56 protein-coding genes, 4 tRNA genes and 1 riboswitch (2 of these 61 running past the window's edge) are annotated in these 56,446 nt (G+C 55.9%); of the genes, 24 read left to right on the top strand and 36 right to left on the bottom strand.

Annotation, left to right across the window (positions count from 1 at the left end):
• From QNI81_RS13550 to QNI81_RS13480, 15 genes are all read right to left on the bottom strand, one after another.
• A protein-coding gene (locus QNI81_RS13550; protein WP_283966836.1) for a phage major capsid protein crosses the window boundary here: on the bottom strand, window positions 1–296 show its start. Its footprint begins 988 nt before the window's first position; 296 of the gene's 1,284 nt are visible here — the first part of the coding sequence; its start codon is at window positions 294–296; the stop codon falls past the left edge of the window.
• Between the two features lie 72 nt (window positions 297–368).
• A complete protein-coding gene (locus QNI81_RS13545; protein ID WP_283966835.1) occupies window positions 369–962 on the bottom strand; it encodes an HK97 family phage prohead protease in 594 nt (197 codons plus the stop codon).
• An 11-nt stretch (window positions 963–973) separates the two neighbouring features.
• Complete coding sequence (locus tag QNI81_RS13540) at window positions 974–2,266, bottom strand: phage portal protein (RefSeq protein ID WP_283967889.1); 1,293 nt, start codon at window positions 2,264–2,266, stop codon at window positions 974–976.
• Complete coding sequence (locus QNI81_RS13535) at window positions 2,266–4,101, bottom strand: terminase large subunit (protein ID WP_283966834.1); 1,836 nt, start codon at window positions 4,099–4,101, stop codon at window positions 2,266–2,268. Before QNI81_RS13535 ends, QNI81_RS13540 begins: the two co-directional genes overlap by 1 nt.
• The gene (locus tag QNI81_RS13530; RefSeq protein WP_039983245.1) at window positions 4,098–4,577 is read right to left on the bottom strand and encodes a P27 family phage terminase small subunit; all 480 of its coding nucleotides are present in this window, start codon (window positions 4,575–4,577) and stop codon (window positions 4,098–4,100) included. The genes QNI81_RS13535 and QNI81_RS13530 overlap by 4 nt, the downstream gene beginning before the upstream one ends.
• A 143-nt stretch (window positions 4,578–4,720) precedes the next feature.
• Complete coding sequence (locus tag QNI81_RS13525; RefSeq protein WP_283966833.1) at window positions 4,721–4,966, bottom strand: HNH endonuclease; 246 nt, start codon at window positions 4,964–4,966, stop codon at window positions 4,721–4,723.
• A gap of 422 nt (window positions 4,967–5,388) precedes the next feature.
• A complete protein-coding gene (locus QNI81_RS13520; RefSeq protein WP_283966832.1) occupies window positions 5,389–6,441 on the bottom strand; it encodes a hypothetical protein in 1,053 nt (350 codons plus the stop codon).
• Complete coding sequence (locus tag QNI81_RS13515; protein ID WP_283966831.1) at window positions 6,438–8,603, bottom strand: ATP-binding protein; 2,166 nt, start codon at window positions 8,601–8,603, stop codon at window positions 6,438–6,440. Before QNI81_RS13515 ends, QNI81_RS13520 begins: the two co-directional genes overlap by 4 nt.
• Window positions 8,603–9,883: a DNA cytosine methyltransferase gene (locus QNI81_RS13510; protein ID WP_283966830.1), complete on the bottom strand. Its 1,281-nt coding sequence runs from the start codon at window positions 9,881–9,883 to the stop codon at window positions 8,603–8,605. Before QNI81_RS13510 ends, QNI81_RS13515 begins: the two co-directional genes overlap by 1 nt.
• A 225-nt stretch (window positions 9,884–10,108) precedes the next feature.
• A complete protein-coding gene (locus QNI81_RS13505; protein ID WP_283966829.1) occupies window positions 10,109–10,849 on the bottom strand; it encodes a hypothetical protein in 741 nt (246 codons plus the stop codon).
• A complete protein-coding gene (locus tag QNI81_RS13500) occupies window positions 10,846–11,430 on the bottom strand; it encodes a hypothetical protein (protein WP_283966828.1) in 585 nt (194 codons plus the stop codon). The genes QNI81_RS13505 and QNI81_RS13500 overlap by 4 nt, the downstream gene beginning before the upstream one ends.
• A gap of 195 nt (window positions 11,431–11,625) precedes the next feature.
• A complete protein-coding gene (locus tag QNI81_RS13495) occupies window positions 11,626–12,279 on the bottom strand; it encodes a hypothetical protein (RefSeq protein WP_009178021.1) in 654 nt (217 codons plus the stop codon).
• Window positions 12,276–12,686, bottom strand: a complete 411-nt coding sequence (locus tag QNI81_RS13490) for a hypothetical protein (protein ID WP_283966827.1) — start codon at window positions 12,684–12,686, stop codon at window positions 12,276–12,278. The genes QNI81_RS13495 and QNI81_RS13490 overlap by 4 nt, the downstream gene beginning before the upstream one ends.
• Window positions 12,687–12,926: 240 nt before the next feature.
• Entirely contained in the window at window positions 12,927–13,193 is a 267-nt protein-coding gene (locus QNI81_RS13485; protein ID WP_283966826.1) for a hypothetical protein, read from the bottom strand.
• Window positions 13,190–13,513, bottom strand: a complete 324-nt coding sequence (locus QNI81_RS13480) for a hypothetical protein (protein WP_009177885.1) — start codon at window positions 13,511–13,513, stop codon at window positions 13,190–13,192. Before QNI81_RS13480 ends, QNI81_RS13485 begins: the two co-directional genes overlap by 4 nt.
• 348 nt (window positions 13,514–13,861) lie before the next feature.
• Here QNI81_RS13480 and QNI81_RS13475 point away from each other — a divergent pair, with 348 nt between their 5' ends.
• From QNI81_RS13475 to QNI81_RS13460, 4 genes are all read left to right on the top strand, one after another.
• A complete protein-coding gene (locus QNI81_RS13475) occupies window positions 13,862–14,434 on the top strand; it encodes an XRE family transcriptional regulator (RefSeq protein ID WP_349636771.1) in 573 nt (190 codons plus the stop codon).
• A gap of 156 nt (window positions 14,435–14,590) precedes the next feature.
• Window positions 14,591–14,872 carry a hypothetical protein gene (locus tag QNI81_RS13470; RefSeq protein ID WP_283966824.1) on the top strand — a complete coding sequence of 94 codons (282 nt, stop codon included), beginning with the start codon at window positions 14,591–14,593 and terminating at the stop codon, window positions 14,870–14,872.
• Between the two features lie 50 nt (window positions 14,873–14,922).
• Window positions 14,923–15,396, top strand: coding sequence for a hypothetical protein (locus tag QNI81_RS13465; protein WP_283966823.1), 474 nt, complete (start codon window positions 14,923–14,925; stop codon window positions 15,394–15,396).
• A gap of 59 nt (window positions 15,397–15,455) precedes the next feature.
• Window positions 15,456–15,692 (top strand): helix-turn-helix domain-containing protein, encoded by a 237-nt coding sequence (locus tag QNI81_RS13460; protein WP_110365856.1) that lies wholly within the window; start codon window positions 15,456–15,458, stop codon window positions 15,690–15,692.
• Window positions 15,693–15,910: 218 nt separating this feature from the next.
• On the opposite strand, the gene QNI81_RS13455 is transcribed toward QNI81_RS13460, so the two are convergent.
• The 6 genes from QNI81_RS13455 to QNI81_RS13430 form a co-directional block, all read right to left on the bottom strand.
• Window positions 15,911–16,561, bottom strand: a complete 651-nt coding sequence (locus QNI81_RS13455; protein ID WP_283966822.1) for a hypothetical protein — start codon at window positions 16,559–16,561, stop codon at window positions 15,911–15,913.
• Window positions 16,562–16,564: 3 nt separating this feature from the next.
• Window positions 16,565–16,939 carry a hypothetical protein gene (locus tag QNI81_RS13450; protein ID WP_283966821.1) on the bottom strand — a complete coding sequence of 125 codons (375 nt, stop codon included), beginning with the start codon at window positions 16,937–16,939 and terminating at the stop codon, window positions 16,565–16,567.
• A 103-nt stretch (window positions 16,940–17,042) separates the two neighbouring features.
• Entirely contained in the window at window positions 17,043–17,810 is a 768-nt protein-coding gene (locus tag QNI81_RS13445) for a TIGR04255 family protein (RefSeq protein ID WP_283966820.1), read from the bottom strand.
• Window positions 17,811–18,405: 595 nt separating this feature from the next.
• Window positions 18,406–19,371 carry a tyrosine-type recombinase/integrase gene (locus QNI81_RS13440; protein ID WP_283966819.1) on the bottom strand — a complete coding sequence of 322 codons (966 nt, stop codon included), beginning with the start codon at window positions 19,369–19,371 and terminating at the stop codon, window positions 18,406–18,408.
• Window positions 19,372–19,520: 149 nt separating this feature from the next.
• Window positions 19,521–19,596: transfer RNA gene (locus QNI81_RS13435), tRNA-Thr, on the bottom strand.
• Window positions 19,597–19,793: 197 nt separating this feature from the next.
• On the bottom strand, window positions 19,794–20,117 hold the full coding sequence (locus QNI81_RS13430; protein WP_283966818.1) for a Hint domain-containing protein: 324 nt from the start codon (window positions 20,115–20,117) through the stop codon (window positions 19,794–19,796).
• 428 nt (window positions 20,118–20,545) lie between these two features.
• Here QNI81_RS13430 and QNI81_RS14780 point away from each other — a divergent pair, with 428 nt between their 5' ends.
• The 7 genes from QNI81_RS14780 to QNI81_RS13400 all read left to right on the top strand — a co-directional run bounded on the left by QNI81_RS14780 (window position 20,546) and on the right by QNI81_RS13400 (window position 26,976).
• The gene (locus QNI81_RS14780) at window positions 20,546–20,815 is read left to right on the top strand and encodes a tyrosine-type recombinase/integrase (protein WP_502999229.1); all 270 of its coding nucleotides are present in this window, start codon (window positions 20,546–20,548) and stop codon (window positions 20,813–20,815) included.
• 237 nt (window positions 20,816–21,052) lie between these two features.
• On the top strand, window positions 21,053–22,297 hold the full coding sequence (locus QNI81_RS13425; RefSeq protein ID WP_283966817.1) for a tyrosine-type recombinase/integrase: 1,245 nt from the start codon (window positions 21,053–21,055) through the stop codon (window positions 22,295–22,297).
• A gap of 98 nt (window positions 22,298–22,395) precedes the next feature.
• Window positions 22,396–24,453 (top strand): type VI secretion system Vgr family protein, encoded by a 2,058-nt coding sequence (locus tag QNI81_RS13420; RefSeq protein ID WP_283966816.1) that lies wholly within the window; start codon window positions 22,396–22,398, stop codon window positions 24,451–24,453.
• Between the two features lie 9 nt (window positions 24,454–24,462).
• Complete coding sequence (locus tag QNI81_RS13415) at window positions 24,463–25,137, top strand: hypothetical protein (RefSeq protein ID WP_283966815.1); 675 nt, start codon at window positions 24,463–24,465, stop codon at window positions 25,135–25,137.
• Entirely contained in the window at window positions 25,134–26,024 is an 891-nt protein-coding gene (locus QNI81_RS13410; protein WP_283966814.1) for a hypothetical protein, read from the top strand. Before QNI81_RS13415 ends, QNI81_RS13410 begins: the two co-directional genes overlap by 4 nt.
• 11 nt (window positions 26,025–26,035) lie before the next feature.
• Window positions 26,036–26,677 carry a hypothetical protein gene (locus QNI81_RS13405; RefSeq protein WP_283966813.1) on the top strand — a complete coding sequence of 214 codons (642 nt, stop codon included), beginning with the start codon at window positions 26,036–26,038 and terminating at the stop codon, window positions 26,675–26,677.
• Window positions 26,677–26,976: a PAAR domain-containing protein gene (locus tag QNI81_RS13400; protein WP_106162346.1), complete on the top strand. Its 300-nt coding sequence runs from the start codon at window positions 26,677–26,679 to the stop codon at window positions 26,974–26,976. Before QNI81_RS13405 ends, QNI81_RS13400 begins: the two co-directional genes overlap by 1 nt.
• Window positions 26,977–27,015: 39 nt before the next feature.
• Here QNI81_RS13400 and QNI81_RS13395 read toward each other — a convergent pair whose 3' ends face one another.
• The 4 genes from QNI81_RS13395 to QNI81_RS13380 all read right to left on the bottom strand — a co-directional run bounded on the left by QNI81_RS13395 (window position 27,016) and on the right by QNI81_RS13380 (window position 29,046).
• Window positions 27,016–27,246 (bottom strand): hypothetical protein, encoded by a 231-nt coding sequence (locus QNI81_RS13395; RefSeq protein WP_283966812.1) that lies wholly within the window; start codon window positions 27,244–27,246, stop codon window positions 27,016–27,018.
• Window positions 27,247–27,274: 28 nt separating this feature from the next.
• Window positions 27,275–28,434, bottom strand: a protein-coding gene (locus tag QNI81_RS13390; RefSeq protein ID WP_283966292.1) for an IS3 family transposase whose coding sequence is annotated in 2 segments (ribosomal slippage) — window positions 27,275–28,185 and window positions 28,185–28,434 — 1,161 coding nt in all. Because the reading frame shifts where the segments join, the coding sequence is not laid out codon by codon here.
• 29 nt (window positions 28,435–28,463) lie between these two features.
• Window positions 28,464–28,715: a UPF0149 family protein gene (locus QNI81_RS13385; RefSeq protein WP_283966811.1), complete on the bottom strand. Its 252-nt coding sequence runs from the start codon at window positions 28,713–28,715 to the stop codon at window positions 28,464–28,466.
• A 255-nt stretch (window positions 28,716–28,970) separates the two neighbouring features.
• A tRNA-Lys gene (locus QNI81_RS13380) sits at window positions 28,971–29,046 on the bottom strand.
• A gap of 248 nt (window positions 29,047–29,294) precedes the next feature.
• Between QNI81_RS13380 and dapF the strand changes: the two genes are divergently transcribed.
• The 3 genes from dapF to QNI81_RS13365 are packed head-to-tail and all read left to right on the top strand — an operon-like array spanning window position 29,295 to window position 31,937.
• On the top strand, window positions 29,295–30,122 hold the full coding sequence (gene dapF / locus QNI81_RS13375) for a diaminopimelate epimerase (RefSeq protein WP_502999495.1): 828 nt from the start codon (window positions 29,295–29,297) through the stop codon (window positions 30,120–30,122).
• Window positions 30,119–31,384 (top strand): tRNA (N(6)-L-threonylcarbamoyladenosine(37)-C(2))-methylthiotransferase MtaB, encoded by a 1,266-nt coding sequence (gene mtaB, locus QNI81_RS13370; RefSeq protein WP_283966809.1) that lies wholly within the window; start codon window positions 30,119–30,121, stop codon window positions 31,382–31,384. The genes dapF and mtaB overlap by 4 nt, the downstream gene beginning before the upstream one ends.
• 19 nt (window positions 31,385–31,403) lie before the next feature.
• A complete protein-coding gene (locus QNI81_RS13365; RefSeq protein WP_283966808.1) occupies window positions 31,404–31,937 on the top strand; it encodes a chloramphenicol phosphotransferase CPT family protein in 534 nt (177 codons plus the stop codon).
• A 126-nt stretch (window positions 31,938–32,063) separates the two neighbouring features.
• Here QNI81_RS13365 and QNI81_RS13360 read toward each other — a convergent pair whose 3' ends face one another.
• From QNI81_RS13360 to thiB, 7 genes are all read right to left on the bottom strand, one after another.
• Window positions 32,064–32,855 carry a cytochrome c1 gene (locus QNI81_RS13360; protein ID WP_283966807.1) on the bottom strand — a complete coding sequence of 264 codons (792 nt, stop codon included), beginning with the start codon at window positions 32,853–32,855 and terminating at the stop codon, window positions 32,064–32,066.
• 18 nt (window positions 32,856–32,873) lie between these two features.
• Window positions 32,874–34,202 carry a cytochrome b gene (gene petB / locus QNI81_RS13355; protein ID WP_009177381.1) on the bottom strand — a complete coding sequence of 443 codons (1,329 nt, stop codon included), beginning with the start codon at window positions 34,200–34,202 and terminating at the stop codon, window positions 32,874–32,876.
• A 13-nt stretch (window positions 34,203–34,215) separates the two neighbouring features.
• A complete protein-coding gene (gene petA / locus QNI81_RS13350; protein ID WP_005616636.1) occupies window positions 34,216–34,776 on the bottom strand; it encodes a ubiquinol-cytochrome c reductase iron-sulfur subunit in 561 nt (186 codons plus the stop codon).
• A gap of 224 nt (window positions 34,777–35,000) precedes the next feature.
• Window positions 35,001–35,603, bottom strand: coding sequence for a glutathione S-transferase (locus QNI81_RS13345; protein ID WP_283966806.1), 603 nt, complete (start codon window positions 35,601–35,603; stop codon window positions 35,001–35,003).
• A gap of 113 nt (window positions 35,604–35,716) precedes the next feature.
• A complete protein-coding gene (locus QNI81_RS13340; protein WP_283966805.1) occupies window positions 35,717–36,412 on the bottom strand; it encodes a thiamine ABC transporter ATP-binding protein in 696 nt (231 codons plus the stop codon).
• Entirely contained in the window at window positions 36,399–37,970 is a 1,572-nt protein-coding gene (locus tag QNI81_RS13335) for a thiamine/thiamine pyrophosphate ABC transporter permease ThiP (protein ID WP_283966804.1), read from the bottom strand. The genes QNI81_RS13340 and QNI81_RS13335 overlap by 14 nt, the downstream gene beginning before the upstream one ends.
• Complete coding sequence (thiB, locus tag QNI81_RS13330) at window positions 37,946–38,923, bottom strand: thiamine ABC transporter substrate binding subunit (RefSeq protein ID WP_283966803.1); 978 nt, start codon at window positions 38,921–38,923, stop codon at window positions 37,946–37,948. The genes QNI81_RS13335 and thiB overlap by 25 nt, the downstream gene beginning before the upstream one ends.
• A gap of 50 nt (window positions 38,924–38,973) precedes the next feature.
• Window positions 38,974–39,080: riboswitch (TPP riboswitch) on the bottom strand.
• 317 nt (window positions 39,081–39,397) lie between these two features.
• Between thiB and aroC the strand changes: the two genes are divergently transcribed.
• Both aroC and QNI81_RS13320 read left to right on the top strand, forming a co-directional pair.
• Complete coding sequence (gene aroC / locus QNI81_RS13325; protein ID WP_283966802.1) at window positions 39,398–40,501, top strand: chorismate synthase; 1,104 nt, start codon at window positions 39,398–39,400, stop codon at window positions 40,499–40,501.
• A gap of 407 nt (window positions 40,502–40,908) precedes the next feature.
• The gene (locus tag QNI81_RS13320; RefSeq protein ID WP_283966801.1) at window positions 40,909–42,711 is read left to right on the top strand and encodes a methyl-accepting chemotaxis protein; all 1,803 of its coding nucleotides are present in this window, start codon (window positions 40,909–40,911) and stop codon (window positions 42,709–42,711) included.
• Between the two features lie 48 nt (window positions 42,712–42,759).
• Here the strand turns inward: QNI81_RS13320 and QNI81_RS13315 are convergent, their stop codons facing one another.
• Window positions 42,760–43,224 (bottom strand): nuclear transport factor 2 family protein, encoded by a 465-nt coding sequence (locus QNI81_RS13315; protein ID WP_283966800.1) that lies wholly within the window; start codon window positions 43,222–43,224, stop codon window positions 42,760–42,762.
• 226 nt (window positions 43,225–43,450) lie between these two features.
• Between QNI81_RS13315 and QNI81_RS13310 the strand changes: the two genes are divergently transcribed.
• Window positions 43,451–43,807 carry a winged helix-turn-helix transcriptional regulator gene (locus QNI81_RS13310; protein ID WP_283966799.1) on the top strand — a complete coding sequence of 119 codons (357 nt, stop codon included), beginning with the start codon at window positions 43,451–43,453 and terminating at the stop codon, window positions 43,805–43,807.
• A 42-nt stretch (window positions 43,808–43,849) separates the two neighbouring features.
• On the opposite strand, the gene QNI81_RS13305 is transcribed toward QNI81_RS13310, so the two are convergent.
• Together QNI81_RS13305 and QNI81_RS13300 are read right to left on the bottom strand one after the other, a co-directional pair.
• Window positions 43,850–43,936: transfer RNA gene (locus tag QNI81_RS13305), tRNA-Leu, on the bottom strand.
• 160 nt (window positions 43,937–44,096) lie between these two features.
• Window positions 44,097–44,183: transfer RNA gene (locus tag QNI81_RS13300), tRNA-Leu, on the bottom strand.
• A gap of 191 nt (window positions 44,184–44,374) precedes the next feature.
• Between QNI81_RS13300 and QNI81_RS13295 the strand changes: the two genes are divergently transcribed.
• Complete coding sequence (locus tag QNI81_RS13295) at window positions 44,375–45,364, top strand: complex I NDUFA9 subunit family protein (protein ID WP_283966798.1); 990 nt, start codon at window positions 44,375–44,377, stop codon at window positions 45,362–45,364.
• A 65-nt stretch (window positions 45,365–45,429) separates the two neighbouring features.
• Here QNI81_RS13295 and QNI81_RS13290 read toward each other — a convergent pair whose 3' ends face one another.
• Window positions 45,430–46,233: an undecaprenyl-diphosphate phosphatase gene (locus QNI81_RS13290; RefSeq protein ID WP_283966797.1), complete on the bottom strand. Its 804-nt coding sequence runs from the start codon at window positions 46,231–46,233 to the stop codon at window positions 45,430–45,432.
• Window positions 46,234–46,467: 234 nt separating this feature from the next.
• Between QNI81_RS13290 and QNI81_RS13285 the strand changes: the two genes are divergently transcribed.
• From QNI81_RS13285 to QNI81_RS13260, 6 genes are all read left to right on the top strand, one after another.
• Entirely contained in the window at window positions 46,468–47,910 is a 1,443-nt protein-coding gene (locus tag QNI81_RS13285; RefSeq protein WP_283966796.1) for an NAD(P)-dependent oxidoreductase, read from the top strand.
• Between the two features lie 75 nt (window positions 47,911–47,985).
• The gene (gene gltB / locus QNI81_RS13280; RefSeq protein WP_283966795.1) at window positions 47,986–52,518 is read left to right on the top strand and encodes a glutamate synthase large subunit; all 4,533 of its coding nucleotides are present in this window, start codon (window positions 47,986–47,988) and stop codon (window positions 52,516–52,518) included.
• A gap of 151 nt (window positions 52,519–52,669) precedes the next feature.
• Entirely contained in the window at window positions 52,670–53,413 is a 744-nt protein-coding gene (gene mtgA / locus QNI81_RS13275) for a monofunctional biosynthetic peptidoglycan transglycosylase (RefSeq protein WP_126137864.1), read from the top strand.
• Window positions 53,414–53,482: 69 nt separating this feature from the next.
• On the top strand, window positions 53,483–54,148 hold the full coding sequence (gene fzlA / locus QNI81_RS13270; RefSeq protein ID WP_005618378.1) for an FtsZ-binding protein FzlA: 666 nt from the start codon (window positions 53,483–53,485) through the stop codon (window positions 54,146–54,148).
• A gap of 71 nt (window positions 54,149–54,219) precedes the next feature.
• On the top strand, window positions 54,220–55,263 hold the full coding sequence (gene queG / locus QNI81_RS13265) for a tRNA epoxyqueuosine(34) reductase QueG (RefSeq protein WP_283966794.1): 1,044 nt from the start codon (window positions 54,220–54,222) through the stop codon (window positions 55,261–55,263).
• Window positions 55,264–55,336: 73 nt separating this feature from the next.
• A protein-coding gene (locus QNI81_RS13260; RefSeq protein ID WP_283966793.1) for a hydantoinase/oxoprolinase N-terminal domain-containing protein crosses the window boundary here: on the top strand, window positions 55,337–56,446 show its 5' portion. The gene runs 897 nt beyond the window's last position; 1,110 of the gene's 2,007 nt are visible here — the first part of the coding sequence; its start codon is at window positions 55,337–55,339; its stop codon lies beyond the right edge, outside the window.

Genomic DNA, 56,446 nt, shown 5'->3' with positions numbered 1-56,446 from the left:
CTCACATCCGCGTCGGGCTGATGGCGGGTCTCGTCTTGACCCGGACGGCGGCTCTCGCGCTCTGCACGCTCTTCCTGCTCGCGGCGTTCCTCGGCCTCGCGCTGCGCTTTTGCCGCTCGCTCTTCGCGCTCGGCCTCTTTGATGAGACCGTCATATTGATCCATCATCGCGTCGAACTTGTCATTGGCGGCGCGCGCCTCTTCCAGCGGTGTTTTATCGGTGATCCCATCGCGCAGGCTGGTGGCCTCGGTGAGAAGGGTTTGCGCCTTCTCGCGCAGTTCTTTGATCTTGCTCATGATATCCTCATTGGATGTGGGGTGTGCGCTTGCCCAAGGCGCGGCATGGAAAAGGGCAGGACAAAGCGCCGATCAGCGCAGCCCGGACAGACGCCCGCGCATCTGCATCCGGCGGCGCACGCAGAGCGCGCTGCCGCCAAGAGCCGCCGCTTTGGAGCGAAGGCCAATCTCTGTGCCCTGATAGGCAGGGTCGGTGACAATCGAGACATCGAAGAGCCGCACCGAGCCGATGCTGCGCAACGGATGCGCGCCGCTCTCATCCCAGGTCTCTTTCTCGGCAATGAAGGCAAAGCTCATCTTGGAGAGATCGCCGCGCCGCATCTTGGGCAGGATCCGCTGTACATCGGGATCCTGCCGGTTCAGCTCCGTCTCCACCCGCAAGCCGCGCTGATCCTGCGACAGCATCAGCGTGCCGGAGCTGGTGCGCGCCAGTGGCAGGCCTTCATGGTCGATCAAAAAGGTCACATCATCGCGCCGGTCCAGCGCAGCGCTGAAGGCCCCGGCCTCCACCACCTCTTCCCAGCCCCATTTATCCAGCGGGCCGATGGCGGTGCGCTCGCCGAACACCGCCGCATAGCCCGTGACCGCCAGCGGTTTGTCTGTATCTTCGCGCAGCTCAATGGGCGCGACGGCGCAATAGCGCACCTCGCGTGTTGGATCGCTCATCCAAGCCTCCGTTAGTTTGTGTTGGTGTCCGCGTTGTCGTCCTGATCGTCAGGATCGGCATCGTCATCTGGCTCTGGTGCAACCGCGCCCTTGGCAAAGGCCTTGCCCGCCAGCTCAATCGGCACGGTTGCGCCCTGTACCAAAAGCACATCGCCCCCGGGCAGCGGTGCGCGGTTTTCCAGCGCGCGCCCCTCATTGGGGGTCATCAAGCCGTTCTGGATCGCTTTGACAATCGCCTCGATGCGGGTCTTGAAGTCACCCCGCATCATGCCGTCGAGGTTCAGTTTGACATAGCGTTTGGAGCCGCGCCCGAAGATCTTCAGCGTCAGCTCCTGTTCGAACTTCTTCACCCAGCGCCGCAGCGTGTGTTTGACCAGGTGAAGATCCTGATGCTCGATATTGTTGTAATTGCCCTTGCTGAGTTCCTGCAGGAACACTGGCGGCAGCTGATAGATCCGCGCCACTTGCCCCACCGCAAAGACCTGTACCGGGGTGAGCTGCATCTTTTCCGGATCATCGCCGAGCCGCTTCAGCTCATGTCCCGCTGGCAGCGGCAGCACCGGCTTGCCCTCATCCGCCGCCCGCCGCGTCACCCGCATTAGATCCGCCGCTGAGCGCATCATCTCCTTGGCCGCCTGGAACGGCCCCGTTAGCACATAAGGCGGCACGCCGTTCTTGCCAAAGACCGTCAGCGCATAGCGGTTGGCATTGAGCCCCTGGCGGATGGCGCTGGCGCAGGTCATCACCGGGTTATGGCTGCTCACATGATCCGGTTTGAGCAAAAAGGCGATGTCGATCACATCGCGCCCCGGGTATGTCTTCACCCGTCCCGAAGGCTCGCGATAGTCATAAAACAGCCGCCCCTGATCCTTGCGCACCGTGGTGCGGTGATACTCCATCGGAAACAGGTTGATCACACGCCCCTGCGCGTTGCGCTCAATGTAGGTATAGGCGCGCCCGGGGCCAAAGACCTCGGCAAAGAAGGTCTCGCGCCAGCTGAACGACGTGGTGCTGTCATTCACCGCCGCGCCCAGCACATCCACCACACCGCCTTTCAGCTTCTTGTCGCCACCTTCATCACTCGTGGTCTCAAAGACCTCGATGGGCAGACCGGCCATGGCCGCCGACAGGAAGTTGATCGCCGCCCAGACGCCCGGAAGCGACAGCGCCTCGCGCATGCTCACCCCTTCGCCCACCTCGCCTGAGAGCACTTGCGCAATCGCCGCCTCACCGCTGTCCACCACCTCGGCGCGCTGTTCTGGCAGGCCTGCGCCCTCGGCCGCCGCGCGCCTGCGCCACCCCATCAATCCCACAGCATATCCTCCAGAGAGTATTCCTCATCGCCCCAAGGCGAGTGTTCCTTGCCCGCCCGCTCGCGGCACAGCGCAATCCCCGCCGACATCGCCAGCGAGACCATGCCGTCGATGCGGCCATGGGCCTTTTCCTTGTCAAACATCCGGTGCCCGGTGCGGTTCTCCGCGTAAGTCACCGAGGCCGCCATACTGTCCAACAGCGGGTTCTGCGCCACGGTCTGGCGGGCGTCATAGATGGCGTTTTCCAGCTTGTTGATGGAATCCGGCATCCACAGATAGATCTCCACCTCTTGCCCCGGATTGGTGGGATCCGGCACCTTCTCCAGCACCCGCTTCTGAAAGCCCTGCGGATGTACCTCGGTGGGCAGCACCAGGCCTTTTTCCGTCAGACTGTCTTTGAGCCGCTCCAGCCCATACTGATCGCAGGCAATCACCTCGGGCTGATAGCGGGAGGTGAGATCCGCCAGCGCGTCGGCCAGCCACGGGTATTTAAGCCGATCCCCCGGCACCGCTTCGATGAACCCCTGCCGCACCCAGAGATCATAGGGCGCCTGATCGCGCGCCGCCCGCTCCATCAGCGTGCCCTCCGGTGTCCAGAACCAGGTCTTGGAGACCAGGCGCTCTGCATCCTTGGTGGCATCCAGCACCCATGTGAGCGTCAGCGCTGAGAAGTCGCGCACCTGGCTGAGATCCAGCCCGCCAAAGCAAGGGTAGCCCTGCGCGGTCAGCTCTTCGGGATCCACCTCGCCATGGCAGGCCACCCAAGCCTCGCGCCGGATCGCCGCCGTCACCGATTGCGTCCACTGGCAAAAATGCAGCCGCGCAATGCCGTTGCGCTTGCCCGGCATCATCTTGGCCTGGTTCACCACCTTGGTGAGATACTCCTCATCGATGGTGACGCCTAAAAGCGGGTTCACCTTCACCCAGCAGCTCGGATCATTCTCCCAATCATCGCCCTCATCCAGCGAGCAGATGAAGGCAAATGTGCTGTCATCCTCCACTGCGCCGGTCACCACATTGACGCCATGCTGGTGCTCTTCCCAGCATATCGATTTTTTGTCGGTGCCGGAGTTGGTCGCCATGCACAACAGCGGCTGTTTGCGGAACTTAAAGCCCCGCTCCAGCATATCGATCACATCCCGGTTCGGATGCTCATGCACCTCATCGGTGAGCGCACAATGGGGACGCGGGCCCGATTGCGCCTTTTCCGCCGAGAGCGGTTTGAACTTGCGCTTGTCGCCACTGCGCCCCCGGTAGGTCATCTGCCAGACAGGGTTCTCCCCTTGCTGCTGCACTGTCCGCTTCAGCACCGGCGATTGATCCACCATCGCCACCGCATCCTGGAACAGGATCCCCGCCTGGTCTTTCTTGGCCGCTGCCGCATAGATCTCGGCTCGAGGCTCGCCATCGGCCACCATCATGTAAAGGCCAATGCCGCCCAGCATCGGGGATTTACCGTTGCCCTTGCCTTCCTCATCGTAAAACCGCGTGAATCGCCGGAGCCACGCGCCGTGCTGGGCGCTGTATTTTTGCCAGCCAAAGAGCGAGCCGATCCGGAACGCTTGGCTTGGGTGCAACTCAAAGGGCCGCCCCTCAAACTGCCCGCCATTGAGCCGCAGCACCTGCGGAAAGAAGCGGATCGCTCGCAGCGCTGCCGCCAGATCCCATTTGAGCCCGCGTTTGGGCCCCTCCACCAGATCGCGCAAATGCCGCGCCGCCGCCGCCCGCACATAAGGCCCGGCCACAACCTCACCGGCCTCAACCGCTTGCGCCCAGGCTGTCACCGGATCCTCGCTGGCCGAGACCCGCACGCAAGATGCGCTCACGTCAGATAGCTCTCGGGCCCATTGGGATCGGCAAAACTGAACCCCATCTGTCCCGCGCCCGAGAGGCCCCGCTCCGCCGCTGGCGTCATGCCAAAGTCATTGGCCAGCCCACGGATCTGGCGGAAGGTCTCATTGAGCTGCGCCACCTCGGGCCGCGCTTTGATCTGCACCCCGTTGCGCGTCTCGCTCTCATAGGTCTCGCCGGTCTCTTCCAGTTCCAGCTCCAGACGTTCAAACCGCAGCACCGCTTTGCAGAGCTGTTTGAACATCATCACATTGCTGGGCTTCAGCCGATCCACGGTCGGATGACACAGCGGCAGCGCCAGCCGGTCAAAGGTCCAGCGCAGCTCGCCGGTCAGCCCCTCGGGCCGGATCTCCTCCAGGCGCATCCGCGCCCGCTCTTCCAGATTGTGAAGTGGTGCGCCCTCTTCTGCGAGGGCCACCACTTTTTCCTCTGCCGGTCTGCGCCCTCGCATATCCCGATCAACTCCTTGTTCATGTGGCTTTTTCTATTCAATTTCCACTTTGCACAGACAAAGGCTCCCCCTCCGGTTGCCAGTGCTTCCGGAATTCCTTCGAACCCTCCCCCCCGGGGTGGATTGGCAGCCGCCTCGCTACGTCAGCGGTTAGCAGGGTGCTGTGGATCCACCGGCCAGCCATCCGCGCCGCGCTCTTCAGAGTACCCGCGCGCCTCCAGCCGTTGTTTGTTCTGATCATGATCATCCGGGCACAGCGTCTGCAGATTGCCCGGATCCAAAAACAGCGCCGGATCGCCCCGATGCGGGATCACATGATCCACCACCAGGCGGCAGCGCTTTGGGTTACCCTGTCGTGTGCCCGACGCGGTCAGCGAACCATCGTTCAAGATCCCCCGCCGCAGACACGCCCGGCACAGCGGCTCCCGCGCCAGATGCTGAGGTCGCAGCCGACGCCGCCACGCCGACAGGTTGTACAAATGGTGATAATCGCTCCGTGCCGTCATACCATACCCCCGGAACGCAAAAGCGCCCGCCGGTTTCCCGTGGGCGCAATCAGTGATGATGCATATTTACTGGCATGCCGGTGACGGAACCGTCAAGGGGGCATGTGGGGGGAGATGTAGCAACCAAGTGTACGAAGCTGCTCTGTTAGCTCCAACACAGCTAAGAAGACTTTATTGCGGGATATACGTCTAATCCCTTAATTCTAATAGAAATCATATAATTATTACCAAAAGACGGATTTTGAAGTTAGGTATCAGATTTGAGTCGTTAGCATTCGAGTGGAGAGGTTAAAGATCATTTACAATTACTCCGAAGGTTGAGTAAGCACGGGCTGACCTTGCCTTCCGAAATAAGCGGAAAATCTAGCAACAATATCCTTAATGAATGCTGGGGATATTTGGAGCGATGGCGCACTAAAGTGATCGTTAAATTGACTCTTCGGAATTGAAGTCAAATTCTCAAAATCTAAATACCCCCCGTCAAAGAAATCAGTATTGGGGAGGAAATGATATGAACCCTTCGCGTTGCTAAGCAAGTTTTTCCTTAGAGCAGCTCGTCCTTTGCTATTATTTTTGCTTTCCGGCAACTCCTCATAACACTCCTCTAAAGCAGAAATTCGACACAACATGACTTTCCTTGCATTGAACTCTCCATCATGCCGCTTAGTAAGATCACACAGAGGCGTGAGAACTACGAAAAACTCACTGCGATCTTTAGCTCGCACCACACTTCCAGTACGCAAGCCTTCATCAACTGGCGGATGGATGTAAAACTCCTCAGGGAAACAATTCTCCTCTTCCATATCAACCATGCTAATTAAGTGGTTCATGACATGGCGCATTAATGCCCTTTCAGATCTCTCAGAATCTAATTGACCATATGCTTTCCATGCATTCTTCTGGCTAAGTAAATTATGTCTAAATACCTTACTCAGCGACTTCTCAATTATTCCTCGCCCACCCATTACCTTTGTTAATCCAGATGAGTGAACTTGATGAAAATCTTTGAGAATTTCGCTGTGTTCCGCGTCTCCTTTCTTTTTAACATCAATATGAACAAACTCACTGTCAGCTTCATCTGGAGTCCCAGTCAAAACAACAACTGGCATTCGAAAATTAGCCTTATCTAAAACTTCTAGAATTTTATTGCCTTCACCTCCTTGATCACCAAGTTTCATATCTATTACGGCACAGTCAAAACTACTGTCCAATTTATCTAAGGTGGCTTGTAGTGTATCAAACGCAACAACCGTAAAATTTGCTCCATTCTCGTGATTGAAGCGTGTAACACTTTGTTCGAACCCTTGGCGGTCACTAGGGTCATCTTCCACCAACAATAATTTTATCTCCAATTTCACTCTCCAGCCGTGGGTTGCAGCCTAAAGTACGCGCCCTCATCAGACACCAATACATTCAACTCAATGCCGTTTCTTGAAGCGGCTTCACCTGCGATCGCAAGTCCCAGACCAGTTCCACCTAATTTAGTCGAAAACTCCGGATCGAAAATAACTTCAGTTTCGATGAGAGCTTTACCGATACCTGGTCCATTGTCACGATAATCGACGAACAACAAATCTCCATCGGAAACTTCGAAATGTATGGAAATTGATGGATTTATTGTCTTCTTTTCATTCATCCAATAAATACTATTGTCTATTAAGTTTGTAAATATTGCATAAAAATCTTGCCGCCATCCAAAGAACTCATAATCACTTGGCCCCTCTATAGAAACTCGAACGCCAAGATCGCTTAGCAACCTCTCGAAAACTTTGAATGAGCCGGACAGCGCTTCAGAAATTTTAAACGAACGTGCTTCGGCTCGCTTACCCGCAGCCAATGGATCAAGTCTTTCAAAGAGCTTTACGAACACATCTGCATTGCTACCAAGATCTCTCGCAATAGGCAGTATATGATTTAGGTTTTCAGACGTTGGATCGCCTTCAAATATCTTTGACCAATAATCCAGATTCGGAACTTGGTTTTTAAAATAATTTAGAGGCCTTCGGCCCTCGTGAAGAACTACATTTACAATTTTTCCTAATGTGGCGTGCCCTTGGTATACTGCAACTGTTTGTCTAATACTTTCTGCCGCTTTATTCTTCGCAAGCATGTCATTTGCGAGTATATCAGAAATCTCTTTGGTAACAGATTCCCCTATACCGGCGCGCTCCAATCTCATTACTATATCAGAACGAACATGGTCGTCTGAAAACAATTTCTGAATATTCTTTTCGATCCTCGATTTCGGTTTTCCAAGCTCTAGTGAACGCCTTAGTGCAAATCTTCGACTTTCTAGTTCTGCAATAACTCTATTGGTAATCTCTATTAACCGCTTGTATCCCACATTTTCTTTCAATCCATCCCGAGCGCTCTTTTCGACCAACCCGGACTCTTCTTCGGACTCAATGTGCACGAAGCCAATAACTTGGTTGCTACCTATCTTTCTCGAAGGGTTTTGAATTCTTTGCTTATTAAGTTCTAACCAATCAAATTGAGCATCACCCAGCGGCCGAATTCTAAAACCGTTACGATAGACCCCTATCCCATTATTAAAGTTAAGCAGCTGTCGGGCTGCCAAACTCCCAAGATAGTTTCCATCTTTGTCCTTCAGGCCTCGGCTTATGATCTTTTCGATACCTTCTTTTTCCCGATCATATACACGGATATCAAAGTGAAGTGCCCCGCAAGATCCCTCGAGTGAATTTGAATAGTCCACCAAGAACTTTTCATCACTAGCATTATCAATTTTTTGCGTGGAGTAGGTAAGTGTACCTACACCGCTCTGGTCTATATGGCCTGAGATCATGTAGTCAAAAAAGTCTAAAATCGGAAAAGAATCGATTAACTCTGAAGAGTCTTCAACTCCTCTAAAACCAGAAATGCTCAATCGAATATCAAAATTTTCTTGCTTTAGTTTGCAGTGAGATACTGCGGCCGCCGGAGGCGTAAGTTTACGCAATTCATATTTCAATCTACGAAATTGCGCATCGTCCCACTCACCGAACCCAGCGCTACTACCCGTGATCGTTAGTTTAGTTCCGGGTGCGGAGCTTTGTTTTCGAGTCTCAATCAACAGTTCTACTTGATCTAGGTAATCCGCATTTGCAAATTCTTCCCATTCTACAAATACAGAGGTCGACTCTCCGCACTTTGTAGTGGTTTCCAATAGCAAATCATTTCCCAAAATGGATGCTGCGAAACGTCCGACACCCTTTCTGCCTTGCAGCACTCTTCCTGATGGGCTTTCTTTTCGTTTTAGCTTATCGTCTGTCGAAGGTACCATCCAACGCTCAATGACATCTTCTCTAGACATCCCATGGCCGCCATCTGATATGATTATTTTATATTCTTCGGTATCAGCATTCCCAATAAATTTTAATTCAACAAATTCAGAATCCGCATCGAATGAATTTTTAACTAACTCCACCACAGCGGCATATGGATCTTGAATTAGATCCCTGCCGATAGTAAGAATGTGGCGGCCTGCGGGTCTGATCGAAAATGCACTATCGTTACCCATCACCAGCTCCTTATCAGTGTGTTAGCGATTTTTTCGGACAGAATAACTGGCACAGCGTTTCCAATCTGTTTAAATGCGGAGGTGCGACTTGGTTTGCCGCTGGCGCTTTCGAAAAAGTAATCATCAGGGAAAGTTTGAATTCTTGCTGCTTCGCGCGGGGTTAGTGATCTATTTTGCGAAATATCTGGATGAATATAGTAGTTCCCATCTTTTGCAATATGAGCCACCACTGTATGAGAAGCCGGTAAGTCTGCAGCGACGACTTTGAAGCGATCCAGAAATGAATTTCTATTTTTGTGTGTCTTTAACCCCTCAGGGAGGTCATTGTAACTCAAACGCTCCCTTTTCTCGCTCCACCTTTTAACGACTTCAGTGAAAATCTCCAGATCCCTTGTGTTGTGTGGGCGAGCATCGTGCCAAGTGATACTTCCGCTTCCTGAGAGCAAACCACTTTCCACTAGCCAGTGGCTAGGTGCCTTCCTTATTTTGGTATTGTAAGGAGCTCCTTGGCCAGCATTTAACGGTGGCAAGTCACCAATCGCATCTTTGACTAAGAAATCCACTGGAACTTTATCTGGTTCAGGAAAGAAACCGTCATGCTTTCCCGCTTTCCCCACAAGTATTATTCTCCTGCGTTTCTGAGGTACCCCGTACTCATCTGCTGAAAGTACTCGAAACTCTATTGAATATCCAATCTCTCTAAAAAGAGAAATCATCATATCCAAGTAGCGGGTCCCATCAGTTTCCCGAGCGGTAAGGAGGCCTACGACATTTTCGAAAATGAATATCTGCGGCCTGTATCTTTTTAGAAATTCAGCATAATAAATAAATAAATAATTCCTTTTATCGCCCACCATTTTAAGTTGCGAGCGTGCTCGCCCGACAAGTGAATAGGCTTGACAAGGAGGCCCCCCGATAATTAGATCAATTTTTTGATTGCCAACCAAAGCATCAATTCGAGAGAATATATTATCGAGATTTTGCCTGCCAATAGTAGCGTTGATTATTGAAGATGGACCAAACTTGAAAGCTGAAGAGTATAAATGGTTTCTACTAATTTTGCCTGAGATATAAGAAGTGTAGGTTTCTAGTTCATCATGAGCTTTCAGAATGTGCATCGCTTCTCTAGTTTGCAGAGTGAACGCAGCTCCAGTGTCGGCCTCCACATGGGCGATGGGCATGAAGCCAGCTCGAATAAAACCTTCAGATAGGCCGCCAGCGCCGGCGAATAAATCCAGAAAATTTAAAGAGTTGTGTTTTTTTGTTGCTAAATCAAACATTAATGGCGGCGTGAGTGCTTGTTTCTAGTGATTTGACAGCCTTCTTATGGGCGTCACAGTCTGCCCATTTGATACTTGAAACGCTGGTTGAGTGCCACACAATATTCGATGGTTGGGCTTGTCGGGCGATGGTTGCCTAACGCATAGACAACCACCAGTGAGATATCGGCGCATGGGTGACCGCGACCCACTCCACTGTGACAGGATTGTAGGTGCCTGCGTTGCTTACACTGAAACACGAACTATCCGACCCAATGCCCCCACCAAAGCCTGCCGCAGCGCACCGGACGTTTGCCCCCGCACACTCCACCCATGCGCCCGCAGCACTGCGCTGATCGGCTTATCCTCCAGGCACACCATATCCACCAGCCGCCGATCCGTGATGTTCACGCGTGAGCCCCGTTTGGACGGGCGGATCTTGCGCACGGCCATGGCCGTACCAGTGCCGATACCCCTATGGATGCGCTCAATCTCTTCGCGATCTCGCAGCACCGCATCAATGAAGCTGCCACTGCCGCCCCCGCCACTGCGGAGTGCCTCAACAGACGAACACCGGACACCGGCGCAGGCGTGACGCTCCACCAAATCCCGATAGTATCGCCCCGCCGCCACCTGTTCGCGGGTGAACGGCGCGGGCTTGCCGTTGCTGGCCGCCTTGGCTGTCATGACGTCAAACACATCTGCTCTCTGCATGGCCGAGCGGCCACGATAGCCCGAAGGGCGGGCTTTCCAGTCGTTTTCGCCGTCAGGAAACAGGCTCATCGGTTGGAAAACACGAATGGCACCCCGGGCAGGGGCCTCAGGGATGGCATCACCGCAAACCTCGGGCACATGACCACGCGCTTTCACTGCTTCAATGCGGTCCGCCTCTGCCTGCAGGCGCAGTCGGCGTGCCGTCATGAACTTTGCCACAGGGGTCAGATCTGCCACGCCATCAGATGCGACGATCACAACATGCTCGCTCATGCTGCTGCACCCCGCTGCGCCTGGTCTGCAATCTCCCGGCATTTCTGCAGCGCTTCAGACCGCCGCGCGCGAAAGCTCTCATCCTCGATCGACAACCGGTCCCCACGGCCAGCGCGCATCTCGATATCCGCCATCCGGCGCACCGCGCCATCCGCCTCATTGCGGATCTGGGTGATTGTATATGGCCCTGGCCAGACACGCGCACCGCGCAGGTAACGCAGCAACTCCGGTGCCCAGCCCTCAGCAAGTGCCTTATATCCAAGCCCGTCTGCAAAGGCCTTCAACAACAACGGCGAAGGCCCGCTGTCCGGGAACTGGATATCGCGCGCCTTGTTCAGGATCTTGAGCCCAATCGGAAACCGATCCTTATCTTTACCGCCCGGGTGCGCCTCAACCCAATCCCGCAAGATCGCAAGGTTGGCCGGGGTCATATACGCCAGCTTCTGACGCAGCTCACGGAGCATTACCGCAAACTGCGCCTTCGTCAGCGTCGAGGGCCGCGCCAGCCCCAACGCCTCCAGCGGCGTGATCAACAATTCCTGTACGCGCGCCTCACCGGCTGCCTGTTCTTTCGCATCCATTCCTGCACCTCTTCTTCTCAGCGTTCCGACATATCCACAGGCTGCTCGGCCCGAGTGGGAGCGGAACGAAATCTCATTTCATATTCTCTCATTTCATTTCCTCTCTTATGTCTGGAACTGTTCCATTCTGTTCGGAACTGTTCTGGTATGTTCCGTTCTGTTCCGCCCACAGGTGGCCGGATTTCTTCAATGATTTCAGGGAGCGCGGCGTGGACGACCCACAATGCCCTCAGATACGGCCTCTTTGAGAGCACGCCCGATGGAGGCTTGGAACTGCGGCATGCGCCTCTGACCGGGGTGGTGTTTGAGTAGCCAGTCATCCACCCAAGCCACGGCCAGCTCATCGGAACACAGATCCTCGCTGCAGCCGATGTCGCGCAGCACCTCGATCAGCCGTTTGCGCCGTGCATAGACCGCCTTATCTTCATTGCTGGCCTTGTGCTCCAGATGACCGCGCAGCGCGGCCTCCATCACCTCTTGCACCACAGGATGCGCCAGGCGAATTGCGCCATTGTCACAGCGCACCGGGTGCCAGTTATAAAGCGGGTTGAATGCCCGCTCTTTCAGCGAGATCCACCGCTCCAGCGGCAAACCCAGCAGAAAGGCCAAACTGTCGTCATCGCTGGGCAAGGTCCCCAAGGGGGCCTCACCATGCGATTTGAAGAACAGCTCCATACCAAAAAAGCCGACTTCCGGATCGCGGTAGGCCTTGCGCCGAAAATCACTGCGGTCATAGCGATCATGGTTGAACGGCATGAAGTAATGCGAGTCCAACCGACTTTCAGCCGAGATCGGGTATTCCGGCAGATCTGAGGCCTCCACCAGTTTGACCTGCGCAACCTGTGTCATTTGACCCTCACCAGATTACGCGGGCCAACGGCGTCTTTGATCTGATCCAGCGTCTTGGCCATCGAGGACACGCGACAGATGACAGCCTCCAGGCTCTCCACCTCCAATTTCGCGGCCGTCAGGCGTGCCTGCGTGTCCTGCATGAACTTGCGGATTTCATCACCAAGGACGGCCATGTCGTCATTGCTGCCACCCGGCCCAAAGAACTCATCCCGGATGCCGGCGACCCAGCCGGGCATGACGTTCAGCACCTTGGCCACTGTGTCATCGGTTTCGCCACCGCAGTAGCACTGCCGATCATGATCGTAGACCTCGCTCAGGATATCCATGATCTCGCGCTTTTGCACCCGCGTCGGTTCACGCGGGGCCGTTTCGGCAGGTGTTTTCTGCTCTGTTTTTGCTGCCATTTTCTCCACCTTTCTTTTTGCCTCACAGGTGCCGCACCGCAGTCGTTTGCCGATGTAGGACCACCCCAACCGTTGAATTTTGGACACCGCCTGGCCGTGCCCGTCACTGCCATCCCGCCCATGGCGGGCCGCGACCGTGTCTTCGCGCCCGCAGTCATCGCAAATGCAGCGGTAGCGCGGTGCGCCGCGCGCATCTCGAACTGGATCAAGCGCCATAGCGGCCCCCTGTTGCGCCGAACATCAGGCTGCCTCTCCGAACAGAGACGAGAGCTCGCTATCCAGCGCCTCAATCATCAGCGGGCCGTCATCCAGCGCGTTGCTCCGCGCCATTTTGCGATAGGAACCGGCCCAGCCGCGATAACGGCAGATCTGCGAGCAGGTCTGCATCGAGGCCTCGGTAAATTCGGCCATATCCCGCAGGGTGCATTCTCCTGCGCTGTCATGGATCAGCCACCAGATTTGATAGGCGATCCGCTCAATGCGGGGTGAGGATCTCTGCAACATCATGCGGCCCTCGCCAATTGATCCTGGAAGAACGCCGCCGCGCCGGGATCGGTGAGGATCATCAGCAAGGCGGTATGGCTGGCGGGCGCTGTCACCGCACCCCACCAGTTGAGCGCAGTCTGAAACGAGACATCGCAAAACAGCGCCACCTCGCGCGGGCTGTGAAACCGCGCGTGGAAATAGGCCGACCAAAGGTCAGGCGCGCTGATCTTCAGCGCATAAGGGTCCAACTGATTTGACCAAGACGCTTGGTCAGCTGACGTGCCAGGCTGATCGCATGGCACGTCATTATTCACGATCAGGGTTAGACGCGGGCGGCTCATGCGGCGAGATCTCCCTCGCTAGATGGCGGATTATCAGCCATGTACTTACGCAACCTCTCGGCGACGGAAAGCGTGCAGCTTTTCCCGTCCTTCAAGCGGCGATAGAGCCGACTGTTTCCAACCGCGCGACTTGTAACGGTGGCTGGTGCAACGTGCCTTTCAGCCGCATAGCACTCAATTTCAGAAATAAGCTGAGCATTCATCATGTCACTATATAGGGACTATAATCCCCACCACGCAAGGGACAATCATCTCCTATCGATAAAGGAATTGCGGGACTATTGTCTCCACATGCCTTTATCATTCCGAGAAGCGCTCAATGGGGCCATGTCAGCATCTGGGCTATCGATGCGAAAACTGGCCGAAAAGGCTGGGGTTTCGTATGAGCAGCTCAAGAAAATCAACCAGGGCAAAACCCAGAGCACCAATGCTGAAGATGCACTTCGCATAGCTGCCGCTCTTGGCATCTCACTTGAGAGCTTTATGGCTGGTGAATTCGAAGGAACGCCCACCATCGCCATCGCAGGCAAGGTAGGTGCCGGTGCTTCTGTCCCTGTATTTGACGCATATGCAAAGGGCGACGGGCCGCAGGTAATTTGCCCACCAGGACTCTCTCCCAGTGGCGTAGTCGCTGTTGAGGTTGAAGGTGATAGCATGGAGCCTGTGTATTCGGCAGGTGACCTTCTATTTTATTCGCGAAATGGTCATGACAGTGTGCCTAGTGATGTCATCGGGCATCGATGTGTGTGTGAAGATGAAGAAGGCATGGGGTGGGTAAAGCAGGTAAAAGCTGGAGATGAACCCGGCCTTTTCCATCTGATCAGCTTGAACCCAGGCGCGAACAATATCTGGAACACTCGGCTCAAGTGGGCTGCACGCGTTCGCCTACACTGGCCGTCAGACCTCGCCAGAAGGCTCTAAGCTAACTCTCATAGAAATTCTACGCTTCCCGAATCTCCCTTTGAGCAAAGGGGATGGGGCGTCGTGCGCACAATTGCGGGACAAATATCCCCATTTCTCATTGACAGGGAATATTGTCCCCATCTATCAATCTCCCATCAACCGATGGAGGATTGAATGGAAGACAGACTGGAAACTGTGCTGCGGGACGCGCAGCAGATCGCAGGGTCGCCCGAGGAACACCTCGACAGCCCGCACCTGTTCACAACAGCCTGGGCAACATTGAAGGCCGCGCGCGGTCAGGGCTTTGACCCGGCGCGCCTGCGAGCTGCGCATCTGGTCGAGCGCCCGGCGCCGACGCCAGAGCCGACCGAGCAGGTCTTGGAGCGTGTCGGCCACAAGGTGCGCCGCGTCATGGCAGATCGCCAGATCACCCCACACGGCCCCCATGCGGCGTAAGGCGAGGCGCACCCGCAATGACAAACCCTATCTCTCAAGGTTCCGCACCCATGGCGGACGACCCCCACGGGCTCCGCCTGCCTGAGGTCACTGAACACCTGTGCCGCGTTGGAGGATTGCGCGGCGTAGCCAACACCGAGGTTTCGCACTGCTCTCGCGGTGCGGATCAGGCGCGGGCGGCTCAATCCTCCAAGTTGCCCACCGCCCGCGCATCATCCACCGCGATCAACACCCTCGCGCTATACGCCGCGGCGGAGACGCTCAGAGCGACTCCGATGCGCAAGAGGTCCGAACAATTCTCAGACCTCGGCGGGCGCATCACAGCGCCCATGTCAGATGCATGGGGTTATGACGAGGCGCTCTGGCTGGTGGATCTGCTGGGCATTCATAGCACCGGCACATCCCGCCAGGGCGCGCTGAGCGATTGGATCAAGACCGCCTCTGCACGCGTACCCCGCCGCGCCAGCGATGGCCGCCCGGATTGCCCTTACAATGGCCAAGCCCTAGCGCCAGCAACGCGCTGACCACCACTCACGATACAAACCAAAGACATGATTGCTCCCGCAGCAATGAAGGATAGCATATGACCCAACAACTTATCGCGGTTGATGCTGGCGCGCTCAGTGACCTCATTGATCGCCTCACGAAGATCGAAAAGCTGCTTGCATCGGCAGAGCTGTCGCGTCGGGAGGATTGGCTTTCCATTCCCGAGGCTGCGCGCATCTTAAAATGCGACCCGTCAACCATTCGGCGCAAGATCAATAGCGGAGAACTGAAAGCCAGCGGAAGCGGCAAGACCCGCCGTGTTCAGCTCAGCTAATCTGGCCGCGAGTGGAGGCGGAGAGTGCATCTATGGGCCGCAAGCTCAGCTAGTATAGCAACTGACTTTAAATCAGTAGGCTGTAGGTTCGTAGACAGCCATCCCTTGCAGTTTTCTCATTAAAATCAGATTCTTGCTCCACGCTTGGGTTTGAACGGCTTCAATTCCATCCAACACAACAAACTCTAGGGACGTGCCGCTAGCCGAGGCTGGTGAGATCAAGCTGCAATATCATCCAGCACCTCTTGAGCGATCACTTTCGCCCTATCAAAACCAATGGCCCATTCCTCGTAACTGGTCACCGAAGTTCCAACAACCTCCTCGGGTCTAAACCGTCTTGATTGTCCATTGTTAATAACAGCATCAATGTGATTTTGACTGGCTCCAGCATCCATCATCGCTTGCATGATCTGATCTTGCCACTGCTTATCTTCATCGCGTGTGGGCCAAGTTTCTTCGTCTAAAGGCTCGAAGCCTAGAGTCCGAAACAGCGCCAGGACGAAGGTGGCGCAGGTGAGGCCCTTGCCGGCTGGTGCTTCCAATAACTCGCCACTCTCGTCATCAAAAATCATTCCATTCGCGTCGAAACCGTAGGGAATACTGGGTTTTGAGTTGGCGATGGCAGAGGCGTAGGCAGCTACAACAAGCTGGTTCTCAAATTCGAGACCGGCTGGTGCACACAAATAGTCCGGCTTCAGCTTCTCATCGCGTAGATCGTAATGGAAGGCCAAGTGTAGCATACGGATCTCGCCACTATCGAGACGGTATAAGACGCCGCAGTGGTTTTGGTCGCCGGCAATGTTTTTTATAGCGAGGCCAAGGAAATGATGCTCCTCTAGCGAATTATCAGCACCACCGACTACAGGCATTCGTCAGACCAGACCTTTCATGAGCTGTACGCCGTTTTTTCCTCGTCTATCGAGTTCAGCCTGCACATCTCTAGCAAAACGCTTCCAATTGGAGATGCGATTACGAACTGGAAAAGATGATCTTACAAAAGCAAGCATAGTTTCATTTGACATACCGTCCAAATTTGCACTGCCAATCACTTTACTCAGAAGGCCAAATTTACCCCTCGCAATCAGCCCATTGATCCCTTGAATGCAGCTCGTCAAGTTTGCCACACTTGGCTGCTCAAGCTCACCGGAGTTGAGTGCTGCAGATAGCCAACTGAGATCAACTGGTTGTTCATCCACGTCGATGAACCCAACTGTCGTCGAATCGGATGTGCCACCAATATCTGGCACAAGCGAATCTGGCGTCCCGGGCGTCCGATCAAGCAAATCAAGAAAATGGCAGTCTAGCTGCTTTTGAACCAGAAAATAGCGCCCAACTTGGCCTCGAACGAACTCACGGATCAGTTGGTTCGAGCTGATCGTGTAGTCGGTCGGTGATGAACCATCGGAATGCATTTCCTGCGGCTTGGTTATATGATCCGAGTAAGTTAGTTGCACGTTCTACTCCCTCCACTTGGTCGTCAAGAAAGAAATCTGAGTCCACTTTAAACATCGGCGCCTCATTTGGGCTGGGAAAGTGCAGCCCAGTACGTACGACGACCTTACCCTCATTGAGCTTAATTAGAGTAGTAGATGATTGCTCACCAATATCCGAAAGCGAAACATCGTTGTCCGCCAGCAAACCGAGCGCTGGGGTTCTAAGCAGTTCGGACCAGCTAGCATCCTCCAACCCGATCTCACACTTGTCTATAACATTGACATATCTTAGGCCAACTCGGGTAAAATGCGGTACGTCATAGCTGGCCATGAGTGCACTCATTGCAGTGTGAAGAACCGCATGAAAGGCTTCCCAGCGCTCATAGGCTTGCGTTTTTACCGCCAAAAAGTCGCTGCACAGGGAGACTATATATTTTTTATCGCCCGTAGAGAAATCATACACTTGTCTGTGGCTCATCGGCGTAGGGCTCTGAGAGCCTCTCGAAAAAGAAAGCCTGACTTCTTCTCTCGAATCCACGATTGGAAAGTCTTTACCGATTGCCGTTTGAAATTCGGAAGGCACTTCACGATCAAGCAGCAAAAGGCGTGGAAAGCGTAGCTGGCACACGACCTCGACCAACGGATTCCGTCCGTATACAACTCTTGGTCGTTCTGGGAATTCCATAGTCCGAGTTCCTGCCTGCTTGGAAGTCTAGCACACGATTGGTCCAATCTGACCTTGATTCTTACATATTGACGAGTCGGCGTAAAGAAATCATCGCTTCTCCTAACAGTGCGGTTCTCATGTTGCTAGCAAGTATGGGTGTCCCGCAATCGCGTTTAAGCAATCCTCTGAGCGCTATCCAAGCCTACTCCACCATGGCGAGACGGGCCTAAGCATCCGTTATCCCGATGAAACGCAGGCTAAACATGCACTTGCCCTCAAGCTGGACCATTTTTGCAGGGCTGAATTCCTGACTATCGGCAAGCCCAATTTTTCGCGGGCGCAGCGAATGCCTCATTAGACGGGCAGCGCCGCAGCAAGGGAGCTCTCCCCAAGTACCGGGATGAGCTGGCAGCGCTGGTCAGCTATGAGGAGGCCCGGCTAATGCGTGGGTCGGGTGCCTGCGCTAAGCTGACCATTAAACAGAGCGTAGTATCGGTACATTTGCAGTACTCTTAAATATTAGGATCACCAGTCGGCGTGCAAACAGATGCCGATTGCCTGTGACCACAACCGCTAGCTTTTCGCGATCTTTGATCGATGAAACAACCGTCGATCATTGATCAAGCCGCTTCGCCAGGTCTTCGGCGCTCTCGTTGTAGTAGGTAAGAAGTTGGTTCACGTTACGATGGCCGACCATCCGCGCCAAATCCATCACATCGAGTTTCTTGGCGAGCTGCGTGATCGCCCAATGCCGTGAATCATGAAACGTGAGCCCCTCAACCGCGGCTCTATCCCTCACCTTGCGCCACAAAACGTCCAGTTGCCGCGAGTCGAGTGCGAACACGGGATCAGATTCTGGTAAACTCCCCAGCATCTCCACGGCGCGGCGTGAAAGCGGAACCTGGCGTGAGGTTCCGTTCTTGGTCATGGGCAGATCCACAACCCGGCGTTCAAGGTCGATATGCTCCCACTTCATGCCGACGATTTCACCGGCACGCATTGCTGTTTCTCCGGCAAACAAAAATGCGTGAAACGCGCGTGACGTCGCATTGCTGAGGTCATTGCCTGCGGAGAGCTCAAGCCGTTCCAGCTCCGCGTTCGTCGGCAAGCGATCCCGCACAGCTGACTCTTGCGGCTTGCGCACATCGGTCAGAGGTGAATCTCCCATCAATCCCCACTCCCGCCGAGCCACGGAGAACACAGACCCCATGAGGGTCATTTCTCTCCGCACTGTCGAGGACGCCACCTTTTGCAACCGGGCGTCACGCCACGCGGCGAAATCTGCAGGCGAGAGTTCGGAGAGGCTCTTGTCGCCAAGATCAGATTGACCCCATCGGTTCAAGCGGAGCGCTTCCCATTTATATCCGCGCTTCTTCGAGCTCACCTCACGGGCGTACCGCTCAAAGAGGTCGCGCAGCTTCATCTTGGCGGAGATCTTCGACCCGTTCAGGATCTCATATTCCTTGCGGCTGGCCCAATCTTGCGCTTCTCTCTTTGAGGGAAAGACCTTGCTGGCGCGCACTCCTGCTCTTGCTACCTCGGCCCGCCAGCCTGTCTTGGTTTTGCGAAACGTCGCCATGAATTACGCACCACGCTCTAAATGCGGAAAATATGCGTAACAACATGCGCATTTTTACGCTTCATAGGCAAGCGGCAGCCGCATCCCCTAGCACATAACCCATATTTTGCAGATATTTGAGTGAGCCTGACCACCATCAAAAGAGTGGGTGGTGCCTCAAGAGGGACTCGAACCCCCGACCTTGTCCTTACGAAGGACCTGCTCTACCAGCTGAGCTATTGAGGCGAAGCGAAAGCTGATCTACCCGCTGCCCGCAGATCAATCAAGATGAAATCGATGCCTGAGCCACCATCGAGGCTGAATGCACAATAGGGAGATGTGCTCGTGTGCCAAGGGCAAGGTTGGTGGTCCGCAGTTGAAGCGCCAACCCTGTTCACCTGTGGATCTGAAAGAAGGGGCAAGCCATGGCCTGTTGCCCTCGATCAGAATGCGTAGTTGAGGAGTGCTTTGCGGTTTTTTCTGTGTCGCTCGATCAGTTTTTTCTGCTGGCTGCCGCAGGGAATTGTTCGAGCAGCTTTTGGAATCTTAGAAGATGTAGTCAAGCCGGGAAACAACGCGTCGATCTCGACGCGGGCGGCTTCATCCAACAGATGCACTGCCATTGGCCCGCAATAGAAGCTCTCTGTTGGGGGGCCGTCTGCAAAGTTCACTTCATGTTGATCCATCACAAAATGTAAATATGTAACCGGGTCATCAGTGTCTTGCACAAAAATTCCAGGAAGCGCCGTCAGCCGTTTGGCCGACACAAGAATGTCCTCTCTGCTGAACATGCGCTTGGCGAGCAGACAATCCGGCCCGAGCGACAAAGCCTTACCGCACGTCCGGCACGGGCTTTCACTCTTGGGAAGAGAAGGAAATAGCGCGCTTCTTTGCAGTCCATAAACCGGGCAGCCTCGCTCACCTCGCGGTGACCTTGATGCTCTATATAGGCGTAGCACGCGTTGATGCTGTGCAACTGGGACCTGATAATCTGAAAGATGGCAGAATCGAATACCGTCGCCAAAAGACGTCTCGATCTGGTGGTACTAAGGTCAGCATCCCGGTGCACACAGATTTAGCTGAGGTCTTGATGGCTTTACCAAGCGACCGAACCTTTTTGGCGACATCTTCTGGAAAGAGCCGTGCAGCTGCGGGGCTAGGGAACGCAATGCGGCGCTGGTGAAATGAAGCGGAGTTGCCCGCGTGTAGCTCCCACGGGCTGCGTAAAGCCTGCGCTCGGCGGCTGGCAGAAGCTGGCGCAACGACACACGAAATCGCGTCAGTAACCGGCCACAAGACATTGGCGCTGGTTCAACTCTACACCGAAGCCGCTGGCCGGGAAGATCTGGCCACGTCAGCAATGGAAAAACTCATCGCGAGGTCCAATGGCCAGCAAAACTTGACGAACCATGACGAAAAGTTCGTCAACGCAACGCCTACCCCCCCCCTGAAAGGAGATATGTAATGGTGAGGAGTGGTGAGCCGTGCAGGATTCGAACCTGCGACCCACTGATTAAAAGTTTGAAATTAGTGCTCTTCCACGCTTTGCTATATAGCGCCACAATGCACCATAACATGTTGATTTTGCTTGTTAATGCTTGAAGGTCTGGCGGCCTAATGTACTTTGTTTTGACACACAATGGCATGCACGGTGGTAGCTGGGTGGTTGCTACAGCGCATTGCGAAGAGTCAAAGGCTTCCAATGAAACTAACCAAACGCAGAATTGATACAGCTGAGTATGATCCCGCTAAACCGACCTACCTGTGGGATGACAGCTTAGCTGGGTTTGGCGTGAAAGTCCTACAATCGGGCAAAAAACGCTACATATATAAGTACCGTACTCACGGAGGCGGGCGGCGCGCCCAAACGCGGTGGATGACGATTGGCAACTATGGCGCAATCCCACTGGAAACAGCCCGTAACATCGCTTTGGAATGTGCGGCCATGGTCGCGCGGGGAGAGGACCCGCAAAGCGACAAGATCAAGAAACGTAAAGCGCCTTCGCTTGTCGACCTCTGGGATCGCTTCGAAGAGTCTGACATGAAGCGGCTCAAGCCTGCGACGATCAGAGATTATCGTTCGCTCTGGAAGAACATTCTGGAACCAGCCCTCGGCAAGCGGCGCGTTGCTGATATCGCACGTGCGGATGTCGACCGCTTGCACAGGTCTATGAGTGATACGCCCTACCAAGCCAACCGTTCAATCGCTGTTCTGTCGAAGATGATGACCCTTGCAGAAATCTGGGAATGGCGGGATCAGGGCACCAACCCATGCCGTTATGTAACCCGCCATCGTGAAGGTAAGCGTGAGCGTTACTTGTCAACGGAAGAACTGGAAAGACTTGGTGCCGCTCTGACAAACCTTGTCGACTTGGGGCTTCTTTGGCCTGATATGGCAAACCTGTTTCGCCTACTGTTGCTTGTTGGTGCAAGGCGCAGTGAAATCTCAAACTGTGAATGGAACTGGATTTATTGGGAACGCCGTATCATCGCTCTTCCCGACAGCAAGACAGGTGCAAAGCCACTGTTCTTGAGCGATGAGGCGATTACCGTACTCGAAAACCAAAGGATCACGAGCCGCCACCAATCGTCCAAATTTGTGTTTCCGGGTGCAAAAGCAGACAAAGCCATTGTCAACGTGTCTAAGCCTTGGAAGCTGATCTGCGAAGAGGCGGAGCTTGAGAACTTACGCATTCATGACTTGCGTCACACAGCTGCAAGCATTGCCGTTGGCCAAGGTGTCGCGCTTCCCATCATTGGGGCTTGCTGGGACATACACAAACGCAAACAACAGCGCGCTACGCACATGTTGACGCCGACCCAGCGCTTAAGGCTGCGAATGCCATTGGCCAAGCTATTGGTGCAGCTATTAAGTAGCAGCTGTGCTTCACGCGCGGGTTGCCCAACCTGCAACGGTGATCGGTGTCGTAGTATCACTCCGATGTGATTGCACCATCGTGATTTTCCCCACAGGTAGGGATTTGCCGCCCTTGATCCTTAAGGCGAGACCGATATGCTCTCGTTCAACTTCAAGGGTTGTGTTTTATGAATGTATTTACTCAGGATGCCCGGCTCGGGCGTCTGACGACTGTGCTGGGATCCGACGCGCTTGTGCTTTTGCGGATGGATGGCACGGAGGAGCTTTCGGGGGATTTCGAGTGGCGGGTTGAAGCGCTCTCAACCCAGAACACCCTCGATCTCAGCGCTCTTCTTGGAACCCATGCCACCGTTGAAATCAATCATGCTCAGGGCGTGCGGGCCTTTGATGGGATCGTCTGCGAAGCGGAGCAACGCGGTGCTTTTGAGAACGGGTTTCGCTATGATCTGACCTTACGCCCCTGGCTGCATGTGGCCAGCTTGCGGCGCAACATGCGGATCTTCCACAACAAAACCGTCATCGAGATTGTGCAAGAGGTGCTCAGCTCCTACGCGGCCCTCGGCAACCCTCACCTTGAGCTGCGGGTGATGGATGACTACCCGGTTCTGGAATACACCGTCCAATACGGCGAGTCGGATGCGGATTTCATCCGCCGCCAGTTGGAGCGCTTTGGTATCACATGGTCGTGGCGGCACGAGGCAGGATCACACACGCTCTTGCTCACCGATGCAGCGATCAGCCTGCCCGAGGTACCGGGATCCTCGCGCCCGTATTTTGGTGTCGCAGGCTATCACCGGCACGAGAAGGAGCATTTCCGCCATTGGTCCGCGACCGAGCGGATCACCACCGGCGCGGTGCGGCTGACGGAGTATAATTTCAAGATCCCCACATCGGCGCAGGAAGTGGACCAGCTCTCTGATGCGTCTCATCCAAGCGGCGATATCGAAAGTTATGACTGGCCGGGCGACTACCTCAACCAAGGCGAAGGTCGGGGTGTGGTCTCGCGCCGCCTTGAGGCCGAGCGCGGTCAGGCCCCGCGCCACCGGGCCGAGGGCGATGTGGTCTCTTTGGGGGCGGGTTGGCGCGTCACACTGGCCGGGGATGACGTTCCCAATGCGACGGGGCGCACATTCGTATGCCTCAAGGCCACCCATCGGTTCAGGGCGCAGGCCTATGGGTCCGGGAGCGCGGGAGCGGATGACGCACCATATGACGGGGCCTATGTGCTGATCCCTGATGATGCGCCGTTTCGCCCCGAGCGCCGCACAGCAGGGCCACGCGTGCAGGGGCCAGAAACCGCAGTTGTGGTTGGCGAAGGCGAGATCGATTGTGATGAACACGGTCGCATTTTGTGCCGCTTTCACTGGGATCTCGACGGCACGCACAGCATGCGAGTTCGGGTTAGCCAGAACTGGGCGTCGAAGGGTTGGGGTGGAATGGTCATCCCCCGCATTGGCATGGAGGTCATCGTTGAGCATCTGCGAGGTGACCCAGACAAGCCGATTGTCACTGGCTGTGTATATAACGGCAAGAACCGGCCGCCTTACGAGCTCCCAGAGCATAAGACACGCTCAACATTCAAGACTGATACTCATCAAGGGAAAGGTTTCAACGAGCTACGTTTCGAAGATCAGACGGGCAAAGAAGAGATATTTATTCACGCTGAAAGAGATCGAAACGAAAAAATTCGCCATAACCATACCGAACGGATTGACAATAACTGGGTCCAATCTGTTGGGCGAAGTAAGGTTACTGAAGTTTCTCACGACGCAGTTCAACAGATTGGTGGGTCGGCGCAAATTACTGTCGGAGCAATCAGCAAAGGAAAGTTGATAAGGCCCGAATTCACGAAAGACCCCGAGGGTATAAAGGGTATCGCTTCAGAACTTGATGCGGCAGATACCCTATCAACCGAACCTGGCCGATTTACATTAAAAGTAGAAAAGTCTGTTAATATTTCGACAGGTGGATCGTTTGTTGAGACCGTCGAAACAGAGAAGCGAATTTCTTCAAATGATCGAGTTGCGATTGGCTCCACCAACCTAACTGAAATAAGTTCAGCAGATGTTGTGTCGGTGTATGCGGGAAAAGAGTTCTCCATTGTTTGCGGGGCAGCTAACTTACGCTTCACTGACGATGGGAAGATAACAATAAATGGTACAAGCATTGATTTAACCGCTTTGAACGATGTCAAAATCAAAGCTGGCAAAATTGATTTGAATTAGGGTGTCGATTTGACTGTACTTCGTACTATCAACCATTTGTTTGTGAGTTTTGGCTGGGAAGCCGTGGTGTCTACACGTGGTATGCTAACACATTACCAGCCGTGGAGCGGCGACGCACGCATCAGCCCGCAGGCGATGTCCGAGGCAGCAGCTAGCGTAGAGGATAGCCCAACTCTATCTGTCGACGATGGACTGACCAATGTGATCCCAAATGCAACAGCTTCTGCCGTGCCTACTTCAAATCCGATGGCGGCTCTTATCAACAAGTATGGGAAATGGGGTATTAGAGCACTCGAGCAAGAGGGGTATTCAAGGCGTACTATTAATAGCGTAGGCCAACATTTGAGGCGACTTGGCCGAAATTCTGGTGGTATGGGTGAAGTGTTAGGCATTTGGGATCAACTGGCCACATCTGGCGCGTTTGAGTTTCGCAAGTCGACAGATGTAGCGAGGTTCACACACCGCTTATCCAGTTCGGCTATGCTCCAATCCTGTTCTGATATCAATCACTATATCTCCAAAGCCCAACCCTTCTATACCGACGTAGAAAAGTTCACGATCGCTCTTGCGATGTCTATATCTGGCATGCCCGAACGTGAAAGTGGAAAGTTCGCAATCGCGTTTGCGTTTGATCAAAATGCCATCCCAGTCTTGGAAGAAACCGATAGGTACTTCAACTCATGAGATACACCTTAATTCGCAACATTATACAGGTTGTGACCTTCTCAGCGATACTAGTGACCGTTAGGCCATCTGACGCATATTCCGAAACAGAGAGTGTTTCGACACTGGAGCAACAGCTATATATTGCCATCGATAACCCTGAATACAGAGAGGCGCACAGGGAAGAAATTCAAGCATCTATAAAGGATTACAAGCCTAAAAATGAAGCGAGTGACCTATCTGTTGCATATTATTCGTTTGCAGTCGCTGATTTGGATAGTGCACAATCATTTTGCCAAAACTTCAATGCGTTACAGGGTGACTTTAAACACTTTGGAGAGGAGGATCTTCTAAATTGCTTTAGGGCTGTATTTGAAGGGTTGGTTGAGAAGGAAAAGTCAGGGATAGTTTCCCTATCTGAAATGGAGTTGGCTCTTCTTTATGATGAGGTCTATCTATCTAGTGGAGATGAAAATCTCTTGGATGTTGATACCCTTCAGTTCTTCTCCTTTGAGCGAGCAACTGTGATGGCATCGGAAGACCCGAAACTACTTGATGATCCACGAGTGATGATTCCTGTTGTGAACTCCGATGTTTGTAGCGGTGCTCATATCGCCCCCAATAAATCAATTCCCGCTTCTTCTCTTTGCTACGATCCGGTGCAATACGAGAAGGAAGTTAACTCAGATGAGTCTGGCCAGTTTATTTTCGTTCGTGAAGCCCTGAAAGCTTGCAGTACACTTCCGAGATTGGAAGGATTTCGTTGTATTCCAAGACTTCAGGAGCAATTTAAGCCTTATGGGAGATGCACTTTACCTGTTCATCTCATGAGGGGCGACCCCATGGATAGTCTCGATGACATTCGCAATGAGATTGCTGCCTGCTATGAGCGGAATTTGAAACCCTAATAGGAGTTCGCATGAATTTTATATACCAAACATCTTTATTTGATGATGGTGAGACAACGGCTCCAATGATATGGTCTATTATACATAACAGTGCCAACACTCAGTTTAACACTCAGGGCTCCGAGCCTAGAATAACGAATGGGGATGCGCTGGATGCCTTCGATATGATAGCTATGAAAAAACTTGTGAATTTTGATGCTCAGAAATGGCAAGTGTTTTGTGAGAATGTTGGGATGACTGTTTACGGCGCGGTAGCTCTTTCGTGGTGTAAAGGAGCGCAAATTGAGAATGTGTGGAGCAGTTGGAGAGCTTCTGCTTTCCCACTCAAGCCCACTCCTGAGTTTGAACGTCCAGCACGTTTTATTAATCCATCATTGCTCCCTAATACAAACAGCCTTGCCGAAATAGCAGAGGCGGGTAACAATAAAAGCCTACCTATTTGCGCCATGATCGCGGCGCTCAAAGGGCCGCTAAACTTCGATTTGCCTTATGAGCTCCTACGCACTTCACCTCCACAAATAGCCAGTTTTCTAAGGTCGCGCATGCTTCGGAGTGATATACGCCAAGTAAACGACAGCAGCTTGATAGAGATTTGGTCGCAAACAATTAAAGATACTGAATATGATGTCGGCGAGGAAGAGGGGAGTAAATAATGCCGAAAGCAACTCGACTAGGCGACATCGGATCCGGACACGGATGCCATTTCCCGCCGACCCCATCGACGGGAGCCTCTCCTGACGTGTACGTGAACGGAATCGCGGTTGTTCGTCAAGGTGATGCCTATGCAGACCATGGGTGCGGTGTTTGTCCGGCTCCGGCTCACGGGCGGAATTTGTCGGGGGGCTCAGGATCAGTTTTTGTGAACGGGAAACCTGCTGGTCGTGTGGGCGATGCAATCTCTTGCGGGGGCGCGGCTGACGCAGGTTCTTCAGACGTGAGCTTTGGCGACTGAAAAATACAAAGCCTGCCGCGCCCTCTTCGGGCCGTTCGGTCAAAAATACGCGCTGCGCATGCAGTTGTTGTACCACTTTGCCCGAATGGCATTGTCGCGCTTCTGAGTGATCATAGCGCGTGTCTCTTCAACGTCTTTGGCTGTTGTATCGCCGCCGGTCAACCTTGCGCCAGCGACCATTGCTATCGCCACCTTAGCGCGGTTGTTGAAGTCGGAAAATTCCACCTCATACTGCCCAAACATGAAGTATCCTGAAATCGGGTCCAGCATGCTGACCTGCCCCCCACTGGTCCCTCGTTCATGACGAGAGTCTGCGGGTTTGATTTTGGTAGTCGTCGGTTTCGGGCTTGGCAAGCGCGCCGGGCGCGGAGCCCTCAAATTGCTCAAGCGTCCGGCGCGCTTCGGCCGGTGTTTTGTTCCCGAGCGATGAGTGCGGCCTGACGGTGTTGTAATCGTAACGCCAGAGCGCCAGCTTCCGGCGGGCGTCGTCCAGGGTGTCAAATATCTCCTCGTTCAGCAGTTCGTCGCGCAGGCTGCCGTTGACTGACTCGATAAAGGCGTTCTGCTGCGGCTTCCCTGGGTCGATATAGTGCCACGGAATTGCGTTCTGATCGGCCCACCTCAGAATGGCCCGGCTCGTGAACTCTGTCCCGTTGTCGCTGACTATGCATCCGGGTTTACCGTAGATCCGCACCAGCGCATCCAGCTCACGCGCAACACGCGCGCCGGAGATGCTGGTGTCAGCAATCAGGCACAGGTTTTCGCGGCTGCAATCGTCTATCACTGCCAGGATGCGGAATTTCCGGGATGCCCCGAAGCTGTCAGCCAGGAAGTCCAGAGACCAGCGCGCATTGGGACACGCAGCCTCCGGCATCGGGGAGCGCGTTCCACGGGACCGCTTGCGGCCGCGCCGCCGCTTCACTGACAGCCCTTCTTCCCGGTAGAGCCGATACAGTTTTTTGTGGTTCATTCTCATGCCCTTGCGCTCAAGCAACACGCCAATCCGGCGGTAGCCGAACCGGCGCCGCTTTCCGGCGATCTGCTGCATCTCATTGCGGATCTCAGGGCAGTCCGGCGGGCGTTCGCGCCGGACTGTCTTTGGGTCGACACCGACAAGCCGGCAGGCCCGGCGCTGCGAGATGCCGTGATCCCGCATCGCCCTGAGCGCTGCCTCTCGCCGCTTGGTCAGCGTCGTCAGTTCTTTCCCAGAAGATCCTTCAGAACCACATTGTCCAGCATCGTATCGGCCAGCAGCCGCTTCAGCTTGGCGTTCTCGTCCTCCAGCGCCTTCAGCCTCGCGGCCTCCGACACCTCCATGCCGCCGTACTTGGACTTCAGCTTGTAGAACGTTGCAGGGCTGAGCCCGTGCCTGCGGCACACCTCCGTCGTTGGTATGCCTGCCTCTTGCTCCTTGATCATCCCGATGATCTGCGCCTCGGTAAAACGGCTCTTCCGCATTCGTCTGCTCCTTAAGGGTTGGGCAGACTCTACATCATGGTGAGGGATTTCGCGGGGGGCAGGTCAATCGTTTCGTCGGCGGCCTTCTGGTTAGGGAAGTCTGGTTCGCCGGTCACGCCCCAAATATGAGGCAGCCATTCCGAGGGCGCGATAATGTCGCTGCAGGCAAGAATGCCGGTCACGTAGCCGTCAAGTTCGCTAAGCGACATAGGCATGTTTTCGACAGGCAGAGCTTGTAGCAATACATTGAGGTGATCGAGCGCTTGATCCGACTGATCCATGAGGCTTATCCCGGCGATGCAAGGACATTTCTAGCTACAGGTCTGCTAGTTCGCACTAACGTAAATTCGGTGAGCCGTGCGCGGCCTCCACGCCCACCAAAATCCGGCAAGCCAATGATAAAGCCGCTTAATTTACCTGCTGCTCAAAACACGGAATACCACAAGGCACCACATTTTTTCATGCAAGGTGGTAGCTAGGTGGTTGCTATAAACAAAAAATGGGAAGCTGCGATGTCGCTAACCCATTGAAAAGAGTGGTGAGCCGTGCAGGATTCGAACCTGCGACCCACTGATTAAAAGTCAGTTGCTCTACCAACTGAGCTAACGGCCCACTCTCTGTTCAGAAGCTTTTGATCGCCTCTGCGGATTGCCCTTAAAGCTGATTAATCCAGAAGGATCAAGCGCTTATTTTGGGCTGAAACTCTGCAACCTTGCTGGCTGTGTCGTTCCGATAGGGGGGGCTTCTACGGTCAAGCCCGCAGAGGGTCAACCCCCTTTTCAAAGTTTTCTACGCTATCTCTGGATTCATTTTCACATGAAGTCTATATGCGGCTCATGACCTCCCTAGGATCCGATCATATGTTGACGTTCATGAAGATGCATGGGCTTGGAAACGACTTTGTCGTTATTGATGCCCGTACGCAGGATATCCAGATCACTCCGGCTATGGCCAAGGGAATCGCGCATCGTCAGCTTGGCATGGGATTCGATCAGCTTGCGGTGATCTTTGCTGCCAAAGAGGGTGCGTCGGCCGACGCGCATCTGGTTTTCTATAACGCAGATGGTTCCACGTCTGCGGCCTGCGGCAATGCGACTCGCTGTATCGCGCGGTATTTGATGGATCAAAGCGGCAAAGATGCGCTCAACCTGACCACCGACCGAGGTGAGCTGGCCGCAAAGGATGCAGGAAACGGCCTGACATCGGTGAATATGGGGGCGCCGCAGCTGTTGTGGGATGAGATCCCCCTGTCCGAAGAGATGGACACGTTGGAACTCCCGATTGAGGGCGCGCCTACGGCAACTGGTATGGGCAACCCGCATTGCACGTTTTTCGTTGAAGACGCCGAGCTTATTCCGCTGGAGGAGTTTGGCCCACGCTACGAACACCACCCTCTTTATCCTGAGCGCACCAATGTGCAGGTTGCTCATGTGGTGGGGCCGGATCATCTGCGTATGCGTGTCTGGGAGCGCGGTGTGGGGGTGACGCTGGCGTCGGGGTCTTCGTCATGCGCGACAGCGGTTGCTGCGGCGCGCAAGGGGCTTACAGGGCGCAAGGTGCAGATTGACCTAGATGGTGGGACGCTTTGGATCGACTGGCGCGAGGACGGCGTCTGGATGACGGGGCCGACCATGCATGTGGCGGATGGCAGCTTCACCCGTCAGTTCGTTGAAAGCCTCACCCAGTGAGCGGTGCGCCGAAATTCACCACCCTTGGCTGTCGTCTCAATGCCTATGAGACCGAAGCCATGAAGGAGCTGAGCCGTCAGGCGGGTCTTGAGAACGCCGTGGTCGTGAATACATGCGCAGTCACTGCAGAAGCTGTGCGCAAAGCCCGTCAGGAAATTCGCAAGTTGAGCCGGGATAATCCCGATGCGCCGATCATTGTCACGGGCTGCGCCGCGCAGACTGAACCCGAGACATTCGCCGCGATGAGCGAGGTCACGCAGGTGATCGGCAATACCGAGAAGATGCAGCCCGAAACCTGGCGACGCATGGCGAAAGGCCCCGATTTTATCGGCACCACAGAAAAAGTTTTGGTGGATGACATCATGTCGGTGACGGAAACCGCAAGCCACCTGATCGATGGGTTTGGTACGCGTTCGCGGGCCTATGTGCAGGTGCAAAACGGCTGCGATCACCGGTGTACTTTCTGTATTATTCCCTACGGCCGTGGTAATTCGCGTTCGGTTCCAGCGGGCGTAGTGGTCGATCAGATCAAACGACTGGTGGATAAGGGTTACAACGAGGTTGTGCTGACCGGGGTCGACCTGACCAGTTGGGGGGCAGACCTGCCCGCAACGCCCAAACTCGGCGATCTGGTGATGCGAATCCTGAAGCTGGTGCCGGATCTGCCACGTCTGCGTATCTCTTCCATCGATTCGATCGAGGTGGATGAAAATCTGATGCAGGCGATTGCCACCGAGCCGCGCCTCATGCCGCATCTGCACCTCAGCCTGCAGCATGGTGATGATCTTATTCTAAAGCGGATGAAGCGTCGGCACCTGCGTGATGATGCGATTCGCTTCGCCGAAGACGCACGCAAACTGCGCCCAGAGATGACCTTTGGCGCCGACATCATCGCGGGCTTCCCGACCGAGACTGAAGCGCATTTTGAGAATTCGCTCAAACTCGTGACCGAATGCGACCTCACTTGGCTGCATGTGTTCCCCTACTCTAAACGTGAGGGCACGCCTGCCGCCAAAATCCCGTCGCAGGTCAACGGCAACGTAATCAAGGATCGCGCGGCCCGTCTTCGTGCCAAAGGGGACGCACAGGTGGCAAAACACCTTTCTCAGCAGCTGGGGCGCCATCATAACGTCTTGATGGAAAATCCAAACATGGGGCGTACTGAGCAATTCACCGAGGTGAGTTTTGCCACCCCACAAATCGAAGGTGCGCTGATACAGACCCGTATTACCGGCATACAGGGCACACAACTTACCGCCTGACCTCATAAAGGACGACCACATGGCCTTGATCTTGTTTCTTCACGGCCCGTCCAGCAGCGGTAAATCTACGCTTGCCGCCGCAATTCGCGAGGCATCAGACCGGCCCTATCTGCATCTTTCAATTGACCACCTGCGCGACAGCGGGGCGTGGGAACCTTCTGCTTACCCAGATTGGAAAACCGCGCGGCCGAGATTCTTCTCGGGCTTTCACCGCGCCATTGCCGGCTTTGCCGATGCGGGCAATGATCTGATCGTCGAACATATCCTCGACACCCCTGGTTGGCATGCAGAGTTGCAGGCTTTATTGGCCTCGCACAATGTGCTGTTCATCGGCTTGATGGCCCCTCTCGCAACCCTGAAGGCCCGAGAAACCGCGCGAGGAGATCGCCCCGCTGGAAGCGCCGCGCAGGACTATACACATGTCCATAACGGCCTCTCGTATGATATCTCGGACAGTACCCAGCCTCTGAAAACCAGCGTTGAGACCATTCTTTCGATGACCAAAAATCCGCCCATGCCGTCACGATTTTTTGCTGAGGCCAATCTCTTCTAACGCCAATTATCCCGGGGTGAATGCGCCACAGGCGCAGAGGGACTGGCCCCTCACGACCTCCTTGATAAAAAAAGCCCCCGTATCATCTGATACGAGGGCTTCTTGATCTTGTTAGGAGGAGACCTCTCAGGAGGTCTTCTTGCCCTTGTGCGGGGCCCACAGACGCTTGTTGGTCAGATACAACAACACCGACAATACCGTCAGGAACAGCACGCCGATGAAACCAGCCTGTTTCCGGGCCATCATCTTGGGTTCTGCTGTCCACATCAGGAAAGCAGAGACGTCTTTTGACAGGCTTTCCAGATCATTCTCATGACCGTCGATGAACTCGACCTGTTCATCCGCCAGGGGCGGCGCCATGGAAATCCAACCGCCCGCAAAGGCTGTGTTCTCATAGAAAGTTGTGCCTGCTTCGACCTTGGTCTCGCCAGTGTAACCCGTCATCAGCGACGCGATGTATTCTGCACCGCCCATGCCTTTGAACAATTGGTTCAGACCCAGACCATAGGGGCCGTGGAAGCCTGCACGGGCCTTTGCCATCAGGCTCAGGTCTGGTGCACCCAGAGAGGTGTTGGCCGGGAAGTGATCGACCGGCGTCGCCGGGCGGAAATCGTCCAGCGCTGCGTCGAACACCTCGAAATTGTCCGCCGCGTACGCGCGCACCTGATCCTCGGGGATGCCGGGGCCGCTTTCGTCTGACAGTGTACGGATCGGGACCTGTTTCAGACCATGACATGCAGCGCAGACTTCGGTGAAGACCTGAAGGCCACGCTGAAGCTGGTTCTGATCATAGGTGCCAAACGGACCCTCGAACGAGAAGGCGAAGTCTTCGATGTGACCCTCACCCCCAGCCGCGAATGATGCGGCTGGGACGAGTGCCAAAGCGAAAGCAGCACCGGTTACAAATTTCTTGAACATTGGTAGCTGTCCTTCTTCTTATTCAGCAGGAGTAGCTTCGGATTTCTTGCCGTAATGGGCATTGAAATCGTCTTCGATGGTTGCGGGGATCGCTTCGGGCTTCTCGATCACACCCAAGAGCGGCAGGATCACGAGGAAGTACCCGAACCAATAGGCAGAAGCGATCAGCGAGAAGGACGCATAAGGCTCTTCCGCAGGCATCGCACCCAGCCACATCAGGGCGAAGAAGTCGATGACCAGCAGCAGGAACCACCACTTGAACTGCGGGCGGTATTTGCCCGAGCGCACGCGAGAGGTATCAAGCCACGGTGCCAGCGCCATAACAGCAATCGCACCAAACATCGCCAGAACACCGAAGAATTTCGCATCGATGATACCGCCGGTCACAAAGGACGCGATCTGCACAACCCAGACCTCAGAGGTGAAGGCCCGCAGGATCGCGTAGAAGGGCAGGAAGTACCATTCCGGAACGATGTGCGCAGGAGTCTGCAGCGGGTTGGCTTCGATGTAGTTGTCCGGGTGACCAAGGTAGTTCGGCATGAAGCCGACGATGGCCCAGAAGATCACCAATACCACCGCGAGGCCAAGGAAATCCTTGATCACGAAGTAGGGCCAGAACGGCAGGGTGTCTTTCTTGGCTTCTTCCTTGGAGCCGCGACGTACCTCAACACCAGTGGGGTTGTTGTTGCCCGTGGTGTGGAAGGCCCAAATGTGAACGATCACAAGGGCGGCAATCACGAAGGGCAGCAGATAGTGCAGCGAGAAGAAGCGGTTCAGAGTTGCGTTATCAACCGCAGGTCCACCCAGAAGCCAAGTCTGGATTGGCTCGCCAATGAATGGGATCGCGCCAAAGAGGCCGGTGATCACGGTTGCACCCCAGAAGGACATCTGTCCCCAAGGCAGAACGTAACCCATGAAGGCAGTGCCCATCATCATCAGATAGATCAGCATGCCCACAATCCACGTGATTTCACGCGGGGCCTTGTAAGAGCCGTAGAACAGGCCGCGGAAGATGTGGATGTAAACCGCCACAAAGAACAGCGAAGCGCCGTTGGCGTGCAGATATCGAATCATATAGCCGCCATTCACGTTGCGCATGATGTGCTCAACGGAGGCAAAAGCCAGATCTACGTGGGGCGTATAATGCATCACCAGAACAATGCCGGTAACGATTTGCAGCGCCAGACAGAAGGCGAGCACAATACCCCAGATCCACCACCAGTTCAGGTTCTTTGGGGTGGGGATCATAATGGTGTCATAGACGAGGCCAACGATGGGCAGGCGGCTGTGCAGCCACTTTTCCGGGCCTGTCTTGGGTTCGTAATGGTCGTGCGGAATTCCTGACATGCGTGCGACCCCCTTATCCTAGCTTGATGGTGGTTTCGTCGGTGAACTCAGCCACCGGGATGTGCAGGTTCTGCGGTGCGGGACCTTTGCGGATACGGCCTGCGGTGTCGTAGTGCGAACCATGGCATGGGCAGAACCAGCCATTAAATTCACCGGCACCATCGCCAAGCGGTACACAGCCGAGGTGGGTACAGACACCCATCATCACCAGCCATTCGCCGTTCTCGTCAAGAGTACGGTTTTCATCTGAAGCATCGGTGCCGGGTTTGTTGGGGTTCTCCGAGGACGAGTCGATCAGTTCCTGCATCTCGACTGCGCGCGCTTCGTCAATTTCTTCCTGCGTGCGGCGGCGAATGAACACCGGTTTGCCGAGGAACATGACAGAGATTTGTGTGCCGACGTCAACGCCTGAAATGTCCACAAGGATGGAGGACAGGGCCTGAACGTCAGCCGAGGGATTCATCTGGTTGACCAGTGGCCAAACGGCGGCACCCGCGGTGACTGCCCCTGCGCCAGCTGTGGCGTAGTAGAGGAAATCTCTCCGGGTTCCTTCGTGGTCTTCTGCGTGGGACACGAGTTTTCTCCAAGTTTCAGCGCCCGTTTAGGGCAAACATGCGCTTACACCGCAATAAACGCGGTGACTCAGCCGCGTGTCTAGCGATGCAAACCGGGTTCGTCTAGCGGTCAAAGCAGCGCAGGCCCGCCTGAGTGTTGCATTCTTTCACAGAACTGTTGCACTGCTGCGCCTTCGCCTCCTATCTGGCCCACCCTCCTTTAAAACGAAGTGAACTCTTTGCTTCAGGTTGCGTCAGGTCGAGTTGCCTGCATTGAGGGCCGTATTTCAAAGGTCTCAAACCACTTTGCCAGCTGGGGCGATGCATTTCGCCAGCCCGCATCAGGGTGTCGGAAATCCACATAAGCCAGAGCTGCGGCAATGGCCAATTGACCAATATTTATGGGTCCCGACAGCAATGGCATCCAACGAGTCTCGATTGCGGCACAGGCTCCGACCACCTTGCTCAACTGCCCCTCAAGCCACGCGTCCCATTGTTTCTCAGCGGGGCGCAGGCGTTTTTCATAGGACATGGAAACTGCCGCATCCATGATGCCATCCGCCGTGGCCTCCAGAACTTTCATGTCCCAGCCACCGCGGTAAAGCACCCCGCCTGCACGCGCGTCTAAAAATTCGCATATGACCCGGCTGTCATAAAGCGTCGGGCCGCCTTCGCGGATTAAGGCCGGGATTTTTGCCAGCGGGTTACTGGCTGCCAGCGCCGAATCTGGCCCGGTCACAGAGGTGCTGACGGGCAGCAATTCCACATCATCCATCTGGCCAGTTTCATGCAGTACCAACACGACTTTGCGCACAAAGGGCGAGGCGGGCGAATAATAGAGCTTCATCTCACTGGATCTCCCTGATTGGTGCAACTCTAGCGCGAGGTGTGCAATGAGGGAAATGGGCTATCATAAAAAATGAAGCAGAGCAGGTAAGTTGAGGTGGTGGCAGGCTCCGCTCATGTTCCCAAATACTCTCGAAGCGCTGCTGGCGGATTGTCTAATGTTTCTGCGGTTGGGGCGGGAGGATGCAGTTTTCCTTCTGCGATGAGCAGGACCTCGTCGGTGATACGTCGGGCATCATCTGGATCGTGGCTTACCATCAGGAGCGTAATATTGCGTTCGGCTGAGATCTCCTTGACCAGATCCAGCATCTCCGCCTTGAGCGCAGGCCCAAGCGCGGCAAAGGGTTCGTCCAACAGCAACAGGTCGCGTTGTTGCACCAACACACGCGCCAGTGCGGCGCGGCTTTGCTGCCCTCCCGACAGTTCAGCCGGTTTGCGCCCCTCCATGCCGCTCAAGCCCACGCGCGATATCGCGACTTCTACAGTCTTGATTTCGTCGGGAGTGAGCTTGCGATTGGGATTGATCCCTAGTCCCGCGTTTTGCGCGACTGTCAAATGTGGAAACAGGTTGCCATCCTGAAATAGCATCGCAATGGGGCGCTTTCCCGGTGGGCGCGCCGTCAGATCGTCGCTGCGCCAAAGGATCTTTCCGCTGTCGAGTGGTTGAAACCCCGCAATCGCCTCGAGAAGGGTGGACTTGCCAGCCCCGGAGGGGCCGATCACCGCAACCCGTGCGCCTGCTTTGATGTCGGCGGTGCCGGAAAGGCAGAATTCTCCTTTGCGGATGTCCAATGCGTTAAGCCTCAGCATGAAGGCGCCCCCCTCGGTCCAAAATCCAGAACGCGCCCATGGATATGACAAACAATAGCAGCGCTGCCCCTTGTGCGGCTTCCATCCGGTAGGCTCCCATCAGCCGATAGACTTGCAGGGGCAGAGTGGCCACCTCGGGGTCGGCAAAGAGTGCGATCACACCAAGATCCCCAAGTGACAGCGCCGCCGTTAGTCCCGCTGCAAAGCCGATCTGCGCGCGACATCGAGGCAGAAGAACGCGTCTCCAGACCGTGCGCCCATGCATATCGAGTGCAAGCGCAAGCCTGGCATTATGGTGCAGCACGTGCCGCATACGTTGGACGAGTATCCGCAGTGCAAAGGGGAGTGCCATCACCATGTTCACCAGTGCTGTGACAGGCAGGGCCAACAGGAACGGGTCAACATAAGGGTATACCATCACAAACAGTCCCGTCCCGATCACCAGTGGAGAGGCAGCAAGGCCAAGTATGCCAGCCACTTCGCCGAGCCTTTTGCGTCCCAACGCTATGCTGGCCGATAACGGCAGAGCCACACATAACAAAAACACAGTGCTGAGTGCGGCAACCTGTATGGAAACCCACGTCGCGCCCCAGACAGATGCGGGCAGTGACGCAAGCCCCGGCAGCCCCGAAATCAATACGGCAAGCAAAGGTAGCATGAGAAAAAGCGCTGCGGCTGCGATCCAGAACCCGTCGATTATGCGTGCACAGGTTCCTTTGCCATCCCAACGTATCACGGCACGATCAAGACCCGTGCCAAACCCCTCAGTCGAAGAGGCTTTGAGCGCTAGAAATGCGGCCACCACTGTCAGGACAAGCTGCACGCCCGACAGCATCGCAGCCCGTCCAAGGTCAAAATCAAAGTGAAAGGCCTGATAAATCGCCAATTCGATCGTGGTGGCTTTGGGACCACCACCCAGGGTCAGCGCAACCGCGAAGCTCGACAAGCAGATGGCAAAGATCACCGCAGCCGTTCCCGGCACGACTTGCCGCAGCATTGGGGCTTCGGTCAGTTGCCACATGGCGCGAGGGCCTGCATTCAGTTGTGCAGCAAGGCGAAACCGTTCTGCTGGGATTTCTTGCCAGCCCTGCAGAATCAGTCGGGTCGCCAAGGGAAGATTAAAGAACACATGCGCGATCACCACCCCATGCAGCCCATAGATCTGCACAGGCGGCAGACCCGCAAGCCCAAGTAGATCGCTCAGCCAGCCCGAGCGGCCAAACACAGAGAGTAGCCCGAGAATTGCAACAATGACGGGCAGGATAAATGGCGCACCCAATAGGGTGATCAATACACGCCGCCCGAAAAACCGCCGCCGTGCTAGCGCTTTTGCCACCGGGATTGCCAGCGCCACGCTCAAGAGCGCCGACAGGCTGGCCTGCACCAGCGTGAAACGCAATGCCGCCCAATCGGCGGCTGCAAAACCACTAAGGTCATCTGCCCTCAATGCCACCGCAACAAGAGTGCCCAAAACCAGAAGCGCCACCCCAAGGGCGGCGCAGGTTCCGGGCCAGATCGCGACCACAGGCAAGGTTACTGGCTGAGCGCTGCGCGCCATTCGTCCAGCGCCTCGGCGCGTATAGATGCGGCTTCCTTTTCGGGCAGCAGCAGAGATTTTTCCGGGCTGACGAGGGTTTCAAACCCCTGAGGCAGACCTTCGGAGGGACTTACCGCCGGATACATCCAGTTTGTGGTCGGGATAACCGATTGGAAAGCATCAGATACCATGAACTGCAGGAACTGATCCGCCAGCTCTGGCTGGTCGCTTGCGGCAAGTTTGCCCGCAACTTCGACCTGCATGTAGTGTCCTTCGTCAAAAAGCGCCGCCGCTTTGCTGTCGTCGTTTTCGGCAATCAGATGGTAGGCAGGCGAGGTGGTGTAAGAGAGCACCATGTCGGCCTCGCCTTCGAGAAAGAGACCATAGGCCTCCGACCATCCTTTGGTCACGGTGACGATGTTGTCACTGAGGCTTTCCCAGATTGCGGGGGCCTCATCTGCATAGGCGGCCTTAACCCACATCAGCAGGCCCAGCCCCGGTGTTGAAGAACGCGGGTCCTGAATGACGATTTTCACGTCGCTCTCACCCAGGGCTTTGAAGTTCGACGGCACATCGGCATCCGCGCCGTGGACAAAGGCAAAATAACCCCAGTCGTAAGGAGCAAAATGCGTATCGTTCCACTCGATCGGCAGCGCATATTCCGCTGTGACAGACATCGGTGCAAAGAGACCCGTTTCTTTGGCTGCTGCGGTCAGATTGGTGTCGAGCCCCAACACGATATCGGCATCTGAACGTTCGCCTTCCAATTTGATCCGCGCAAGTAAGGCTGCGCCATCACCTGCCCCAACGAACTTAAGATCACAGTCACAGGTGGCCTCAAACGCGGCTTCTACAGCGGGGCCGGGCCCCCATTCCGAAACAAAGCTGTCGTATGTGTAGACCACCAACTGAGGTGTGTCTGCCGAGGCAGCGGTGGCAACCAATGTGGCGCTCGCAAGGATGAGGGATTTCATGTTGTCCTCCAATGCGGCGTTGGTAAGGAGGAGACTGAGCGCTATTGCTCCAAATCGTCCCAAACCTTCCCTCCGCCGGTATAATCCGGTTCAGGTTCAGCGGGTTCGCCAGATCGGCATCTCAGCGCAATATTTACGCGCACCCCGAGGTGGGGTGACACTAGGTGTGGTTGCATGGCTTGGCAAGGTGGCGCATGCGAGGCGCTGCCTCGCGCTCCGAGATATTTTGAGTTAGAAGAAGGCCTAAGTCCCCCGTTCTTCTAACCTGAAGTATCCCGGGGGTGAGGCCCACGGGGCCGAGGGGGCAGCGCCCCCCTTTGAATGCACTCTGCCATCCGTGTTGTGTTCACGGGCTTACTGTTTTGCAGACGAAGAAGGGGGATTTTTCTGTCCTTTGTGTGGGAGTAATGCGCGGATCTCTTTTCCCCGGCGGGCTTTGCCGCTAAAGGAACAAACCAAAGGAGACCCGCGCGCATGTCCATGAATTCTTTCGGCCACCTTTTTCGTGTCACCACTTGGGGTGAAAGCCATGGGCCCGCTTTGGGAGCGATTGTGGATGGTTGCCCGCCCAATGTGCCCATCTCACCAGAGATGTTGCAGCACTGGCTGGATAAACGTCGTCCCGGTCAAAACAAGAATACCACGCAGCGCAATGAGCCGGATGCCGTGAAAATCCTGTCGGGCGTGTTTGAGGGCAAATCCACCGGGACACCGATCCAGTTGATGATCGAGAACACCGACCAGCGCTCAAAGGACTATGGCGAGATTGCGCAAACTTTCCGCCCGGGGCATGCGGACATCACCTACTTCCAGAAATATGGCAATCGTGACTATCGTGGTGGCGGGCGGTCTTCTGCACGCGAAACTGCGGCGCGAGTGGCTGCGGGCGGTGTTGCCCGCGAGGCGATCAAAGCGTTGGTGCCGGGGCTTGAGATCAAAGGTTATATGACCCGGATGGGTGAGATGGAGATTGACCGTACGCGCTTTGACTGGGCGGCGATTGATCAGAATGACTTCTGGATTCCCGATGCGGCGGCTGTTCAACCTTGGGAAGACTATCTGCAAGCCTTGCGCAAACAGCATGATTCGGTTGGTGCTGTGGTCGAAGTGGTTGCGCGCGGTGTACCTGCCGGTATCGGCGCGCCGATATATGGCAAGCTCGACACCGATCTTGCTGCCGCCATGATGTCGATTAACGCGGTCAAAGGCGTCGAGATTGGCGAAGGGATGCATGCGGCCCAGTTGAAAGGGTCTGAGAATGCCGATGAGATCTTCATGGGCAATGACGGCGCGCCGGTTTATTCGTCGAACCACGCAGGCGGCATTCTGGGTGGTATTTCTACCGGTCAGGATGTGGTGGTGCGTTTCGCTGTGAAGCCGACCTCGTCCATTCTCACGCCGCGCCAGTCGATCCGCAAGGATGGCACAACAACCGAAGTCATTACCAAAGGTCGACACGATCCCTGTGTAGGTATCCGCGCGGTACCTGTCGCCGAAGCGATGATGGCTTGCGTGATCCTTGATCACCTATTGCTGCACCGTGGACAGATTGGTGAAAATCAGGGCCATATCGGCTGAATTGGTCGCCGTTGACAGAATCATAGATTGCTGCATGGTGCGCTGCAGCTGCCTAGTCTGTGACTGTGGTGGTAAATGACGGTGCAAACGCGTCAGCTTTTGTTCTGCCAAGGCAGTATTTTGTGTTGCTCTCTTTGTTATTGTGCTCGCGGGAGGTGGCCTGGATGAATGGGCACCGTCTCCCAGGCGTTTTGCGCTGATTAAACTATAGAACACGCTTACTTATCTGCTAACCGGCTTGGCTAACATGATGCGCACGGCCTTGTATATTTCGGTTTTTCAAAACCGTCGGCGCGCAAAACACCGTTAAAAGTGAGTCCAGTTTTGTGGAATAGTCCGGGAGTTTGATAACGCTCTGTTTAGGTGCGGATGTTTAGAGACGAGGTATTCCACTGTGGAGGTGTCTTATGAAACATGCGTTCAACAGACTAGGTTTTCAGATCGGTTTCGGTGTTACCTTGTTGCTGTGCGGATTGGCCGCAGCGTTGTTTTTTGTCCTGTTTAATCAATCCAAAACCGCACTTGTCGACGCGGCAGAGACGCGGCAGGCGATGTCCATCAAAATCCTTGTGAATGAGATGGCACATTATCAGGATTTCGAGGTGACCACCGATGCCAACGGCGAGGTGTCTGGTCTGACGGCGCAATCAATCGTCGCGTTTGAGAACCATGACATGATCGACAGGGTCGGCTCAATTTCCGGGGAAACGGCTACGATCTTTGTCTGGGACGATGCAGAGCAAGATTTCGTACGCCGCACCACAAATATCATCAAAGATGATGGTGCGCGGGCAGTGGGGACCGTCCTCGGCAAAGCTAACCCGGTTTATGCGTCGATGATGAAGGGCGAGGTCTTTCGCGGGCAAGCCACCATCCTGGGGAAAGACTATTTCACCATTTATGTACCGGTCCTCAGCGAGGCCGGTGAGCCGCTTGGTATCTTCTATGTCGGTGTGGCAAAGGAAGCGCTGACAGTTGCGATCAACGAGATGTTGGTCGAGGGGGGCGTGATTGCTGTCCTCGGTCTTCTGGTGGCGATGGGACTAACAGTGATCGCGCTTCGGTACATGTTGCGTCCGATCCAATCGCTCGAGGTGGCGGTGACCGCGATCCGGGATGAAGATTACGACACGGTCGTTCCCTTCACCAATCGGCCCGACGGGATTGGTGGGGTGTCGCGCAGTGTTGAGCAGTTCCGCCAAAAACTCTCAAATGCTGTGGAAGATGAGCACCGCGCCAAAGAGCAACGCATGCGACAGGACGCGGCGGTTGCGCGGCTTCAGGAAGGGCTCGGCAGTTTGGCCAGCCGCGACTTGTCTCATCGCATTGGCGAAAATTCCGGCTTTCCCGAAGAATATGAGGGGCTGCGCAAAGATTTCGATGCGGTTGCAGAAAACCTTGCTGCGGCGATGGGAGAAATCGCAACCGTGGCCGAAAACCTCAGCGGTTCTGCAAGCGAAGTGGAAATGGTATCTTCTGATCTGTCGCGCCGCGTAGAGCGTCAGGCCGCAACGCTGGAAGAATCTGCAGCGGCGCTGGAAGAGCTGAATAACAGCGGTAAAAACGTGTCTGAGCGCATCCTTGAGGCCAATCATCTTGCCACGCAGAGTACCGACGTATCGCGCCGCAGTGGTGAGCAACTGGAAGAAGCCATCACGGCGATTGAGCAAATCGAACAGGCCTCTGGTGAGATCGACAAGATTGTCGGGCTGATCGAGGATATTGCGTTCCAGACCAACCTGCTTGCGCTCAACGCTGGGGTAGAAGCCGCCCGGGCAGGCGAGGCGGGACAAGGCTTTGCCGTGGTTGCAACCGAGGTGCGAAACCTTGCTCAGCGTGCGTCGGATTCGGTCGGAGAAATCCGTGCCCTTACACAAGGGAACATCAAGCAGGTCTCGGAAGGATCAAGGCTGGTAGCCACAACCGGAGAGTCAATCCGAGCGGTTCTTGAGCAGATCAATAACCTAGGTGCGCTTGTGTCTGATATCACCACCGAAGTGCAAAACCAGACGCAAGGTCTCAGCGAGATTAACATGGGTATCCGTGATCTGGATACTGCAACACAGGAAAGTGCGGCTGTGGCAAGCAACGCCGACACCGCCAGTGTTCGCATGAAGAATGATGCACAACGCCTGTCGCTGACCGTTTCGCAATTCAAACTGACGCAATCGGCGGGGAGCAGCCCGGTCAGCGCCATCGCGGCTGAATAAACCACGTAGAGGCGAACCTGCCAAATGGGTGGGTTCGCCTTCGTTCAATCAGAACATGGTGTTGCTGTTTGCAGCCTCTGATGGGACGGGCTGGATGACATCCCAGTGTTCAACGATCATGCCATCTTCCACCCGGAAGATGTCGACCACAGCCTCGCCTAGGTCTTCTTCGCCATTCGTAGACTGCACATGCAACCATACGAGATCACCGTCGGCGGCGCTGCGCACGATGCGGGCGCGGGATTCGGGATTTTCGGCAAAATATCCAGAGAAAAACGATACCAATGGGGCTTTGCCGTCGGGAACGTTCGGGTTGTGCTGAATATAGTCTTCGGCAATCACATCGCTGGCTGCGATGTTATGTTCGTTGAAGAACTGGTCATAGAATTCGACGACCAGCGCACGGTTGGCTTCTTCTGTCGCAAGGTCACGCTCTGAGATCTCTGCCAGAACAGAGAGGGGAGCCGCAGAGATCATTGCAGCAAGTGCGGTGGATTTGAGGATTTTGTTCATTTTCGTGTCCATTTTGTTGTGGCTCGAAATCAAATTACGGTGTGCCTGCCCGGATCATGATGTGGTCAGTTTGACTGTCAGTGCACCATGGGTATGAAGCATGCAAAACCGGTCTGATTTCGATCGCACGGGGACAGTTAGGAAGTGCCATTTCCCCGCGCAAGAAGTCACCGGACCGTGACTAGGTCACTGCGCAGTGACCTATAACCAGTTGAAAAGGTGAAGAATGACCAGCGAACCGACTCCCTTTGAGCAACCATGCCCGATCCGTGATGTCCTTGACCGGATTGGCGATCAGTGGAGTCTTCTGGTGCTGGAGGCGCTTTCGGAGCAGACGTGGCGCTTTAATACGTTGCAGCGTGAGATTGGCGATGTGTCAAAGCAGATGCTGTCAAAGACTCTCAGGCGCCTAGAGCAGGATGGGTTTGTGACGCGCGCGATTTACCCCGAGGTGCCGCCGCGAGTGGAATATGCGCTGACGGATCTGGGCCGCTCTTTCATGGAGCCGCTCAATATCTTGATTAACTGGGCGGATGTGCATCACCTTGCAATCGTGGAATCACGACGCGCCTGCCGAGAGTAATCGGTGGCATTTGCCAATATTTATAGTGTGTTCGGAAGGATATGGTGCCCAGAAGAGGACTCGAACCTCCACGTCCATACGGACACTAGCACCTGAAGCTAGCGCGTCTACCAATTCCGCCATCTGGGCACAGATGTCGTGAGGTGGGCGTATAAGCGGGAATCAACAGAGCAGCAAGTGGAAAAATGCGTTCGCGAAGGTTCAATGCCCAGTCTGCTCAATCACGGCAAAATGACGGGATAAGCCGTTTGCAAACAGCAACTTATCTAATTTTTATAAGGGGGATATATGGTGCCCAGAAGAGGACTCGAACCTCCACGTCCATACGGACACTAGCACCTGAAGCTAGCGCGTCTACCAATTCCGCCATCTGGGCACAGATGTCGTGAGAGCGGCGTATAAGCCGAGTCTTGGGGAGGGTCAAACGGAATTTTGACATTTTTGCAAAATCATGCGGCGTAACTGCTTCGGCTCTGGGGCTTGCGTCAATCAGCGACGTTTTGCGCCTTGTTTGAAAGGGGCCAGAGCGGTAAATCGGGACAACAGCTACGCGAGAGGAGCCAAGTCATGTCCAAACTGGTCACCATTTATGGCGGTTCAGGGTTTGTCGGTCGCTATATCGCGCGCCGCATGGCGAAAGAGGGCTGGCGCGTGCGCGTCGCAGTACGCCGCCCCAATGAGGCAATGCATGTCAAACCCTACGGCGTGCCCGGTCAGGTCGAGCCGGTGTTTTGCAACATCCGCGACGATGCCTCTGTTGCTGCGGTAATGGCGGGCTCAGATGCGGTGGTGAACTGCGTTGGCGTCCTGAATGAGATTGGCAAGAACACATTCTCCGCAGTTCAGTCTGAAGGCGCGGGGCGGATCGCCCGGATCGCGGCTGACACGGGGGTGGAGCGTCTGGTTCATGTCTCCGCCATTGGCGCAGATGCCGAGGGCGCCAGCGAATATGCCCGCACCAAGGCCGCGGGCGAGGCTGCGGTGCTTGAGGCTTTCCCCGATGCGATGATTCTACGGCCTTCCATTATCTTTGGTGCGGAAGATCAGTTCTTTAACCGGTTTGCGGGCATGACCCGATTTGGCCCGATCCTGCCGATCGCAGGGGGCGCCACCCGGTTCCAGCCTGTTTATGTCGATGATGTTGCCAAGGCCGCAGTCGCGGGGCTGACAGGATCTGCCGCGCCAGGCACCTATGAGCTTGGTGGTCCGGAGGTGAAGAGCTTTGCCGATCTGATGGCGCAGATGCTCGATGTGATCCACCGCCGCCGCATCGTCGTGTCTCTGCCGAATTTCGTCGCGCGCATCATGGCCTTTGGGTTTGATCTGGCGCAGTCCGCCACCTTTGGCCTGTTCACCAATGGTCTGCTGACCCGCGATCAGCTGAAGAACCTGAACAGCGACAATGTGGTGGCCGATGGGGCTAAGGGGCTGGCGGATCTTGGTATTGAGCCGGTCACGCTCGGTTCGGTGCTGCCCGACTATCTTTGGAAATTCCGTCCATCCGGACAGTATGACGAACTGATGAAATCCGCCGGAAACCTGCGCGGCGATGTCTAAGGCCAACGCCTGAGTTAAAGAGACGCTGAGAGGGTGCGATCTGGGTCGCACCCTTTTTGTTTGTCTTACTGATAGGCGATGATCAGTAGCGCGATGCCGAGCACCACCCGATATATGACGTAGGGGGTGAAGCTCACGGATTTGAGCAGACGCATCATCAGCGCAAGTGCTGCGAGAGCGGAGACCATCGCCAGCAGAGCCGCGATTCCCATGTCGCGCATCAATCCAACATCGGCATTCAGGGCCACCTCTGTTCCAAGCAGTAAGCCTGAAGCGATGATGGTGGGGATCGACATCAGCATGGCAATGCGTGCGCCGTCTTCGCGGTTGTACCCAAGGCCTCGTGCGCCTGTGATGGTAATGCCCGAACGGGATGTTCCCGGAATAAGGGCCAGCATTTGCCAGAGCCCCATGATCAGCGCGTCTTTTGGTCCCCAGTCGGAGGCGGTTTTGTGAGAGCTGCCGCGCTGGTCGGCTACATAGAGCACGATCCCGAAGATCAGCATGGTCCAGCCGATCACAGTGATAGAGCGCAGCGCGTCACTCAGGCCAGTGAAGTGTAAAGCAGCTCCGAAGATGACGGTTGGAATGGTCGCAACAATAAGCCCCAGCGCCAACCGCGCACCGGCTGTATCGATGCGTCCGGTCAATGCACGCGGAAGTCCCAAAATCGCTTCGCGCACGTCGCTCCAGAAGAACAATACCACCGCGGCAAGGGTGCCGACATGGACGGCTACATCAATGGCCTGCCCTTGATCCTCCATGCCGGTCAAGCTGGGGAGCAGAATCAGATGTCCGGAGGACGATACGGGAAGGAATTCGGTTATGCCCTGAATCAGGGCCACAAGGATCAGCTGAAGCAATGGCATAATATCTCTATCCGGGATGGCGCTGCAAAAGTGAAGCAGCTGTGCCGACTGTATAAGGCCATTGTTTTTATGGGGAAGTCCGTTTTTAGGTCCGAATCGGACCTAAAACAACTATACAATGGCTGAGAATTGGCTATTCACAGGGAGCTAGTTGTTAAATGGGTAACTTATGCTGACCTATTTAACATTCAGAGGCTCTGTACTATCGCCGCCAGCCAAAAGGAGAGTATCGCCGTGGCCAAGCAACCGATGCTGAAGTTCGTGAAGATTGATCGCGATATGCCCGTGAAGCGGGACGCGGACACGCGTAGAGAAGATTTCGACGAGATCTATGCGGAATTCGCGGCGGCCAAGGCGGAAGAGCAGGCGAGCCGGTGCAGCCAGTGTGGCGTGCCCTATTGCCAGTCGCATTGCCCCTTGCACAACAACATCCCCGACTGGCTGCGTCTGACCGCAACCGGGCGGCTTGAGGAAGCCTATGCAACCTCGCAGGCGACAAACACGTTTCCCGAAATCTGTGGTCGCATCTGCCCGCAGGATCGCCTCTGCGAGGGCAACTGTGTGATCGAACAATCCGGCCATGGCACCGTGACCATCGGTGCGGTCGAAAAGTACATCACTGACACCGCTTGGGATAAAGGCTGGGTGAAACCCAATGCGCCACTGGCAGAGCGCGAGGAATCCGTCGGTATCATTGGCGCAGGTCCAGGTGGTCTGGCGGCCGCCGATATGCTGCGCAAGGCTGGCGTGCAGGTCACCGTCTATGACCGCTATGATCGCGCGGGGGGGCTGCTGACTTATGGCATCCCCGGCTTCAAGCTGGAAAAAGAGATCGTCATGCGCCGCAATGAGCTGCTGGCAGAGGGTGGTGTGACCTTTGTGATGAACTGCAACATTGGCGAGGACATTTCCTTTGAGGAGATCCGGGCCAAGCATGATGCGGTCATCATTGCCACCGGCGTCTACAAGTCCCGTGATCTGAACATGCCGGGCTCTGGTGCGACGGGAATCGTCAAGGCGATTGACTTCCTGACCGCATCCAACCGGGTGGCGAACTTTGGTGACACCGTGCCCGAGTATGAGGACGGCACCTTCAATGCCAAGGGCAAGAAAGTCGTGGTCATCGGCGGCGGTGACACCGCGATGGACTGTGTGCGCACCTCGGTTCGTCAGGGCGCCGAGTCGGTGAAATGTCTCTATCGTCGTGACCGCGCCAATATGCCGGGCTCGCAGCGTGAAACGCAAAATGCCGAGGAAGAGGGCGTGATCTTTGAGTGGCTCTCGGCCCCCAAGGGGTTCACTGATGAAGCTGGCAAGGTTTCGGGTGTGATGGTGCAGAAGATGCGTCTGGGACAGCCCGATGCGTCGGGTCGTCAGGCCCCCGAAGTGATCGAGGGCGCGGATTACGTCGAAGAGGCCGATCTGGTCATCAAGGCGCTGGGCTTTGAGCCGGAAGAGCTGCCTACCTTGTGGGACCAGCCGAATCTGCCCGTGACCCGCTGGGGCACCATCAAGGCAGAGTTTAGAACGGGCGCGACCAATCTCGATGGTGTTTATGCCGTGGGCGACATCGTGCGCGGTGCCTCGCTGGTGGTCTGGGCGATCAAGGATGGCCGCGACTGTGCGGAGGCGATCATCGAGCGTTTCAACACCAAGGCCGCCGTCGCAGCCGAGTAATCAACAGGTTTCCCCGAGCGGTCCGGCGCCCCTGACAAAAGGCGCGGCGCCACCGCCAGGCAGAGGAGAGTGAATATGACGAAATATGATGAAAACTGGGTGCGTGCCGAGGAAGCAAAGCGTCAGTGGATGGCCGAAAACGGTCTCTATTCCGAGGAAGAAGAGCATTCTTCCTGTGGCGTGGGTCTGGTGGTCTCCGTCGATGGCTCTCGCAGCCGCAAGGTGGTTGAAGCCGGTATCGATGCCCTAAAAGCGATCTGGCACCGGGGTGCAGTTGACGCCGACGGCAAGACAGGTGATGGCGCAGGTATCCACGTACAAATTCCCGTGCCGTTTTTCTGGGATCAGGTGAAGCGCACTGGGCACAACCCTCGCGAGCACGAGCTCTTGGCCGTGGGTCAGGTGTTTCTGCCCCGTACGGATTTTGGCGCGCAGGAAACCTGCCGAACCATCGTGGAGACCGAAGTCCTGCGGATGGGCTACTATATCTACGGCTGGCGCCACGTGCCGGTAGATGTGACCTGCCTTGGGGATAAGGCCAATGCGACACGGCCTGAGATTGAACAGATCCTGATCTCCAACTCAAAGGGCGTGGACGAGGAAACATTCGAGCGCGAGCTTTATGTGATCCGCCGCCGGATTGAGAAAGCGGCCGCCGCGGCCCATGTGGGCGGGCTTTATATCGCGTCGCTGTCCTGCCGTTCGATCATTTACAAGGGCATGATGCTCGCAGAGCAGGTCGCGGTCTTCTACCCCGACCTGATGGATGAGCGGTTTGAGAGCGCCTTTGCGATCTATCACCAGCGGTATTCCACCAATACCTTCCCGCAATGGTGGCTGGCGCAGCCCTTCCGCATGTTGGCCCATAACGGCGAGATCAACACCCTCAAGGGCAACGTCAACTGGATGAAAAGCCATGAGATCCGCATGGCTTCGGCGACCTTCGGCGACCACGCCGAGGACATCAAACCGATTGTGGCGTCCGGATCTTCCGACTCTGCTGCGCTGGATTCGGTGTTTGAGGTTCTGGTGCGCGCAGGCCGTTCCGCGCCGATGGCAAAAACCATGCTGGTGCCGGAGAGCTGGTCCAAGCAGGCCGAAGAGTTGCCACAGGCATGGCGCGATATGTATTCCTACTGCAACGCCGTAATGGAGCCATGGGATGGCCCCGCTGCACTGGCAATGACCGACGGTCGTTGGGTCTGTGCAGGCCTGGATCGCAACGGTCTGCGCCCGATGCGTTATGTCGTGACCGGTGATGGTCTGGTGATCGCGGGCTCTGAGGCCGGTATGGTGCCGATTGACGAGGCGTCTGTCGTGGAAAAAGGCGCGCTTGGTCCCGGCCAGATGCTCGCCGTGGATATGGCCAAGGGCCAACTCTATCACGACGTTGAGATCAAAGATAAACTCGCTCGCGCCCTGCCCTTTGGCGAATGGGTCGAGAAGGTTACCGATCTGGATGAAATCCTTGGTGGCGTTCAGGAAACGCCGCTGTTTTCTGGTGAAGATCTGCGTCGCCGTCAGGTGGCGGCTGGCTATACCATTGAAGAATTGGAGCAAATTCTTGCGCCGATGGCCGAGGACGGCAAAGAGAGCCTTGCGTCCATGGGTGATGATACGCCCTCTGCCGTTCTGTCCAAACAGTATCGCCCGCTGAGCCATTTCTTCCGCCAGAACTTCTCTCAGGTCACCAACCCGCCAATCGACAGCTTGCGCGAATTCCGCGTGATGAGCTTGAAAACACGCTTTGGCAATCTCAAGAACGTGCTGGACGAGGACAGCTCGCAAACCGAAATCGTCGTGCTGGAAAGCCCCTTTGTCGGCAATGCTCAATGGGACAAGCTGGTGGAGAACCTTGGCTCTACGCTGGCTGAGATCGATTGTAGCTTTGCGCCGGGTCGCGGTGCGCTCAATGCTGCGCTGGCCCGTATCCGTGCTGAGGCCGAAGAGGCGGTGCGTTCGGGTGCTGGGCATATCGTTCTGACCGATCAGCACTCCGGTGCGGATAAGGTCGCAATGCCGATGATCCTTGCAACCTCTGCGGTGCATTCGCATCTGACCCGTCAGGGCTTGCGGACCTTCTGCTCGCTGAACGTGCGCTCTGCCGAATGTATCGACCCGCATTATTTCGCGGTTCTGATCGGCTGTGGCGCGACCGTTGTGAACGCCTATCTGGCCGAAGATTCGCTGGCAGACCGTATTGAGCGCGGCTTGCTCGAAGGCAGCCTAACAGAGAACGTCGCCCGTTATCGCGAAGCGATTGACCAAGGCCTGTTGAAGATCATGGCAAAGATGGGGATCTCGGTGATCTCTTCCTATCGCGGTGGTCTGAACTTTGAGGCGGTGGGCCTCTCTCGCGCCATGGTAGCGGAATTTTTCCCCGGCATGACTTCGCGGATCTCCGGCATCGGTGTCTCTGGTATTCAGGTGAAGGCCGAGGAAATCCACGCAAAAGGCTGGAACACCACAGAGAATGTTCTGCCCATCGGCGGTTTCTATAAGGCGCGCAAATCCGGCGAGACCCACGCGTGGGAAGCGACCTCAATGCATATGATGCAGATGGCGTGCAACAAGGCCTCGTTTGAGCTGTGGAAGCAATATTCGGCCAAGATGCAATCGAACCCGCCGATCCACCTGCGCGATCTGTTGGATATCAAGCCACTCGGTAAACCAGTCCCACTGGAAGAAGTGGAGAGCATCACCGCAATCCGTAAGCGTTTTGTCACGCCGGGGATGTCGCTGGGCGCGCTTTCGCCCGAGGCGCATAAGACGTTGAACGTGGCGATGAACCGGATCGGTGCAAAGTCCGACTCTGGCGAGGGTGGCGAAGATCCGGCGCATTTCGTGCCTGAGCCAAACGGCGACAACCCCTCTGCCAAGATCAAGCAGGTGGCGTCGGGTCGCTTTGGTGTGACAGCCGAATATCTGAACCAGTGCGAAGAATTGGAAATCAAGGTCGCGCAGGGTGCAAAACCCGGCGAGGGTGGCCAGTTGCCCGGCATGAAGGTCACCGATCTGATTGCGCGTCTGCGCCACTCCACTAAAGGTGTGACCCTGATTTCACCGCCGCCGCACCACGATATCTATTCGATCGAAGATCTGGCGCAGCTGATCTACGACCTGAAGCAGATCAATCCGCGCTGCAAGGTAACGGTGAAGCTGGTGGCCTCCTCCGGTGTTGGCACCATTGCTGCCGGCGTGGCCAAGGCCAAGGCCGACATCATCCTGATCTCGGGCCACAACGGCGGCACCGGGGCCTCTCCTGCGACCTCGATCAAATACTGCGGTCTGCCGTGGGAGATGGGCCTCACCGAGGCGCATCAGGTGCTGGCGATGAACAACCTGCGCGGCCGTGTGACCCTGCGGACCGATGGCGGTCTGCGCACCGGGCGTGACATCGTCATGGCCGCGATGATGGGGGCCGAGGAATACGGTATCGGCACCGCGGCGCTGATCGCGATGGGCTGCATCATGGTGCGTCAGTGCCAGTCGAACACCTGCCCCGTCGGTGTGTGTACTCAGGATGAGGCCCTGCGTGGCAAGTTCACCGGCAACGCCGACAAGGTTGTGAACCTCATCACCTTCTACGCGCAGGAAGTTCGCGAAATCCTCGCCTCCATTGGGGCACGTAGCCTTGATGAGGTGATCGGCCGTGCGGATCTTCTGGCACAGGTATCGCGTGGCTCGGCCCACCTTGATGACCTTGACCTGAACCCGCTGCTGATAACCGTCGATGGCTCCGCGAGCATTGTTTACAACCGCGACAAGGACCGCAATGCGGTGCCGGACACGCTGGATGCGGAAATTGTGCGTGACGCCGCGCGGTTCCTGAAGGATGGCGAGAAAATGCAGCTCTCTTATGCGGTGCAGAACACGCACCGGACAGTGGGCACGCGCACTTCGAGCCACATCGTGCAGAACTTCGGCATGCGCAACACCCTGCAACCCGATCACCTGACGGTGAAGCTGCAAGGCTCGGCCGGTCAGTCTTTGGGCGCCTTTGCGGCTCCGGGCCTGAAGCTCGAAGTCTCTGGCGACGCAAATGACTATGTCGGCAAAGGGCTGTCGGGTGGCACAATCGTCGTGCGCCCGCCGATGGCCTCGCCGTTGAACGCGGCAGAGAACACTATTGTCGGCAATACCGTGCTTTATGGTGCCACCGATGGTTATCTCTTTGCGGCAGGTCGTGCAGGTGAGCGGTTTGCGGTGCGAAACTCGGGCGCAAAAGTCGTGATCGAGGGCTGTGGCACCAACGGCTGCGAATACATGACTGGAGGAGTCGCGGTGATCCTCGGCAGCATTGGCGCGAACTTCGGTGCCGGGATGACGGGCGGTATGGCCTATCTCTATGATCCCGACCGCACTGCCGAGACGCTGATGAACATGGAGAGCATCGTCACCTGTCCGGTTACCGTGGATCATTGGGAAGCACAGCTGAAAGACCTGATCGAGCGCCATGTTGCAGAGACCGGCAGCCGTAAAGCGGCTGAAATCCTGCAGCATTGGGACAGCGAGAAAGTGCACTTCCTGCAGGTCTGCCCGAAGGAAATGTTGAACAAGCTGGCGCATCCCATCGCCATCAAGGCGTCGGCAATCCCGGCAGAGTAATGCAATAATCCCCACGAATAAGATTTCTCTTATTCCTGAGCCTGAGCCCCGCAGATATTGCATCTGTGGGGCGCTTTTTTAGCTGCGCATGAACGTGCATCACATGCGTTTCTCTGTTGGAGTGGTGGAACGCTCTGTCCTATAGAGGGGCATGGCAAAGGCAGTACGCAAAAAGAAATCACCCGCAAGATCCAAACCTTCGCGCGCGCGCTATTCGCCGCGTGCGCTCTATCTGCGCCTGCGCAGATGGGTGCTGCGCGGCGTGCTGGGGGGCGTGGCGTTTTTGTTGGCGCTGATTCTGCTGTACTCCGTGGTGAACCCGCCGATCACCCATACGATCTGGGCGGAGAAACGCCGTCTCGGGGACGTGGATCGTGAGTGGCTTCCTATAGAGCAAATCTCGCCCAACCTGGCCCGTTCCGTTGTGGCCGCAGAAGATGCGCGTTTTTGCGAGCACTGGGGATTCGACGTCAACGCGATCCGCAATGCGCTCGAGTCTGGCGCTAATCGTGGGGCATCGACCATCACGCAGCAAGTGGTCAAAAACGTGTTTCTCTGGCAGGGGCGCAGTTGGTTTCGCAAGGCACTGGAGACCTTCATCACGCCGGTCGTCGAGGCCACATGGAGCAAGAAGCGCATTGTTGAGGTCTATCTGAACGTGGCCGAGATGGGCGAAGGCGTATTTGGTGCCGATGCAGCTGCGCGACATTACTTTGGGGTGGGCGCGGACAAGCTCAGCCCGCAGCAGGCGGCCCTTATTGCAGCGCTGCTACCTAACCCCAAGGAGCGATCTGCTGCCAATCCCGGCAATTTCATGCGCAAAAGGGCGCGTCAAATCATGGATGGAGCCGCCACAATCGAGCGTGACGGGCGCTCCGCCTGTTTCGAGCATTGAAGTTTCCGTTCTGGCAAGGCATTGCTGGAGGAACACAACCCCGCAACAACCGGAGAGCTCAGGACGCCCATGGCTCGTCTCTATCATGTCCCCCTGTCCCCCTTCTGTCGCAAAGTGCGTCTGTCTCTGGCGGAAAAGAAGATCGAGGTGGAGCTTGTCGAGGAACGCTACTGGGAACAGGACGCGGATTTCCTGCGCCGTAACCCGGCGGCCAAGGTCCCGGTTCTACGCCTCGACGGGATGCTGATGGCCGAAAGTGCGGCCATCTGTGAATACATCGAGGAAACGCGCCCCGATCCCTGCTTGATGCCAAAGAAACCCGCCGAACGGCTCGAGGTGCGTCGGCTGGTGAGCTGGTTTGACGATAAGTTTCACCACGAGGTCACCTCCAAGCTGCTCTATGAGCGGGTGAACAAGAAGATGACCGGGGAAGGCTATCCCGACAGCAGCAATGTCAAATCCGGTGCCAAGGCAATCAAATATCACATCGATTACCTGTCGTGGTTGCTCGACCATCGCCGCTGGCTGGCCGGAGACAATATGACCCTTGCGGATTTTGCGGCCGCTGCTCATCTGTCGTCGCTCGATTATATCTCCGATGTGGACTGGAACCGCTCTGCGGTGGTGAAGGACTGGTACGCCAAGATCAAATCCCGCCCTGCCTTCCGGTCAATTCTGGCGGATCAGGTTCCGGGCTTTCGTCCTCCGTCGCATTACGCGGATCTTGATTTCTGAGATGGTGCAGGGGGCTGTCTGCCCCCTCCGGGCCTTGCGGCCCGTTCACCCCCGAGGATATTTCTGAGAAGATGAAAGCGGTAGGGGATATCAAGGCGCGTCTGGTTGCGCAGGCTCGGGCCGAGGGCTTTGTCTCCACCCGTATCTGTCGCCCGTGGGATGTACCCGAGGTGCCCGAACGATTGCGTGCGTTTCTGGACGCTGGCTATCACGGCCAGATGGCATGGATGGCGGAGCGAGTGAACTGGCGCGAAAACCCGGCGGCGCTTTGGCCGGAGGCGCGCTCGGTCATCATGCTGGCAGAAAGCTACACGCCCGATGAGAACCCGATGGCGGTGGTGGGACTGCCGGATCGCGCGGCAATATCGGTCTATGCGCGCGGCAAGGATTATCATGACCTGGTCAAAAAGCGGCTGAAGCGGCTGGCGCGCTGGTTGATCGCCGAGGCAGGTGATGAGGCCGAGGTAAAGGTCTTTGTCGACACCGCGCCTGTGCCAGAGAAAGCACTGGGTCAGTCGGCGGGGCTTGGTTGGCAGGGTAAACACACGAATTTGGTGAGTCGAGATTGGGGCAATTGGGCATTTTTAGGCTCTATTTTTACTACATTGGATTTGCCGGTAGATCCGGTAGAGCCAGATCATTGTGGGTCCTGTCGGGCCTGTTTGACGGCGTGTCCCACGGATGCCTTTCCTGCGCCCTATCAATTGGACGCACGGAGGTGCATTTCCTACCTGACGATCGAGCACAAGGGGCCCATTGAGGAAGAGTTGCGCGCAAAGCTCGGCAATCGGATCTATGGCTGTGATGATTGTCTTGCAGCCTGCCCATGGAACAAATTCGCCGTAGAGGCCTCGGACATGCGCTATGCCGCGCGTGAGGGCACGGTTGCGCCGCCGCTTGCTGAACTATCGCAACTGAATGATGCGGCGTTCCGCGAACGGTTTTCGGGCTCTCCGATCAAGCGGATTGGCCGGGATCGCTTTGTGCGCAATGTGCTCTATGCGATTGGAAATTCCGGCGAGGCGTATTTGCGCCCCTATGCGGTGCAGCTATGTGATGATCCTGATCCAACGGTCGCGGAGGCGGCGCGCTGGGCTGTGATGCGGTTGTCATAATGACGCAAACAGAGTGGACGTGACGCAGCCAGCCGTTACACCCGAGCATGCGTGAGTGAAATGCGAGGATAAAATGGCGCTACTGCTTGGGATCGATACCGGGGGCACCTACACGGATGCAGTGTTGATCCGGAACGAGAGTGAGGTAATCGCCTCGGCCAAATCGCTTACAACGCGGCATGATCTGGCCATTGGCGTTGGTGGCGCGGTGCGGGCGGTGCTGGAGCAATCGGGTGTCACGCCTGACGACATTTCAATGGCTGCGCTTTCGACGACGCTTGCCACCAATGCCTTGGTGGAGGGGCAGGGGGGGCGTGTCGCTCTCATCTATATCGGGTTTAATTCCCAAGATTTGGAGCGACATGGGCTGAATGATGCGCTTAAGGGCGATCCGGTTTTGATCCTATCGGGCGGACACACACATGCGGGTGGAGAGGCTGCTCGGCTGGATACAGAGAGCCTTATTGCCTTTTTAGAGACTGAATCTATAGGCGTGAGTGGATTTGCAGTTGCCGGAGTTTTTGCCACCCGCAACCCGGCTCACGAGTTGGAAGTTGCGCGCATCATTCAGGAACGGACTGGCGCGCCTGTGACCTGCTCTCACCAGCTGTCGGCCAGATTGAATGGGCCTAAACGCGCGCTGACCGCGGTGTTGAACGCCCGCCTCATTGGAATGATTGACGGGTTGATAAACCGGGCGGCTGACACGCTTGCAGCGATAGGAATAGAAGCGCCCATGATGGTCGTACGTGGTGATGGCGCGCTGATGTCTGCTGCGCAAGCCCGTGCGCGCCCCATCGAGACAATCCTGAGCGGGCCGGCTGCCTCGATTGTTGGCGCGCGTTGGATGACAGGGGCTGAGAACGCCTTGGTCAGCGATATCGGCGGGACGACCACTGACGTTGCGCTGATCGAGAGAGGCTTGCCGAAGATCGACCCGGATGGGGCACAGGTCGGGGGCTTCCGGACCATGGTTGAGGCGGTGGCCATGCGCACCTCCGGTTTGGGCGGTGACAGCCAGGTCCACCTGAAGAGTGAGGGTCTGCGTGGCGGTGTCTCGCTTGGGCCACGGCGTGTGTTGCCGGTGTCTTTGGTCGCCACAGAGGCACCTGAGATGGTGCATGCGGCGCTGGATGCACAACTGCACGCTCCTGTGGTGGGGGAGTATGACGGACGTTTTGTG

It is taken from the genome of Tritonibacter sp. AK171, from assembly GCF_030127025.1.
Classification (GTDB): domain Bacteria; phylum Pseudomonadota; class Alphaproteobacteria; order Rhodobacterales; family Rhodobacteraceae; genus Epibacterium; species Epibacterium mobile.
Note: the sequence above shows the minus strand (reverse complement) of the source record. Positions and strands in the feature narration are given on the sequence as shown.

What these genes read in the sequence shown, in the direction of transcription:
- QNI81_RS13545 (WP_283966835.1), bottom strand. Translation starts at nt 962, where the DNA reads ATGAGCGATCCAACACGCGAGGTGCGCTATTGCGCCGTCGCGCCCATT.
- QNI81_RS13540 (WP_283967889.1), bottom strand. Translation starts at nt 2,266, where the DNA reads ATGGGGTGGCGCAGGCGCGCGGCGGCCGAGGGCGCAGGCCTGCCAGAA.
- QNI81_RS13530 (WP_039983245.1), bottom strand. Translation starts at nt 4,577, where the DNA reads ATGCGAGGGCGCAGACCGGCAGAGGAAAAAGTGGTGGCCCTCGCAGAA.
- QNI81_RS13515 (WP_283966831.1), bottom strand. Translation starts at nt 8,603, where the DNA reads ATGGGTAACGATAGTGCATTTTCGATCAGACCCGCAGGCCGCCACATT.
- QNI81_RS13510 (WP_283966830.1), bottom strand. Translation starts at nt 9,883, where the DNA reads ATGTTTGATTTAGCAACAAAAAAACACAACTCTTTAAATTTTCTGGAT.
- QNI81_RS13505 (WP_283966829.1), bottom strand. Translation starts at nt 10,849, where the DNA reads ATGAGCGAGCATGTTGTGATCGTCGCATCTGATGGCGTGGCAGATCTG.
- QNI81_RS13500 (WP_283966828.1), bottom strand. Translation starts at nt 11,430, where the DNA reads ATGGATGCGAAAGAACAGGCAGCCGGTGAGGCGCGCGTACAGGAATTG.
- QNI81_RS13495 (WP_009178021.1), bottom strand. Translation starts at nt 12,279, where the DNA reads ATGACACAGGTTGCGCAGGTCAAACTGGTGGAGGCCTCAGATCTGCCG.
- QNI81_RS13490 (WP_283966827.1), bottom strand. Translation starts at nt 12,686, where the DNA reads ATGGCAGCAAAAACAGAGCAGAAAACACCTGCCGAAACGGCCCCGCGT.
- QNI81_RS13485 (WP_283966826.1), bottom strand. Translation starts at nt 13,193, where the DNA reads ATGATGTTGCAGAGATCCTCACCCCGCATTGAGCGGATCGCCTATCAA.
- QNI81_RS13480 (WP_009177885.1), bottom strand. Translation starts at nt 13,513, where the DNA reads ATGAGCCGCCCGCGTCTAACCCTGATCGTGAATAATGACGTGCCATGC.
- QNI81_RS13475 (WP_349636771.1), top strand. Translation starts at nt 13,862, where the DNA reads ATGCGAAAACTGGCCGAAAAGGCTGGGGTTTCGTATGAGCAGCTCAAG.
- QNI81_RS13470 (WP_283966824.1), top strand. Translation starts at nt 14,591, where the DNA reads ATGGAAGACAGACTGGAAACTGTGCTGCGGGACGCGCAGCAGATCGCA.
- QNI81_RS13465 (WP_283966823.1), top strand. Translation starts at nt 14,923, where the DNA reads ATGGCGGACGACCCCCACGGGCTCCGCCTGCCTGAGGTCACTGAACAC.
- QNI81_RS13460 (WP_110365856.1), top strand. Translation starts at nt 15,456, where the DNA reads ATGACCCAACAACTTATCGCGGTTGATGCTGGCGCGCTCAGTGACCTC.
- QNI81_RS13455 (WP_283966822.1), bottom strand. Translation starts at nt 16,561, where the DNA reads ATGCCTGTAGTCGGTGGTGCTGATAATTCGCTAGAGGAGCATCATTTC.
- QNI81_RS13445 (WP_283966820.1), bottom strand. Translation starts at nt 17,810, where the DNA reads ATGGAATTCCCAGAACGACCAAGAGTTGTATACGGACGGAATCCGTTG.
- QNI81_RS13440 (WP_283966819.1), bottom strand. Translation starts at nt 19,371, where the DNA reads ATGGCGACGTTTCGCAAAACCAAGACAGGCTGGCGGGCCGAGGTAGCA.
- QNI81_RS13425 (WP_283966817.1), top strand. Translation starts at nt 21,053, where the DNA reads ATGAAACTAACCAAACGCAGAATTGATACAGCTGAGTATGATCCCGCT.
- QNI81_RS13420 (WP_283966816.1), top strand. Translation starts at nt 22,396, where the DNA reads ATGAATGTATTTACTCAGGATGCCCGGCTCGGGCGTCTGACGACTGTG.
- QNI81_RS13410 (WP_283966814.1), top strand. Translation starts at nt 25,134, where the DNA reads ATGAGATACACCTTAATTCGCAACATTATACAGGTTGTGACCTTCTCA.
- QNI81_RS13405 (WP_283966813.1), top strand. Translation starts at nt 26,036, where the DNA reads ATGAATTTTATATACCAAACATCTTTATTTGATGATGGTGAGACAACG.
- QNI81_RS13400 (WP_106162346.1), top strand. Translation starts at nt 26,677, where the DNA reads ATGCCGAAAGCAACTCGACTAGGCGACATCGGATCCGGACACGGATGC.
- QNI81_RS13395 (WP_283966812.1), bottom strand. Translation starts at nt 27,246, where the DNA reads ATGCTGGACCCGATTTCAGGATACTTCATGTTTGGGCAGTATGAGGTG.
- QNI81_RS13385 (WP_283966811.1), bottom strand. Translation starts at nt 28,715, where the DNA reads ATGGATCAGTCGGATCAAGCGCTCGATCACCTCAATGTATTGCTACAA.
- dapF (WP_502999495.1), top strand. Translation starts at nt 29,295, where the DNA reads ATGTTGACGTTCATGAAGATGCATGGGCTTGGAAACGACTTTGTCGTT.
- QNI81_RS13365 (WP_283966808.1), top strand. Translation starts at nt 31,404, where the DNA reads ATGGCCTTGATCTTGTTTCTTCACGGCCCGTCCAGCAGCGGTAAATCT.
- QNI81_RS13360 (WP_283966807.1), bottom strand. Translation starts at nt 32,855, where the DNA reads ATGTTCAAGAAATTTGTAACCGGTGCTGCTTTCGCTTTGGCACTCGTC.
- petB (WP_009177381.1), bottom strand. Translation starts at nt 34,202, where the DNA reads ATGTCAGGAATTCCGCACGACCATTACGAACCCAAGACAGGCCCGGAA.
- QNI81_RS13345 (WP_283966806.1), bottom strand. Translation starts at nt 35,603, where the DNA reads ATGAAGCTCTATTATTCGCCCGCCTCGCCCTTTGTGCGCAAAGTCGTG.
- QNI81_RS13340 (WP_283966805.1), bottom strand. Translation starts at nt 36,412, where the DNA reads ATGCTGAGGCTTAACGCATTGGACATCCGCAAAGGAGAATTCTGCCTT.
- QNI81_RS13335 (WP_283966804.1), bottom strand. Translation starts at nt 37,970, where the DNA reads ATGGCGCGCAGCGCTCAGCCAGTAACCTTGCCTGTGGTCGCGATCTGG.
- thiB (WP_283966803.1), bottom strand. Translation starts at nt 38,923, where the DNA reads ATGAAATCCCTCATCCTTGCGAGCGCCACATTGGTTGCCACCGCTGCC.
- aroC (WP_283966802.1), top strand. Translation starts at nt 39,398, where the DNA reads ATGTCCATGAATTCTTTCGGCCACCTTTTTCGTGTCACCACTTGGGGT.
- QNI81_RS13320 (WP_283966801.1), top strand. Translation starts at nt 40,909, where the DNA reads ATGAAACATGCGTTCAACAGACTAGGTTTTCAGATCGGTTTCGGTGTT.
- QNI81_RS13315 (WP_283966800.1), bottom strand. Translation starts at nt 43,224, where the DNA reads ATGAACAAAATCCTCAAATCCACCGCACTTGCTGCAATGATCTCTGCG.
- QNI81_RS13310 (WP_283966799.1), top strand. Translation starts at nt 43,451, where the DNA reads ATGACCAGCGAACCGACTCCCTTTGAGCAACCATGCCCGATCCGTGAT.
- QNI81_RS13295 (WP_283966798.1), top strand. Translation starts at nt 44,375, where the DNA reads ATGTCCAAACTGGTCACCATTTATGGCGGTTCAGGGTTTGTCGGTCGC.
- QNI81_RS13290 (WP_283966797.1), bottom strand. Translation starts at nt 46,233, where the DNA reads ATGCCATTGCTTCAGCTGATCCTTGTGGCCCTGATTCAGGGCATAACC.
- gltB (WP_283966795.1), top strand. Translation starts at nt 47,986, where the DNA reads ATGACGAAATATGATGAAAACTGGGTGCGTGCCGAGGAAGCAAAGCGT.
- mtgA (WP_126137864.1), top strand. Translation starts at nt 52,670, where the DNA reads ATGGCAAAGGCAGTACGCAAAAAGAAATCACCCGCAAGATCCAAACCT.
- fzlA (WP_005618378.1), top strand. Translation starts at nt 53,483, where the DNA reads ATGGCTCGTCTCTATCATGTCCCCCTGTCCCCCTTCTGTCGCAAAGTG.
- queG (WP_283966794.1), top strand. Translation starts at nt 54,220, where the DNA reads ATGAAAGCGGTAGGGGATATCAAGGCGCGTCTGGTTGCGCAGGCTCGG.